Origin of the sequence: Pseudomonas sp. NPDC088322 (genome assembly GCF_044740745.1) — a bacterium.
GTDB lineage: Bacteria > Pseudomonadota > Gammaproteobacteria > Pseudomonadales > Pseudomonadaceae > Aquipseudomonas > Aquipseudomonas shirazensis.
Genome location: NZ_JBIURK010000005.1, coordinates 561773 through 605575, shown reverse-complemented (window position 1 = coordinate 605575; position 43803 = coordinate 561773). Strand labels below are relative to the sequence as shown.

Here is a 43803-nt window from a genome sequence, read left to right as displayed (position 1 = left end):
AGCGCAGGGGCCGTATGTGGGAGCGAGCCCTTTTTTGGTTACTTTTTTGGGGCGTTTGCCAAAAAAGTGACTCGCCGTAAGGGCGAAAGGGGCCCGCACTGCCACAACAGAAAATGGATAAGCTCACAAAGCAAGCAGCAAACTACAAACCACCGATCAAACCGCCACAACCCGAACCCACCACCGCGTCCGCTCCACCACCCTGACCGGCAACAACCGCTCGATATTGCCCAACAACCCCTCAGGGTCATCCAAACGAAACACCCCACTCAATCGCAGCCCGGCAATCCCCGCATCACACCCAAGCCACCCAGCCCGATACCGCCCAGCCTCGGCCAAAAACTCCCCAAGCCCCACATCACTGGCAACCAACACCCCCCGACTCCAACCAAACGGATCGATCCCCACGCCTACCAACGGCCTGACCCCTCCGCCATCTACCGCCACCCCATCCCCCGCAGCCAACTGCTGCACCCCGCCAGCCCCGCGCACCAGCACTTGTCCGCGCGCCACATGCACCTCAGTGAACCCAGCCCGCTCCCGCACCACCGCCCGCGCTCCGCGCCCTTCACAACTGGCGAAGCGGCAACCGACAACCCAGCTAGGCCCATCCAGCAACACTTCACCCGAACGCAGCAGCACCCGCCCAGCTTCGATATCCACTGCACTGTCAGTGTTCAACAGCACCTCACCACCAGCGGCCATCGGCACCCGTCGACGCTCCCCGGTAGCCGTGGCAAAGTCACTCCGCCAGCCAGGTGCGGTATGGCTCAACAGCAACGCGCCACTGCCAACCGCCAAACCCACCCCAAGCAACGACAGCATCCGCCGTCGGCCCACATCTACCTCGGCCCGCCGTAACACGGCCGAGGTCTGCGCTGCATCCGGTAACCGCCCAGGGTCAAACTGACCAGCCAACTGGCCCAAGCGCAGCCAGGCCAACTCATGCCGGCCATCGCGCTGCCGCCACGCCATTAGCTGCGCCTGCAACTCGGGGTGGTGCGGCTGATCGCGCAGGCGCATCTGCCACTCGATGGCCTTGCACACGATCGCCTCCGGCAACCGCTCCGCGCAGGCGCTCACAGGGCGTCCTCGAAGCACACCCGATAGCAGTGGAGCAGGGCGCTGGCTACGTGTCGCTCGGCCGTACGGCTGGAAATACCCAACTGCTCGGCTACTTGCACGTGGGTCAGGCCGCTCAGTTGGTAAAGCAGGAATGCCTCACGCACGGCCGGCTTGAGGCCGTCGAGCATTTGCGCGATGCGCTCCAGACATTGCAGTGCCTCATGGCGGACTGCAGGGGATGGGAAACTGGCCTCTGGCTGCAGGGCCAGGGTCTCAAGGTAGGCGCGTTCCAGTGCATCGCGGCGCCAGTGATCGATCACCAGGCCGCGGGCGATGCGCGCCAGCAATGCCCGCGGGGCGCGGTCGCTGATTGGCTGGTTACGCACCAGCAAACGCACGAACGTGTCCTGCGCCAGGTCTGCAGCCTGCTGCGAGCAGCCCAGCGAACGCCGCAGCCATGCCTGCAGCCAGCTGCGCTGGGTACCGTAGAGAACATCAAGAGGGATGATCGAATCTGTTTCATGCAGCGACATGCGACGCCCCTGGCAGACAGGCACAGTTGAATTGAGGACCGGGCGCAAGATAAAAGCGAATGGTTCCCAATTCAACTTATTTATTGTCTGCTGCGCAGCTCTTTTGGCGCCCGCCTGCCGTGCCCTGCCAAGCCTGGTACAAGCTTCAGTCAGCAGGCAGCAGCGAGGAATGATGATGGCTGATCAGCCACTCGCTGCCGGTCCAGTCGTAGGTAAAGGTATAGCGAGCGGCCACTTGCTTGCCGGTCGCCGCAAAATCGAATGTGTACAGCCCGGCCAGTGACGCCTGGTTGCAACCGATGCTGACATGGTGACTATCGAGCCTGCCGGATGGGCGGTCAGCAAGGAAATGCTTGAAGTAGTCAACACGCTCGGCAGTGCTCAGCCGCGGCAGACTGGACACCGTGGGTAGCAACAGCGCGTCTACTGCATACAGCCTGGCCACGGCCGCGGGATCACCGCTCTGCAAGCTGGCATTCCATTGGCTGAACAGCGACAGCACGTCATCGTCGGCAACGGGCTGGCACTCTTTGGTTGCCGCGGTCGCGTATGCAGGCAGGCACAGGAAAGCTACAGATAGGTAAAGGCGGGGGCGGTTCATGCTGAAACTCCTTGGAAGCAGGCCGCCGGGTGGGCCTGCGAGGCTTCCAAGGTAGAAACAACTACGTGCGATAAATGTAGGTAAAGGGTCTCAGCTAATGAGGGACTTTTCGCTGTTTTTGCCCTGCTCAAGCTGCAGGCTCAACTGTGCGACCTGTTGCAACAGCAGGTCACGCTCTTCCTTCAGACGACGCAGTTCATCACGGCGAACGGAAACAAAAAGGGTCTGGACAGGAGTGTTTTGCATCAAGGTACCCATTGCACACCTCGCAATTGGCTAGTGACATTCTAAGCGTAGCCGCTCATACGGCGCGCATTCTGAATTCTTTCTGCGAGCTTGGGAACTTTTTTGTTTATGGTTGTCAGGCCGTTCGTCGCTGAACCCTTTGCCGATGAGCTGGACTAATCTGAAAACCTGAAACGCCTTGTTATCTATTTCTGAGGGGAGCGACGCCACATGCAATTGGGAATCGTCGGGCTGGGCCGCATGGGCGGCAATATTGCAAGACGGCTGATGCGTGCCGGGCATCGTACCGTGGTCCATGACCGCAATCGCGACGCGGTCACCGCCCTGGAAAATGAAGGCGCCCAGGGTGCCCACGACCTGGGCGCAATGATTCAAAAACTCAAAGCTCCGCGCGCCGTGTGGGTGATGCTGCCAGCCGGCGAGCCGACCGAGCAGACCATCCGCCAGCTGGCCGACCTGCTCGAGCCAGGCGATGCGATCATCGACGGCGGCAATACCTTCTACAAAGACGACATGCGCCGCGCGGCCGAGCTGTCCCAGCGTGGCCTGCATTATCTGGATGTCGGCACCTCCGGCGGCGTCTGGGGCCTGGATCGCGGCTATTGCATGATGATTGGCGGCGAGAAAGACGTGTTTGAGCGCCTGGAGCCGCTGTTCAGCGCACTGGCCCCGGGTGTTGGCGAGATCCCGCGCACCCAGGGCCGCGAAGGTGAGCACGCACGTGCCGAGCACGGTTACATCCATGCCGGCCCGGCAGGCTCCGGCCACTACGTGAAGATGATCCACAACGGCATCGAATACGGCTTGATGCAGGCCTATGCCGAAGGCTTCGACCTGCTGCGCAGCAAGGGCGGTGATGAATTGCCCGAGGCCGAGCGCTTTGACTTGAACGTGGCAGAAATCGCCGAAGTCTGGCGCCGTGGCAGCGTGGTCACCTCGTGGCTGCTCGACCTGACCGCCGACGCGCTGGTCGCCGACCCGGCCTTGGCTCAGTTCAGTGGTTCGGTGTCGGACAGTGGTGAAGGCCGCTGGACCATCGACGCTGCCGTCGAGCAGGCCGTGCCGGTACCGGTATTGTCCAGCGCGCTGTTTGCCCGCTTCCGTTCACGCCAGCAGCAGGGCACCTTCGGCGACAAGGTCCTGTCGGCCATGCGCCTGGGCTTTGGTGGGCATGTCGAGAACAAGCGCCCATGAGCCAAACGAAGATACCCGCAGCACCGCCGTGCACGTTGTTCCTGTTCGGCGCCAATGGTGATCTGGTCAAGCGCCTGCTGATGCCGGCGCTGTACAACCTCAGCCGCGACGGCCTGCTCGATCGCAATTTGCGTATCGTCGGCGTTGACCACAACGCCGCCAGCGCAGAGGAGTTTGCCGAGCGCCTGCACAGTTTCATGGCCAACCGCGAGCAGGGCGAGGGCGCGCCCAAAAATCTCGATGAAAAGGTCTGGGCGCGGCTGGCCAAGCGGCTGGATTACCAGACCGGTGATTTCCTCGACCCGGCCACTTATCAGGCCCTGGCCAAGCGCGTCGAGGGCACCCGCCATGGCAACGCCATCTTTTATCTGGCCACCTCGCCGCGATTCTTCCCTGAGGTCGCGCAGCGGCTGGGCGAGGCGGGCTTGCTCGATGAGTCGGCAGGGGGCTTCCGCCGGGTGGTGATCGAAAAACCGTTTGGCACCGACCTGGCCAGCGCCGAAGCGCTCAACGCCTGCCTGCTCAAGGTCATGCATGAACGACAGATCTACCGCATCGACCATTATCTGGGCAAAGAGACCGTACAGAACATTCTGGTCAGCCGCTTCTCCAATGGCCTGTTTGAATCGTTCTGGAACAATCACTACATCGACCACGTGCAGATCACCGCTGCCGAGACCGTCGGCGTCGAGACCCGTGGTGCGTTCTACGACAACACCGGGGCGCTGCGCGACATGGTCCCCAATCATCTGTTCCAGCTGTTGGCCATGGTCGCCATGGAGCCACCAGCTGCATTCGGCGCCGATGCGGTGCGCGGCGAAAAGGCCAAGGTGATCGGCGCCATCCGTCCCTGGTCGACCAAGATGGCCCTGAAGAACTCGGTGCGCGGCCAGTACAGCGTCGGCAAGCAGGGCCGCAAGCGCGTGCCGGGATACCGCGAAGAAGCCAACGTAGCCCCTGACAGCCAGACCGAAACCTATGTCGCCTTGAAGGTGATGATCGACAACTGGCGTTGGGCTGGGGTGCCGTTTTACCTGCGTACCGGCAAGCGCATGAGTGTGCGTGACACCGAGATCGCCATCTGCTTCAAGCCAGCGCCGTACGCACAGTTTCGTGAATCGGAGCTGGAGCGGCCCAAGGCCAACTACCTGAAAATCCAGATCCAGCCCAATGAAGGTATGTGGTTCGACCTGCAGGCCAAGCGCCCGGGGCCGGAGATGATCATGGAGAATGTCGAGCTCGGCTTTGCCTACAAGGACTTCTTCAAGATGCCGCCGGCCACCGGCTACGAGACGCTGATCTACGACTGCCTGACCGGTGACCAGACGCTGTTCCAGCGCGCTGACAACATCGAAAACGGCTGGCGTGCCGTACAGCCGTTTCTCGATGCCTGGGCCAGCGAGAGCAAGGTGCATGAATATCCTGCCGGCGAGGATGGCCCGGAAGCGGGCAACGAGCTGCTCAGCCGTGACAAGCGCGAGTGGCATAGCCTGGGCTGATGTTGCCGGGTCGGTAGAACTTTTCGGTGATTTAACCCGCCAAACCTGTTCAACCCATGCCAAGGAGTTTCAATGCCAGCCCCGATCGAAGACTACGCTCTGCTCGGCAACTGCCGTAGCGCCGCCTTGGTCAGCCGCGACGGCTCGATCGACTGGCTATGCCTGCCGCGCTTCGACGCCCCGGCGGTGTTTGCCGCCTTGCTCGGCAACGAAGAGAACGGCCGCTGGCGCCTGGCGCCCTCCGATCCGGTTGAGAGCAGCACGCGCCAGTACCTTGAAGACAGCCTGATTCTGGAGACGGTGTACAGCACCGCCAGCGGTCGGGCGCGGGTGCTTGATTTGATGCCGCTGGGTGACACCAACTCGGTGATTCGCATCGTCGAGGGCCTGGCTGGCGAAACCAGCTTCGAGATGGATCTGGTGCTGCGTTTTGATTATGGCCGCAGCGTGCCGTGGGTGGAAAAGATCGACCCACTGACCCTCAGCGCGGTGGCTGGGCCCGACCGCCTGATTCTTTCCAGCAGCGTCGCCACTCATGCCTGGGATCACCATACCGGTGTGCGCTTTCGCGTAACTGCCGGCGAGCGCCATGTGTTCAGCCTGCGCCATCAGCCTTCGCATCTGCCGGTGCAGCCTGACTGCGACCTGGACGAGGCATTTGCCCATACCCTCAACGAGTGGCAGGCCTTTGCCGGCCGCTGCCCCGACGTTGGCCGCTATAGCGCTCAGGTGCGGCGTTCACTGATTACGCTCAAAGCGATGACCTATGCGCCAACTGGCGGCATCGTCGCGGCGGTGACCACCTCGCTGCCAGAACGGGTCGGTGGTGAGCGCAACTGGGACTACCGATATTGTTGGCTGCGCGATGCGACCATGACCTTGCTGGCATTCATGAACCTGGGCTACTTCGACGAGGCGCAAGCCTGGCGCGAATGGCTGCTGCGTTCGGTGGCGGGCAATCCGGAGCAGATGCAGATCATGTACGGGCTGGCCGGTGAGCGCGATCTGCAGGAGTACGACCTGCCGTGGCTGGCGGGCTATGAGCACTCTCAGCCGGTACGGGTCGGCAACGCTGCGGCCGGGCAGCATCAGCTGGATATTTATGGCGAAGTTGCCGATGCCATGACCCAGGCGATCAAGGGCGGTCTGCCGCGCCATCCCCGCAGCGCGGCCATTGCGCGGTTGATTCTGCCGTATGTGGAGAGCATTTGGCGCGAGCCCGATGAGGGTATCTGGGAAGTGCGCGGCGGCACTCAGCACTTTGTGCACTCCAAGGTCATGGCCTGGGTCGCCTTTGATCGTGCCGCCAGCCTGGCAGAAACCACCGAGGAAGAGGTTGAGCGCGGCCAGCATTACCGCAGGGTAGCGGATGAGATCCACCGTGAAGTCTGTGCCAACGGGCTGGACCCGAGTGGCGAGTATTTCGTTCAGGCCTATGGTTCCAGTGAAATGGACGCCAGCCTGCTGCAGATTGCCCTGACCGGATTTTTGCCCGCCGACGATCCACGTTTTGTGCGCACGCTTGAGCAGATCGAAAGCCGGCTGTTGAAGGATGGCTTGCTGCTGCGTTACGACAGTGAGAGCGGCGGCGATGGGCTGTCGGCGGGCGAGGGGACGTTCCTGGTGTGTTCGTTCTGGTTGGCTGATGTGTACGTGTTGCAGGGCCGTCACGAACAGGCCGAAGCGTTGTATAAGCGCCTGCTCGGGCTGTGCAACGACCTCGGCCTGCTGGCCGAGCAATATGAGCCGACAGCACAGCGCATGCTCGGCAACTTCCCACAGGCGTTCAGCCATATCGGCATCATCAACACCGCGTTGAACCTGCACAAGGCACAGTGCCCGGCGCGGGCGCGTTGTGGTTGAATGCGGTCTTCAGGGATCTGCCTGTAAAGGATTTGCTCATGCATTCGCTGCACTGGCTCGAACAGCACATGCACCACTGCGCCGATATGGCGCAACGGCTTCACCAGCAATTCAGCTACGAGTATGCAACGCAGCCGCTGGCCGACTGGCAAGCGGAGTTTGCCGAGGGCCAGCGCAATGGTGACTGGAAATGCCTGGTCGCGCTCGAGCAAGGGCGCTTGCTGGGCGGCGCCTGCCTGGCAGCCGCTGACCTGCCTGAGCGACCAGACCTCGGCCCTTGGCTGGCATGTGTACTGGTCGAGCCCGAGGCTCGCGGCAGGGGCCTGGCGGCGCAGTTGATCGAAGCGATCTGCGCTCACGCCAGCTCACTGGGCATCCCTCGCCTGTACCTGCACACCCACGACCAGAGCGCTTACTACGCCAAGCGCGGCTGGCATGTATTGGAGCGCTTTGAGGCCTGGGACAAGGAGCAGTGGCTGATGGCTCGCGATCTCTAGCGAGCGGGGTGATCCAGACTGAAAGATGCAATCCTGGTTAACTCAACTCCGGCATTGGCATGCCTAAGGCAGCCTCCGGCCGTGTTAGAAAGCAACTCCCATTCGCCCACGGATCGCGCCGATGAACTCACCCGCCACCCCTCGATTCGGCGCCTTTTGCTTTGCCAGCTTCCTGCTCTCGATTGCCTATGGCGCGACCTTTCTGGTGTCGCTGCTGGTGCGCTCGTTCGGCGGTAACGAGCACGATGCTGGTCAGGTATTCGCGGTGGCCATGGTCAGTACTCTGATCGCGGTGCTGGTATCCGGCCACGTGCTGCAGCGCTTGGGCGCGGCCCGCTGTATTGCGCTGGGTGCACTGTGCCTTGTGCTCGCGTCACTGGGCTTCGCCACGGCGCCGGGACTGGGCCTGATGCTGATGGCCTGCGGTGCACTGCTTGGCATCGGCTGGGGCGTGTTCTACACCGTGGGGCCGATCATGGTCGCGGCGATGGTCGCGCCGGCGCGGCGCACGCACTGCTTTGCGCTGTTGTCCGGGAGCATGCTGGCCGGCATCGGCAGCGGCCCGTTGGCGGGCAAGTTGGCGGCGCTGGCGGGGCTGCCGGTCCAGGCCGCGTTCATCACTGCCGCGTTGATCGCAGCGCTGGGCGGTGGCTACTTCTGGCGCTTGGGCGCGGCCACTGCCATCGCCCAGCAGCGCCCCAGCGAGCCGGTACAGATCAGCCTGCGCTCGGCGGCCGAGGTGCTGCGCTCGCGCTCGGCGTTGTCGATCGTGATGGTCGGCCTGGGTGGGGCGATCTTTGGCGGCATGGGCAGTTTCCAGACCAGTTACGCGGCCAGTCTTGGTCTGGACTATTCGCTGTTTTTCATCGGTTTCATGGGCGCCGCCATCACCTGCCGGTTGTTGATCGCCGGTTGGGTGGTCAAACGCAGTCCGCTGCCGGCCTCGCTGGCCTTGACCACACTCATGCTGATCGCCGTGCTGGGCTTTGCCAGCTGGGTGCATGACAGCTTCAGCTATGTGCTGGCTGCCGGCGTGCTGGGCATCGGCTACGGCCTGAATTACTCGGTGATCAATGGCCTGGCAGCCAATGAAGCGCCGCCGCACCTGACCGCGCAGGCGTTGCTGCTGTTCAGCCTGGCGTATTTCATCGGCGTATTCGGCTTCCCGTTCTTCGCCGGCAAGCTGATCAGCCAGAGCGGCGTCTCGGGCATGCTGTTCAGCGTCAGCGTGATCGCGCTGTTGGTCTGGGCGCTTGCAGCTGGCCGTTGCCTGCTGCAACGCCTGCAGCGCAGGGCGCCGCTTGCCGAGTGAGTAACGCCGGCAAAACTGTTAGCCTTGACGGGTTTCAGTCGTTTTGGACAGGCCATGGCCAACCACAAGATCGAGATCCGCCGCCGTAACGTCGAAAAGATTCTGCACGCTGCCGAAAAGGTTTTCGCCGAGAAGGGCTTCGGCGCGACGTCGATGGGTGATATCGCCGAGCAGGCCGAGCTGCCGCGGTCCAACCTGCATTACTACTTCAACACCAAAGACGACCTGTACCGCGCCGTGCTGCAGGACCTGCTCGAGGTTTGGAAGCAGGACGCCCTGTGCTTCGAGCGTTTCGACGACCCGCGGGTGGTGCTGACCAGTTACATCCGGGCCAAGATGAGCCACTCGCGCTCGCGCTCGCTGGGCTCAAAGATCTGGGCTGAAGAGATGCTTCACGGCGCGCCGCTGCTCGGCACCAGTCTGGACGAAAGCTTGGTGCCGTGGGCGCAGTTGAAGGAGAACAAGATCCGTCGCTGGGTCGAAGAAGGGCAGATTCTGCCGGTCGAGCCGTCTGCCTTGCTGTACATGATCTGGGCCGCCACCCAGCACTACGCCGACTTTGGCTATCAGGTGACGTTGCTCAACGGTGGTGAGCCGCTGTCGGACATGGCCTTTGAGCGCGCCATCCAGACCGTAACCGGGGTGATCCTGCGCGGGATCGGCCTGGAGCCCTGAAACAGCTGCGCCGGGCTTGAGCCCGGCGCACTGTATAGCCGCTGTTCAGCCCTCAGCTGGCTTCGCGGTAGGGGTTGCGCGGGTCCTGGGTCCAGTTCAGATACGGCTTGCCGGTGTCCTGCGGGACCATCTCGATACAGTTCTCGACCGGGCAGGTGATCTGGCACAGGTTACAGCCCACACACTCCTGATCGATCACGCTGTAGATGTGCGTGCCATCCGCCTTGACCGTGCTGTCGATGGCCTGGTGCGAGGTGTCTTCGCAGGCAATATGGCAGCGGCCACAACCGATGCAGGCATCCTGATCGATCTTGGCGATGACCTGATAGTTGATGTCCAGGTACTTCCAGTCAGTCGTGTGCGCCACCGCCTGACCGCGGAACGCTTCCAGGCTTTGATGGCCATGCTGATCCATCCAGCGCGACAAGCCGTCCTGCATGTCCTCGACAATCCGAAAACCATGCAGCATCGCCGCCGTGCACACCTGTACTGCGCCACTGCCCAGGGCGATGAACTCGGCAGCATCACGCCAGTTGCCAATGCCACCGATGCCGCAGATCGGCAAGCCGCGGGTCTGCGGATCGCGTGCAATTTCCGCAACCATGTTCAGCGCGATCGGCTTGACCGCCGAGCCGCAGTAGCCGCCGTGGGTGCTCTGATCGCCAACGATAGGGTGGGCGACCATGCGGTCCAGATCGACGCTGGTGATCGAGTTGATGGTGTTGATCAGCGACACCGCATCGGCGCCTCCGCGATGGGCCGCGCGCGCCGACTGGCGGATGTCGGTGATGTTCGGCGTCAGCTTGACGATCACCGGCAGCGAGCAGTAGGTCTTGCACCAGCGGGTGACCATCTCGACGTATTCGGGCACCTGGCCGACCGCCGCGCCCATGCCGCGCTCGGGCATGCCGTGGGGGCAGCCGAAGTTGAGCTCGATGCCGTCGGCACCGGTGGCTTCGACCAGCGGCAGGATGAACTTCCACGACTCCTCTTCACAGGGCACCATCAGCGACACGATCAGCGCGCGATCCGGCCAGTCCTTCTTCACCTGGGTGATCTCGCGCAGGTTGATCTCCAGGGAGCGGTCGGTGATCAGTTCGATATTGTTGATGCCCTGCACCAGCCGGTTGGCGCCGAAGTGCGCCGAGTAGCGCGACGACACGTTGACTGCGGCCGGGTCTTCGCCGAGGGTTTTCCAGACCACACCGCCCCAGCCAGCCTCGAACGCGCGGACCACGTTGTAGGCCTTGTCGGTGGGTGGTGCGGAGGCCAGCCAAAACGGGTTGGGCGCCTTGATGCCAGCGAATACGATGGACAGATCGGCCATTTATGCGGCCTCCACATTGAGCATGAGTTGGGCATGGATGGCTTCAGCGGCCAGTTTGCCGTGTTGCACTGCCTGTACGGTGAGGTCCTGGCCGAGCGCCGTGCAGTCACCGCCGGCATACACGCCGGGTAGGCTGGTGCGCAGGCACTGGTCGACGCGAATGCGCTCGCCGTCGCGGGCCAGTTGCGCCGCCAGTGGGTCGCTCAGGCTGGTGTCGTCGAAGCGTTGGCCGATGGCCTTGAAGATGGCATCGGCAGCCAGCTCGAAGCTTTCGCCGGTGTCGCGCAGGCGACCGTCGGCCATCTCGGTACGTATGAAGCGCATGCCACGCACGCGACCCATGTCATCCAGCAACACCGCATCGGGGCGCGCCCAGGTGTGCAAGCGGACCTGGTTGGCCTTGGCGATATCCTGTTCATGCTCGGTGGCGCCCATGTCGGCATGGCCGCGGCGATACACCAGGTTGACGTCGCGAGCGCCGAGGCGGCTCATCTGCACGGCCATATCGATCGCCGTGTTGCCCGCGCCGATCACCAGGCAGCGCTCTGCCAGCGGCAGTTGGCTGAGATCATCAGCCTGGCGCAGCTCGCGGATGTACTCGGTGGCTGCGAGCAGGCCTGGCGCCTCTTCGTCCGCCAGACCCAGCTGGCGCACAGCATTCAGGCCCACACCGAGGAACACCGAATCATATTGCTGATGCAGCTCGGTGAGGCTGAGGTTGGCGCCCAGGCGCTGACCATGGCGAATCTCGATGCCGCCGATGCCGAGCAAGAAATCGACCTCGCGCTGGGCGTAGTCGTCCACCAGCTTGTAGCGGGCGATGCCGTATTCATTGAGGCCACCGGCCTTCTCTTGTGCTTCGTAGACCACCACGTCATGCCCGTGCATGGCCAGCCGGTGCGCGCACGACAGCCCGGCAGGGCCGGCGCCGACCACGGCAATGCGCTTGCCGCTGGCAGGTGAGCGCTTGAACGGGTGTTCACTGAAATTGGCATTGTCTACTGCGTAGCGTTGCAGCAAGCCGATCAGGACCGGTGCGCATTCCTGGGCGTTGTTGCGCACGCAGGCTTGCTGGCAGAGGATCTCGGTCGGACAGACCCGCGCGCAGCTGCCGCCGAGGATGTTCGCCGAGAGGATCTTCTCGGCGGCACCCTGCAGGTTGTCGTCGCTGATTCGGTGGATGAACGACGGGATGTCGATATCGCTGGGGCATGCGTTGATGCACGGTGCATCGAAGCAGTACAGGCAGCGGGCGCTTTCCACGGCAGCCTGGCGGGCGGTGAGGGGGGGGGCGAGATCGCCGAAGTTATCGGCCAGTTGTTCGGCGCCGGCACGCGGGCGCGGCAAGTGCTTCAGGGCATCGATCACGGTTGGAGCCTCTCTCTTTTTTTTGTCGGTACAGGCGGCGGTTACTCGCCTGGCCGGTCTGGGTTGATGGCAGACAACAGCAATACGGCTGCGCCCGGCCTCTCCCGGGCCGGTGCGCCTTGCAGGCTGAATCAGCGCTCGACGGGCGTCGGGCGCTGGTGCTCGGCGCGGCGGCTGAGCACTTCGAATACCGAGGGGTAGGCGGGCCGTTCCAGGTAGCGCCCGGCGCCCATTTCGGCGCGCAGGTCACCGTCAGCCCAGACCAGTCGGCCCTGGCTGATGGTGTGGCTGGGGATACCGCGCAAGGTGCGACCTTCGAAGATATTGAAGTCGACCCGTTGATGGTGGGTCTTGGCCGAAATCGTCCGTGTGCCTTGCGGGTCCCACAGCACCAGGTCGGCATCGGCGCCGACGCGAATCGCGCCCTTGCGCGGGAACAGGTTGAAGATCTTCGCGGTGTTGGTCGAGGTCAGCGCAACAAACTCGTGCATCGACAACCGGCCACTGTTTACGCCGGCGTCCCAGAGCACGGCCATGCGGTCTTCGATGCCGGCGGTGCCATTGGGGATGCGACTGAAGTCATTGCGCCCGGCGCCTTTCTGGTCGGCGCAGAAGCAGCAGTGATCGGTTGCAGTGGTGTGCAGGTTGCCCGATTGCAAGCCGCGCCACAGCGCTTCCTGGTGCTCGCGCGGGCGGAACGGCGGGCTCATCACATAGCCGGCGGCTGTGGACCAGTCCGGGTGGCGATACACGCTGTCGTCGATCAGCAGGTGGCCGGGCAGCACTTCGCCGTAGACCGGCTGGCCCTTGGCCCGGGCGTAGGTGATTTCGTCGAGTGCTTCGCGGGTCGAGACGTGCACCAGATACACCGGCGTACCCAGCGTCTCGGCGATGCGGATGGCACGGCTGGCGGCTTCACCTTCTACCTGCGGCGGGCGTGACAGCGGGTGTGCCTCGGGGCCGGTCATGCCCTGGGCCAGCAGCTTTTGCTGAAGGTGATAGACCAGCTCGCCGTTTTCGGCATGCACGGTCGGCACCGCGCCCAGTTGCAGGCAGCGCTCGAAGCTGGCGACCAGAGTATCGTCGGCCGCCATGATCGCGTTCTTGTAGGCCATGAAATGCTTGAAGCTGTTGACCCCATGCTTGGCCACCAGCTCGCCCATCTCTTCGGCAACCTGTTCGCTCCACCAGGTGATGGCGACATGAAAACCATAGTCACTCGCCGACTTCTCGGCCCAGCCGCGCCAGGTATGAAAAGCCTCGAGCAGCGACTGCTGCGGGTTGGGGATGACGAAGTCGATGATCGAGGTGGTGCCACCGGCCAGACCTGCAGCGGTGCCGGTGAAAAAGTCATCGCTGGCCACGGTGCCCATGAACGGCAATTGCATATGGGTGTGCGGGTCAATGCCACCAGGCATCAGGTACTGGCCACTGCCATCGAGGATCTCGCAGCCGGCGGGTACATCGAGGTTTTGCCCAATGGCCTGAATACGGCCATCGACACACAGGACATCGGCGGGGTAGCTCTCTTCGTGGGTGACCACGGTGGCACCACGGATCATCAGGGACATGCCGTCTTCCTCGCAGGCTGACCGGTCTTGGCCGGTTCTTGAAATTATCGTGCTGCCAGTAGCTGGAGGATATTTTCAATCCTGTCAGACCTGACAAGAATGAAATCTAGTTGTTGATCTACTATTGTTCAAGAAATATTTTTATAAGCATATATCGTTATTAAGCAGTTGATTTATAAGGATAAAAATCAAAATTCACCAAAATGGTGAGGCGCCTCACCATTTTGACGCACTTGACAAGATGCCAATTTGGTCAAGATTTCTCATGCGAAATCAGATGTTTAAATCCGGCGATACACAGGCACGCCAAAGTGAAAATAAATTGCCTGCACCAGTTTGAAACCCGCTGCCGTGAATCGGCTTTGACGTTCACCGGCCGCCACCACCGAGGGCAACACCGAAGAATGACTTGAATGCTTTGCACAACAGCACGTTACCTGCGGCCGGCGGCGGCAAGCGAGACAGCCTTTGGCCGACTCGGCACGTTTATTGAGTGCGCCCGCAGCCAGGCCGGGCCGCAGGTGCAGTACTGCTGGTGGTACTCCGGCCATCGCATTAGCCCGATGAGCAAACAATTAGAAAAACCTGGAGAAGGCCCCATGCAACAGAGCAGATCGCAAGTGATCGAAAAGGACGGCTTGTGCGAGTTGTCCGAAGGCTCCGACGTCCTCGACAGCCCGCGCTACAACCACGACATGGCACCGACCAAGGTGCACCAGCGCACCTGGAACAAGTGGCACATCACCGCGCTGTGGGTGGGCATGTCCATCTGCGTGCCGACCTACACCCTGGGCGGTGTGCTCACGGCGTATTTCGGCCTGAGTGTGGGCGAAGCGCTGCTGGCGATCCTGCTGGCCAACCTGATCGTGTTGATCCCACTGACCCTGAATGCCTTCCCCGGCACCAAGTACGGCATCCCGTTCCCGGTGCTGCTGCGTTCGTCATTCGGCATCATCGGCTCGAACGTGCCGTGCCTGATCCGGGCGGTGGTGGCCTGTGGCTGGTTTGGTATCCAGACCATGTTCGGCGGCCTGGCCATCCACCTGTTTCTCAGCTCGATCTTCGATGGCTGGAAGGCCCTGGCCGGCACCGGTGAGGTGATCGGCTTCATGATCTTCTGGGTGCTCAACCTGTGGGTAGTGCTGCGCGGGGCGGAGTCGATCAAGTGGCTGGAGACGCTCTCGGCGCCGCTGCTGGTGGCGGTCGGCTTTGGTCTGCTGTTCTGGGCCTTGCCGCATATGTCGATGACCGAACTGCTGGCGCAGCCGCCAAAACGCCCGGAAGGCGCCAGCGTGGTCAGTTACTTCTGCGCCGGGCTGACGGCGATGGTCGGCTTCTGGGCGACCTTGTCGCTGAACATCCCCGACTTCAGCCGCTACGCCAAGAGCCAGAAAGACCAGATTCTCGGGCAGATCTTTGGCCTGCCGCTGACCATGTTCCTGTTCGCTTCACTGGGCGTGGTGCTGACCGCGGCCTCGGCGTCGCTGGTCGGGGAAACCATATCCGACCCGGTCAGCCTGATCGGCCGCATCCAGAGCCCAGGCTGGGTCGCGCTGGCCATGGCCTTGATCGTGATTGCCACCTTGTCGACCAATACTGCGGCCAACATCGTCTCGCCGACCAACGACTTTCAGAACATCGCCCCGCGCCTGATCGGGCGCACCCGCGCAGTGCTGCTGACCGGTGTCATCGGCCTGCTGCTGATGGGCCACGAGCTGCTGAAGAAACTGGGCTGGATCGTCTCCGACCTGAGCCTTGAGAGCGTGTACTCCAACTGGCTGCTGGGCTATTCGAGCCTGCTCGGGCCGATCGCCGGGATCATGGTGGTGGACTACTTCCTGATCCGCCGACAGCAACTGGACCTGGCCGGGCTGTACCGCGATGACGCCTATCCGGCCTGGAACTGGGCCGGTTTTGTGGCCTTTGCCCTGCCAGTGGCGCTGACGGTGATGTCGATCGGCAACAGCAGCTTCAGCTGGTTCTACGACTATGGCTGGTTCACCGGTTCGCTGCTGGGTGCGGCGCTGTACTACGTGCTCGGCCCGCTGGCCGCACGCAGCCCGGTGCGCCTGGCCAAGCCGTTGCCATAAAGCCGCACGCACAACCACGCAGCCACTCATTTGCCTGAGGAGATATGCCCATGACCCCTGCCAAGGATGTCCTGCAATCCAGCCACAGCCATGTCGACAGCCAGCGCTTGTGGCAATCATTGATGGAACTGGCGCGCCTCGGTGCCACGGCCAAGGGCGGCGTCTGTCGGCTGGCCCTGACCGACCTCGACCGCCAGGCGCGCGACCTGTTCGTGCAGTGGTGCGAGGCCGCTGGTTGCAGCGTCAGCATCGACGCGGTCGGCAATATCTTTGCCCGCCGGCCCGGGCGTAATCCTGCGCTGGCGCCGGTGATGACCGGCAGCCATATCGACACTCAACCCACTGGCGGCAAGTTCGACGGCTGCTTCGGTGTCATGGCCGGGCTGGAGGTGATCCGCACCCTGAACGACCTCGGCGTGGAAACCGAAGCACCGCTGGAAGTGGTGGTGTGGACCAACGAAGAAGGCTCCCGCTTTGCGCCGTGCATGATGGGTTCCGGGGTGTTCGCCGGCAAGTTCACTCTGGAAGAGACGCTGGCCAAGACCGATGCGCAAGGCGTCAGCGTCGGCGAGGCGTTGGACGGGATCGGCTACGCCGGCCCGCGCGCGGTACTCGGCCATCCGGTGGGCGCCTATTTCGAGGCGCATATCGAGCAGGGGCCGATCCTTGAGGATCAGGCCAAGACCATTGGCGTGGTGCTCGGCGCGCTTGGCCAGAAGTGGTTCGACCTGACCCTGCGCGGGGTCGAGGCGCATGCCGGGCCGACGCCGATGCACCTGCGCAAGGACGCTCTGGTCGGCGCGGCGGCGGTGGTCGAAGCGGTCAACCGCACCGCGCACAGCCATCAACCGCATGCCTGCGGTACGGTCGGCTGTCTGCAGGCGTATCCCGGCTCACGCAACGTGATCCCCGGCGAAGTACGCATGACCCTGGATTTCCGTCACCTTGAAGCCGATCGGTTGCAAGCGATGATCGCTGAAGTGCAAGCGGTGATCGAGGCGACCTGTGCCAAACATGGGCTGAGTTTCGAGCTGACGCCGACTGCGGATTTCCCTGCGCTGTACTTCGACAAGACCTGTGTCGAGGCAGTCCGCAGTGCTGCAGGTGCGCTGGGGCTGTCGCACATGGATATCGTCAGCGGGGCAGGGCATGACGCGATCTTTCTCGCTGAGCTGGGGCCGGCCGGGATGATCTTTGTGCCGTGCGAAAACGGCATCAGCCACAACGAAATCGAGAACGCCACGCCGGAAGATCTTGGCGCTGGTTGCGCGGTGTTGTTGCGCGCGATGCTGGCGGCCTCGGAAGCGATTGCCAGCGGGCGCCTGGCGGCCTAGCGGGGCACATGTGCAAGGGGCAGCAGACGCTGCCCTGATGCACTTACTCGAACACGGGGCGCATGAAGCTGCGCTCGTAGCTGAGGATAAAGCGCTGTTCGGTTGCCAGGGCAAATGCGGCCTGGCACTCAGGGTCGCTCTCAGAGTCCTTGCGGTACTGCTCGTAGGCGGCAAGGCTGGGGAAGCTGAACTGGCAGTAAGCGATATTGCTCGCGCCCTCGGCGGGCAGCAGATAACCGTGATGGGTGCCGCCCATGCGATTGACCAGGCCGATCCATAGCCGCGCGTAGGCCTCGAATGCAGGTATCTGATAGGGGTCGATAACGTATTTCAGGTGGCAGGTGATCACAGCTTCAATCCTTTGCGTGAGGGAACTCGGCCGCCCACAGTAGCCGGATCGACCGTTGGCGTCGACCCGCCGCAACCGCCCTGAACTTTAGCCCTCAGTCTCGCCTCGTAATATCTAGACAAATCCTCTGATCCAGCCAGCCGAGGCACGCCATGTCGTCGCTTATTCATCCGCACGCCCGCTTCAAGCCCTATCACTCGGCGGCGGGAGGTTGGGGGTCGGCGCACTCAGTGATGACCATCCTCTGGCGTGAGCAGGCCTTGGACAAGTCACCCAAGGCGCTGTTCAAGCAGAACAAACCGGACGGCTTTGCCTGCGTCAGTTGCGCCTGGGCCAAACCGGGTAATCCGCATGCGCTGGAGTTCTGTGAAAACGGCGCCAAGGCTACTGCCTGGGAGCTGACTTCGTTACGCACCAAACCTGAGTTCTTCGCACGGCATACCCTCAGCGAATTGCGCAGCTGGAGTGACCACGACCTTGAACAGCATGGGCGCCTGACCGAGCCGCTGCGCTATGACCGTGCCAGTGATCGCTATCTGCCGGTGAGCTGGGAGCAGGCCTACCGTGAAATCGGCCAGACCCTGCGCAGGCTGTCGCCCGAGCAAGTGGTGTTCTATGCCTCGGGGCGGGCTTCGCTGGAAGCCTCGTTCATGTACCAGCTGTTTGCCCGTGCCTACGGCAGCAACAACCTGCCGGACAGCTCCAACATGTGCCACGAGAGCACCTCGGTTGGCTTGCAGGAGAGCATTGGCGTGCCGGTCGGCACCGTTACCCTGGAAGACTTCGAGCAGACCGACTGCATCTTCTTCTTCGGCCAGAACGTCGGCAGCAACAGCCCACGCATGCTTCACCCACTACAGCATGCGCGCAGGCGTGGGGTGCCGATCATCACCTTCAACCCGCTGCGCGAGCGCGGCCTGGAGCGCTTCGTCAACCCGCAGTCACCGCGCCAGATGCTTGGCCCAGACTCTACGGTGATCAGCAGCCAGTATCATCAAGTGGCCATCGGCGGCGATCTGGCGGCGGTGCTTGGCATCAGCAAGACGCTGCTGGAGATGGACCGCGTGGCACATGTCGAGGGCCGGCCGGCGGTGCTCGATCATGCCTTCATCGCCGAACATACCGAGGGATTTGCCAGCTTTGTCGAACAGGTCGACAGCTACAGCTGGGCTACGCTCGAGCAGCGCTCGGGGCTGGCCCGCGCGGCGATGGAAGCCGCCGCCACGGTATATGCCCGCAGTGAGCGGGTGATGCTGGTGTTCGGCATGGGCATGACCCAGCATCGTCATGGCGTGGCCAACGTGCAGATGCTGGTCAACCTGTTGCTGCTACGCGGCAATATCGGCAAGCCCGGCGCCGGTGTGTGCCCGGTGCGTGGCCATTCCAACGTGCAGGGCCAGCGCACAGTAGGGATCACCGAAGACCCGGCCAAAGTGCCGGTGGACAAGATTGAAGCGCTGTTCGCCTTCAAGGTGCCCGAGCAGATGGGGCTGGCTACCGTGGATACCTGTGAGGGCATCCTCGCGGGCTCGGTGAAAGCCTTCATCGGTCTGGGCGGTAACTTCCTCCGGGCTATCCCGGACACCTCGCGAATGGAGCCGGCCTGGGCCAACCTTCAGTTGAACGTGCAGGTCGCCACCAAGCTCAACCGCACCCACTTGCTGCCGGGGCGCGATGGCTGGTTGCTGCCGTGTCTGGGGCGTATCGAGATCGACCGCCAGGACGGTGTGGCGCAAAGCTACAGCACCGAAGACAGTACCGGCTGCCTGCATGGCTGGCGCGGCACCGCGGAGCCGGCCAGCGAGCACCTGCGCGCCGAAGTAGCGATCATTGCCGGGCTGGCCGAAGCGACCCTGACCGCGGGGCAGGCGAACATCCCCTGGGACGCCTGGCGCCGTGACTACGCGCTGGTACGCGAGGCGATCGCAGCGGTGTATCCGCAGATCTTCCACGACATGGAAACCCGCATGTGGCAGCGCGGTGGTTTCCATCGGCCGCTGCCGGCCTGCGAGCGCCAGTGGCAGACCGAATCGGGCAAGGCGCAGTTCGTCACGGCCGGGCGCCTGGATGAGGATGATGACGTATCCGTCAGCCCTGAGCGGCGTGATGTACTGCAGTTGATGACGCTGCGCAGCAACGATCAGTTCAACACCACCATCTATGGCTACGATGACCGCTTTCGCGGCGTGCATGGCACTCGCAGCGTGGTGTTCATGAACCACAGCGACGTCACTCGGCTGGGTTTTGCCCCGGGCGACTGGGTCAACCTGCGCACCGCCGTCGAGCCTGACGTGCGCCGCGAAGTCGGGCCGATGCAGATCATCGCCTACGACATCCCCGCAGGTTGCGCGGCGGCGTATTACCCCGAGTGCAACGCATTGATCCCGCTGTGGCATCACGCCGAACGCAGCAAAGTGCCGGCGGCCAAGTCGGTGCCGGTGACGCTGCATCCTGGGCAGCCCTCGGCGCAGGATCTGCAGCGCGCACTGCCCAAGGGCGAGCAGATTGCTTGAATGCTGCGAGGGCTCTGTATGGCCTGATTCAGGGTCATCTGTAACTTATGCGGGGTGAGTGAGTGCTTTAGCATCGGAGCCTCTTGTGCACAGTCAAGCGCTGCAGCACCTCACTTGCTTATCGGGTTACACGCCATGGACAGCCACTCGCTACTTGCCTACACCCTGGTCGCCGCGATCGCCATTGCCAGCCCAGGGCCGGCCTCGTTGATGGCGATCAACAACAGTATTCTGTACGGCGCACGTTCGGCGATCTGGTCATCGCTGGGCAATGTCAGCGGGCTGTTCTGCCTGTCGGCTGCGGCGATGCTCGGCTTGGGCGCGCTGCTGGCCAGCTCGGAAGTGCTGTTCAACGCGGTGAAGATTCTCGGTGCAGCCTACCTGTTCTATCTCGGCGGCAAGCAGCTGCTGAAGAAGAATCCGATGCTGGCGGAGGCGGGCGCAGCACCGGTGAAGGTGCTCAGGCCGACGCGGCTGAAACTATACAAGTCGGCGTTTCTGACCGCAGCGACCAACCCCAAGGCGACCATGTTTTTCACCGCCTTGTTTCCCCAGTTCATCGATCAGGGCGCGGCATTGCTGCCGCAGTTCTTGATCCTGACCGCGATCTTCATGGCGTTGTCGCTGCTGTCGCTGGCGGTCTACGCCAGCCTCGCAGCACGGGCCAAAGGCGTGCTGACCCGGCCGCAGTTTGCTCGCTGGGTCAGCCGGGTGGTGGGCACTACCTTCATCGGCTTTGGCGCTGCGATCCTGGCCATGCGGCGGCAGAGCGCCTGAACACTGCCGGTTACAACCAGTAGGTCACCGCATACCAGCCCAGGCCGCCCATGACCACGGTGTAGGGCAGCGCCATCCACACCATGCGCCCGTACGACAGGCGCACCAGCGGCGCGATCGCCGAGGTCAGCAGAAACAGAAACGCTGCCTGGCCATTGGGCGTGGCCACGCTGGGCAGGTTGGTGCCGGTATTGATCGCCACCGCCAGGGTCTCGAAGTGCTCGCGGCTCATGCGTCCGTCGATGAACGCCTGCTTCACTTCGGTGATGTAGATGGTGGCAACGAACACGTTATCGCTGATTGCCGAGAGCAAGCCGTTGGCCAGATAGAGCATGCCCGGTTGTTGCTCGGGCGGCAGGGCCAACACCGCTGCGATCAACGGGCTGAACAGCTGCTGCTGGTGGATCACCGCCACTACCGCAAAAAACACCACCAGTAGCGCGGTGAATGGCATGGCGTCCTGGAAGGCACGGCCCAGACGGTGCTCATCGGTGATACCGGTGAAGGCCGTGATCAGCACTATCACCATCAGGCCGATCAAGCCGACTTCGGCAATGTGCAGGCCCAGGCAGACAATCAACAGCAGCGCCGCCAGCCCTTGCACCCACAGTGCCAGGCGCTGGGCCGGCGTGCGTGCGGCATCGTCCTCGGCCGCGTGGGTGGCCAGCACCTGGCGCACGCGCGTCGGCATCAGGGTGCCGTAGCCGAACAGGCGTAGCTTTTCCAGCACGACGCAGGTCAGCAGGCCGGCACCCAGCACCGGCAGCGATACCGGCGCGACCTTGAAGAAGAAGTCAGCGAAGTGCCACCCCAGCTCATGCCCGATCAGCAGGTTCTGCGGCTCGCCGACCAGCGTGCAGACGCCGCCCAGCGCGGTGCCGACAGCGCCGTGCATGAGCAGGCTACGCAGAAAGGTGCGGAACTGGTCAAGGTCTTCGCGGTGCAGCTGGGCGACCTGCTGGTCGCTGCCCAACTCCGAGTCTTCACGTGGATTGGCACCGGAAGCGACCCGGTGATACACCGCATAAAAGCCGACTGCGGCACTGATAATCACTGCCGTTACCGTCAGTGCATCGAGAAACGCCGAGAGGAACGCTGACAGTACGCAGAACAGCAGCGCCAGCACGGTCTTGCTGTGCACCCCGAGCAGGATCTTCGAAAACAGGAACAGCAGCAGTTCCTTCATGAAGTGAATGCCGGCGACCATGAACATCAGCAGCAGAATCACCGGGAAGTTGTGCAGTAGTTCGTCGTACAGCGCCTGGGCGGTGGTCAGCTTGAGCAACAACGCCTCGATCAGCAGCAGCCCGCCTGGCATCAGCGGGTAGCACTTGAGTGCCATCCCTAAGGTGAAGATGAACTGGATCACCAGCAGCCAGCCCGTCGCTACCGGGCCTAGAGTGGCCAGCACCAGCGGGTTGAGCAACAGGAACAGGCAGATTACCGCCTTGTACCAGCGCGGCGACTGGCCAAGAAACGAATGGGCGAGGGTGCTCGGCAGGGAGCGTTCCATGAATTTGTATCCTTATGATTCTGCAGTCGCGCACGGTGCCGCAAAGCACGCTCATTGCGCAACTGTAGGAGCGGCCTTGTGTCGCGAAAGGGCTGCAAAGCAGCCCCGGACGTCCTCAAACCAGGCGCAGTATTCAGAATCCAGCAGACCTTAAGCAGATGACCAACAGGTGCGCTATAGTCCGGCGCAGACCCCATTTGCCACCAGAGTGCCACCGATGACCGACTACACCGCGTTCACAGTCGAACTGACCGAAAACATCGCTCACGTGCAGATCAACCGCCCGGAAAAAATCAACGCGATGAACGCGGCGTTCTGGCAGGAAATCATCGAGATCTTCCAGTGGATCGATGACACCGATGCGGTCCGCGCAGTGGTCATCAGCGGCGCCGGCAAGCACTTCTCGTCCGGCATCGACTTGATGATGCTGGCCTCGCTGGCCAACCAGCTGGGCAAGGACGTCGGCCGCAATGCGCGCTTGCTACGCAAGACCATCCTCAACATGCAGGCGTCGTTCACCGCCGTCGACAACTGCCGCAAACCGGTGCTGGCAGCGATCCAGGGCTACTGCCTGGGCGGCGCCATCGACCTGATCTCGGCCTGTGACATGCGTTATTGCAGCAGCGACGCGCAGTTTTCGATCAAGGAAATCGACATGGGCATGGCCGCCGACGTCGGCACCCTGCAGCGCCTGCCGCGGATCATCGCTGATGGCGTGATGCGCGAAATGGCCTACACCGGGCGCCATGTCGAGGCGCAGGAGGCGCACCAGATCGGCCTGGTCAACCGGGTTTACCCCGATCACGCGGCGCTGCTCGACGGAGTCTTTGCCATTGCCCGTGAAATTGCGGGAAAATCCCCCATTGCCGTGGCCGGCAGCAAGCAGATGCTCAATTACATGCGCGAGCACAGTATCGCCGATGGCCTTGAGTACATTGCGACCTGGAACGCCGCCATGCTGCAGTCCGAAGACTTGCGGGTCGCCGTCGCGGCTCACATGAGCAAACAGAAACCGACGTTCGCCGACTGACCGAGGCGGTGGACGCGCTTGAAGGAAAGCCCACCATGTCAGCACGCTGGACTAGCGCAGTACTCGACCCCAATGTCGCCGGAGGGCTGGCCGTGGCCCGCGGCCCGGACGGGTTTCTGCTGGACGATAACGGCGTGCTGTTCCCGCGTGAATGGCTCAAGCGCCAGGACCTGGACATCCTCTGCGAGCACGGCATCGGTCACTTCGACGGTGAGCCGGTGTTCCTGCTGGAGCTGCGTAGCACTGCTGATGTGAGCGGTTGCGGTTGGCGTGGCCTGCGCCAGTTCATGCTCGAAGGCGACTTCGATATCTACAAGCTGCTTGGCTACGCGGCGCAGATCGGCACCTGGGCGCGTGAGCATCGCTTTTGCGGCAGCTGCGGCCAGGCCATGACCCAGATCCACTGGGAGCGGGCCATGCACTGTGCCCGCTGCGACCTGCGCAGCTACCCGCGCATTTCGCCCAGCATGATCGTGCTGGTCACCCGCGGCGACGAGATTCTGCTGGCGCGCTCACCGCGCTTTGTCACTGGCGTGTACAGCACCCTGGCCGGGTTTGCCGAGCCGGGCGAGTCGGCTGAGGACTGCCTGGTGCGTGAAGTGCGTGAAGAGGTGGCGGTAGAGGTGAAGAACATCCAGTACGTCGGCAGCCAGTGCTGGCCGTTCCCGCACTCGATGATGCTCGGTTTTCACGCCGAGTACGCCGGTGGCGAGATCGTCATGCAGCCGGACGAGATCGAGGATGCGCAGTGGTTCAACGTGCATGCCCTGCCGCCACTGCCGGCCGGGCGTTCGATTGCCCGGCACTTGATCGATCTGTATGTGGCGCGCCGCTTAGGCCTGGCCGAACCAGTGCTGCCAGGCTAGGCGCACGGTCAGCGCCAGGACCACAGTGATGAATACCGGGCGGATGAACTTGCTGCCGCCGCTGATTGCCGTGCGTGCGCCAAAGAACGCCCCGACCATCACCGCCAGGCCCATGGCCAGGCCCACGATATAGTCGACCTGACCAGAGGCGATGAACACCGTCAGCGCCGCCGCGTTGCTGACGAAGTTCATGCTCCGCGCCACACCACTGGCGCGGACCAGATCGATCGGATACAGCAGCAGCGTGCTGACTGTCCAGAACGCACCGGTGCCTGGCCCGGCGACGCCATCGTAGAAGCCCAGGGTGAAGCCCTGAGGCAACTGCCAGGTTTTCTTGATCGGCGCATCGGCGTCCAGCGGCGCCTTTGGCGTGCCACCGAACAACAGGTAGATGCCACAGGCAAACACCACCACCGGCAGCATCTTGTTCAGCCACTCCGCCGGCAGGTAATGGGCGATCACCGCGCCGAGCAGGGCACCTACCAGGGTGCCGAACAGCGCCGGACGCCACTGCGCCGGGTGGAACAGCTTGCGCCGGTAGTAGGTGAAGCCGGCGGTGGCCGAGCCGAAGGTCGAGCTGAGTTTGTTGGTGCCCAGCACCAGATGCGGCGGCATGCCCGCGGTCAGCAGCGCAGGGGTAGTCAACAGACCACCGCCGCCGGCAATGGCGTCGATAAAGCCGGCAACAAAGGCAACCAGTGTCAGGATCAGCAGCGTCAGCGGTTCAACGGAGAGTTCGAAAGGCATGAGGATTCGGGCTTAGCGGCAGTGCGCGGCAAAAGGCCGCGGCAAAGGCTGCCATGGTAAACGCCAGCGTCGGGTGTGGCCAGTATCGAGGCGGTTTAGCCGCCCGCTACAGGAACCAGTGATACTCGCGTGCGCTGACTTCATTCATGAAGGCCAGGTGGTCCTGGCGTTTGTTTTCGCAGTACACCTTCACAAACTCCTCACCGAGCCCGGCACTGACCGCAGGATGCGCTTGCATCGCGGCCACCGCGCTAAGCATGTCCTTGGGAAAGTCGATGCCGCTGGTGCGATCATCATTGAGCGGGGCAATCGGCTCTTGTCGGGCCGCCAGACCTTGCTCCATGCCACAGAGGATTGCCGCCAGCACCAGGTACGGATTGGCGTCGGCACCGGCCAGGCGATGCTCGATGCGCAGGTTGCGTGAGTCCGACTCGGGGATGCGAATGCACGCGTCACGATCTTCAAAGCCCCAGCTGGCGCGGCTGGCGGCGTTGACCATGGCGCCATAGCGGCGAAACGCATTGTGGTTGCCGGCAAAGATCGGCATGCACTGCGGCAGCAGCGCCAGGCAGCCGGCCACGGCATGGCGCAACGGCCGCTGCTGGTCGGCGGCGAGCACGTTGTTGCCGCTGCTGTCGTAAAGGCTGACATGCACGTGCATGCCACTGCCGGGTGCCTGCAGGTAGGGCTTGCTCATGAAGCTGGCGCGCAGGCCGTGCTTGCGCGCCACACCGCGGCTGCTGCGGCAGAACAGGGCGGCCCAGTCGGCGGCGCGCAGGCCGTCGTCGCAGTGGCCGAAGTTGATCTCGAACTGACCCGGGCCGAGCTCTGCGGTGATGACGTTGGCATCGACGCCTTGGGCGTTGGCGGTTTCGACCATGTCGTGCAGCACTTCGCAGAAGCGCGACAACCGCTCGATATGCAGGTTGGGCTGGTCATCGCGATCGCCACTGACCGGGTCGCGGGGAAACTGCGGCAGGCCGTCCTGCAGCGCGCGGTCGAACAGGTAAAACTCCAGCTCGAATGCAACCACCGGGCGAATGCCCCGCGCCTGCAGACGCTGCAGCACCCGGGCGAGGACCTCGCGCGGCTCGAACTCTATGGGCGCATCGGTGCCGTCGGAGCTGATCAGCATCTGCCCGAGTGGCTGCTTTTCCCAGCTGACCGGCTTGAGCGTACCGGGGATCAGCCGGCGCAGTGCATCCGGGTCGCCATCGTTGAAGCAGTAATCGCCAATCGGGAACAAGCCACCCTGGGCACCGAGCAGCACGCAGTTCTGCGGCAGCTTCAGCGGGCTGCCGGCGGCGAGCTTTTCGAGCATGTCGATGGGGTAGCGTTTACCGTAGAAATGCCCGGGGATGTCCAGGCTGATCAGGTCGACATAGCGCACTTCGGGGTGTTGGCTGCGAAACGCGCGGACTTCGTCCAGCAGGGTAGTGGGGGTCATTGCGAGCTCTAGACGGCGCTGTGATTCAGCCTGAAAAATCTAGCAGCTGGTGCTGGTTTCGCCAGCAAGCTTGTATTTATTGCAACGCCTGGCTGATGCTGGCGATGCCCATCAGCCGCCTGTCAGGACTTCAACCATGCGCCGTCTGCCCTCGCTGACCGCCTTGCGCACGTTCGAGTGCGCCGCTCGCCATGGCCATTTCGGCCGGGCCGCCGCCGAGCTGTGCGTCACCGACAGCGCAGTCAGCCACCAGATTCGCCAGTTAGAAGCGCAACTGGGCGTGGCGTTGTTCGAGCGGGTCGGCCGCCAGGTGCGCCCGAGTGCTGAAGCCGAGCGCCTGCTGCAGCAGTTGCAACAGGCGTTCGAGTTGATCGGCAAGGCCTGTGACGAGCTGCGTGACCCGGCTTCGCAGGCAGTGCTGCGGGTTGCGGTTACGGCAGAGCTGGCGCAGAAATGGCTGATCAATCGCCTGGCTGACTTCAGTAGCCGCTACCCGCATATCACCCTGCATCTACTCGAACAGCCGATCAATGCCGGGGCGCCAGCGCTGGACGTTGACCTGGCGATCACCTACGGCACCAGCGCGCTGGACGCCAGCACGCACTTCGTGCGGCCGTTGCCGCTGCTGCAGTTCTTTCCAGTATGCAGCCCCGGCCTGTTCAACCAGAGCGCCATGAAGCGCCCGCGCGACCTGTTGCGCCACTGTCTGTTGCACGACGACCAGGACGGCAAGACCTGGACCTCGTGGCTGGCCACCCACGCCGAAGACGGCCAGCCCAACCGCCAGCTGTACTTCCCCCATGCGGCGTTGGCGCTGGAGGCGGCGCTGCTCGGCCAGGGCGTAGCCATGGGCGACAACCTGACCTGCCAGGCCGACCTGCAAAGTGGCCGGCTGGTGCGCCCGTTCAGCGCCAGTGTGACCGCGCAGGGGCAGTACGCGCTGGTCTGCGAACGCTTGCGGCTGGAGCGCGGTGCAGTGGGCGACTTCGTTGACTGGTTCATCGAACAGATCAGCGAACCGTGAATTCAATTCACCAATCGCTGAGTTTTCATCGTTGGATGTGCGTCCGCTGGCGGCGTAGCTTCGGCTCATCCCACCCAGTCACGACGAGGTTGACCCATGGCACGTTCGCTCAGCACTACCCCCAAGGCCGATGGTTTCCGCTTGCCCGGCGAGTTCGAAGCAAAGGCCGGCTGCTGGCTCGGTTGGCCGGAGCGGCCGGACGTGTGGCGCAATGGCGCCAAGCCGGCGCAGCAGGTGTGGGTCGAGATCGTCAAGGCGATTGCCAGCAGCGAGCCGGTCACTGTGTGTGCCTCCGCCGCGCAATACGCCAATGCCCGACGCTTGCTACCGGAGGCGGTGCGGGTAGTGGAGATGACTTGCAATGACACCTGGTTTCGCGACAGCGGACCGTGCTTCGTGGTCAACGATGACAGCGGCGAGGTACGCGGCGTCGACTTCGAATTCAACGCCTATGGCGGCCTCGACGGTGGCCTCTACTACCCATGGGACAAGGACGACCAGATCGCTCGCAAGGTCCTCGAGATCGAAAACCTGGACCGCTACCGTGCGCCGTTGATCGCAGAACTCGGCGGCATCCAGAGTGACGGCCAAGGCAGCCTGCTGACCACCGAGCAATGCCTGCTCAACCGCAATCGCAACGCTCATCTGGGCAAAGCAGAAGTGACCCGGCGCCTGCAGGATTACCTTGGTGCCGAGCAGGTGATCTGGCTGCCACGTGGCTGCAAGTTCGATGAAACCGACGGCCATGTCGACGACCTGGCCTGCTTTGTACGGCCCGGCGAGGTGGTGCTGCAATGGACCGACAACCGCGATGACCCGCAGTGGGAGATATACCAGGAAGCCTACGACATCCTGCGCAGCACCCGCGACAGCCGCGGCCGTGAGCTCAAGGTGCACAAGCTGCCCCAACCCGATGTGCTGCAGTGGACCGCTGCCGAAGCCGCCGGGCTGGATCAGGTCGACGGCACGCATGTGCGCGAAGCCGGCACGCGGATCTGTGCGTCTTACATCAACTACTACGCCGGCAACTCGGCCATCGTCGTGCCGTTGTTCGGCGACCGCAATGACAGTGTGGCCCAGGCGACCCTGGCAGAGCTGTTCCCGGGCAAGCGCATCATCGGCATCGAAAACTCGCGCGAGATTCTGCTCGGCGGCGGCAACGTTGCCTGCATCACCATGCCGCAATACGCCGGAGGGCCTCGCTGATGAAAGCCTCTGTGCTGGCACTTGGGTTGGCGCTGGCCGGCAGCGCGGCGGCGGGGCACGCCGCCGATGCGGCGCAGCACACCGTCAACCTGTACATCTGGGGCGAGTACTTGGCGCCAGACACGCTGAGCAATTTCGAGAAGGAAACCGGCATCCGCGTGGTCGCCGACCACTTCGATTCGCTGGAAACCGCCGAAACCAAACTGCTGACCGGGCGCAGCGGCTATGACCTGGTGCTCAGCGCCGGTCAGCACCTGAGCCGGGCCATTGCCAGCGGCGCGTTGCAGCCGCTGGATAAAAGCCGGCTGCCCCATCTGCAGGGTGTGGGCGAGGAGTTTCGTCAGCACATGGCCGTGTTCGACCCCGGCAACCGCTATGCCGGGACCTACGCCTGGGGCACCACCGGGGTCGGTTTTCAGCAGCAGGCCGTGACCGCACGCCTGAGCGATGCGCCGCTGGACAGCTGGGCGATGCTGTTCGACCCGGCGGTGGTAGCGAAATTCGCCGATTGCGGGGTGAGCCTGCTCAATGACCCCAACGAAGTGTTTGCCGCAGTGATGCGCTACATGGGCCTGGACATCAATCAGCAGCGCCTCGAGGACCTCAAGCTGGCCGAGGCACAACTGCGCAAGATCCGCCCGTACATCCGCTACTTCGACAATGACCGCAACATCAGCGACCTGGCCAACGGCGAGACCTGCGTGGCGATGTCGTGGAACGGCAACGTGGCTATCGCCCAGGGCCAGGCGCAGCAGGCGGGCAAAACCTACAGCCTCGATTACCGAATCCCCAAGGAGGGCACGTTGATCTGGCTCGACGCGCTGGTGGTGCCCAAGGACGCACCGCACCCGCAGGCGGCCTGGGCCTTGATGGACTACCTGATGCGCCCCGAGGTGATCGCACCGATCACCGACACCATTCACTACGCCAATGCGATCAGTGCCGCCGACAACCTGGTCGATGCGCAGATCCGCAACGCCCCCGGCACCTATCCGCCGGCCGAGGTGCGCGCGCGGTTGTACAGCAAGAACGACAATGGCAAGCAATTCAACCGCGAACTGACCCGAGCCTTCAGCCGACTCAAGAGCGGCACCTGAGGCCAGGTCGGAGGCTCAGGTAGTGGCCTTGCGCCTGGCAACCCTCGGCTTGGCCGCCTTGGGCTTGCCGTCGGCCGCTTTGGCCTTGGTGCCCGAGCGGCGCTTCTTGCTCCAGGGCGCCTTCTTGCCACCGGCGGGTGCCAGCGGGCCGCTGATGGTCATGCGCATGCCGCTACAGCGCTCCACCAGCTTGCCCATCCAGGCCGATTGGCGGGCAACGAATTCCTCGAGGGTCATTTCGCCGCTCTGAACCATGTCCAAAGCCTGCTCCCAGATCGCCGTGGTGCCCGGGTCGGCAATGGCCCGTGGGACGGCGTCAATCAGGCTGAACGCGGCTGGGGTGGCGGCCAGGGCCTTGCCGTTCTTGACCAGATAACCGCGGTCGAGCAGGCCCTGGATGATGCTGGCGCGGGTGGCCTCGGTGCCGATGCCGGTGGTGTCCTTGAGCTTTTGCTTAAGCTTGGGGTCATCCACCAGCTTGGCGACGTTTTTCATCGCCTTGATCAGGTCGCCTTCGGTGAAAGGCTTCGGCGGCTGGGTCCACAGGTCCTTGAGCTGGACGTTGCGCACTGCGCAGACCTGGCCTTGCTGCAAGGCTGGCAGCACCTGCGCCGGCGGCGCTTCACGGCCCTTGGCCGGCGTCAGCGCCTCTGGCAGGGCGCGGCGCCAGCCGGGTTCGACGATCTGCTTGCCGACGGCGCGCAGGGCGTGGCCAGCGCAATCGAAATCAGCCTGGGTGCGGTCGTATTCATGGTTGGGCAGAAATTGCGCCAGGTAACGCGCGCGGATCAGGGTGTAGACGGCCTTGTATTTGGGCGGCAGGCGCGTCGGGTCACTGGCGGCGGCAGTGGGGATGATGCCGTTGTGGGCGCTGACCTTGGCGTCGTTCCAGGCGCGCGAGCGGCGTTGCGGCTGCAGGTGCGCTTGCAGCGGCGCCAGGCTGGCATCGGCGCGCTGCAATGCAGCGAGAATGGCCGGCGCCTCGGCGTGCTGGCTCATTGGCAGAAAGCCGCAGTCGCTGCGCGGGTAGGTGATCAGTTTGTGGGTTTCGTACAAGGCCTGGGCGATGTCGAGGGTTTCCTGGGCGCCGTAGCCGAACTTCTTCGAGCAGATTTCCTGCAGGGTGCCCAGATCGAACGGCAGTGGTGCGGCTTCGCGCACGCGCTCGGTGACCAGCTTGCTGACCTGCGCACTGCCAGCCGCAGCGATATCGGCGGCGGCTTGCTGGGCCAGGCTCTGGTTAAGGCAGCGGGCCTGATCATCGCAGGCGTCTTCAGGCGCGCGCCACTGTGCGTTGAACAGGCTGCCGGCATGCTCAAGCTGCACGTCGATGGCCCAGAACGGAACTGGCACGAAGTCAGCGATGCTGCGATCGCGGTCTACCACCAGGCGCAGGGTCGGGGTTTGCACACGGCCGACGGGCAACACGCCTTGATAACCGGATTGACGCCCGAGCAGGGTGAACAGCCGACTCATGTTCATGCCGATCAGCCAGTCGGCACGCGAACGGCCCAGAGCTGAATGGTACAGGCTGAAGGTCTCGCTGCCGGGCAGCAGCTTGGCCAGAGCCTTGCGGATCGAGGCATCGTCCAGCGCCGACAGCCACAGGCGCTGGATCGGGCCGCGGTACCGGCAGTGCTCGACCAGCTCACGGGCGATCATCTCGCCTTCGCGGTCGGCGTCGGTGGCGATGACCAGTTCGCGCGCTTCGCCAAGCAGGCGTTTGACTGCCTTGAACTGGCTGGCGGTTTTTGGCTTGACCAGCATTTTCCACTGGCCCGGGATGATCGGCAGGTCGTCCAGGCTCCAGCGCTTGTAGCGGGCGTCGTAACTGTCGGGCGGGGCGGTTTCGAGCAGGTGGCCGATGCACCAGGTCACGCACACGTCAGTGCCTTGCCAGCAGCCGTCACCGCGGCGGGTGGCGCCGAGCACTTTGGCGATATCTTTGGCCTGGGAGGGTTTTTCGCAGAGAAACAGGCGCATGGCCGAGAACGCTTCATGGGCAGACGATGAGCGTCAGGATGGACAAAGAAGCGCCGCCAGGCAAGTTTTATCTGTATGCATATACAGCTGGCTGGTGAACCAATGTTGCAGAGCACGCAGCGGGCCATTGCAGCCCGCTGCGAAACAGGGCCGGTTCAAGCGGCCCTGAGGTTGCTCAGGAGAGGTCGCAGGACTCGCGCACCATCTCCACGTGGGGGATGCCGGCCTCGAGGAACTCCTCGCTGACCACCTTGAAACCCAGCCGCTCATAGAACGGCGTGGCATGCACCTGGGCGCTCAGGGTCTGTTGCTTGAGGTCGCGAGCCTGGGCTTCGGCGATCACCGCATGCATCAGTGCGTCGCCCACTTTCAGCCCGCGCCAGTCCTTGAGTACCGAGATGCGGCCGATGGTGCCGTCTGCCAGCAGGCGCGCGGTGCCGATCGGGTAGTCACCCTCAAGGGCCAGGAAATGCACGGCCTGGGGGTCTTCGGCGTCAAATTCCAGCTCAGGCGGAATGTGCTGCTCGGCAACGAACACCGCATCGCGGATGTGGCGGATGTCACTGTTGTCCTTGATCCAATCGGCAAGCCGAACGCTGATTCTATTCATTGGCAAAACCCAGACTTCCTTGTTCGACCAGCTGGCAGACCAGGGTCAGACCTTCTTCATCCTTGAGCCACTGGCCGAGGTTTTCGATGTGCAGCGCATCGGCGGCGCAGATCATTTTCAGCAGATCGCGCAGGTGGCCCGAAAGCAGACGGCTCTGGCCGCTGGCGAACAGCAGCAAATTGTCATCGACCTCCGACCAGGCCAGGCGTGCGCTTGGATTACGGATAAGAATAGCGCCTTGTTCCAGGCTGTCGATCAGCTCTTCTTCCTTGAGCGGCTCGCCGGCGACCTGCTCAGGGTAGCGTGGCTCGGTCATGAACTGGCCAAACCAGGTCAGCAGCAGGCGCTCGTCACCCATGTGCTCGGCCAGCAGGGCCTTGAGGCGGTCCAGAGCGTCGTGCTGGATCTGGTGCGGGTCGCTGACCGGCTGGGCGTCGGCGTCGCTGTAGCGCTCTTCGTCCGGCAGGAACTGGCTGAGGAAGTCGGTGAAGTGGGTCAGCACTTCAGCAGCGCTTGGCGCGCGGAAACCGACCGAGTAGGTCAGGCAGTTGTCTTCGGCAACGCCGAAGTGGGCCAGGCGTGGTGGCAGGTAGAGCATGTCACCCGGCTCCAGGCGCCACTCGTCGGTCTGCTCGAAGTCAGCCAGGATGCGCAGGTCGGCGTGCTCGAGCAGCTTGCTGTCGCTGTCGCACATCTGGCCGACTTTCCAGTTGCGGGTACCGTAGCCCTGCAGCAGGAACACGTCGTAGTTGTCGAAGTGCGGGCCGACGCTGCCGCCGGGCGCGGCATAGCTGATCATCACATCGTCGATGCGCCAGCTCGGCAGGAAGCGGAAGCTTTCCAGCAGTTCGGCCACTTCTGGCACGAACTGGTCGACCGCTTGCACCAGCAGGGTCCAGTCGCGCTCTGGCAGGGTGGCGAAGTCGTCCTCGGTGAACGGACCGCGACGCAACTCCCACGGGCGTTCGCCGTGTTCGAGGACCAGGCGCGATTCGACTTCCTCTTCCAGGGCCAGGCCAGCCAGCTCGTCAGGGTCGATCGGGCTTTCGAAGTCGGTGAACGCCTGGCGCACCAGCAATGGCTTCTTCTGCCAGTAGTCACGCAGGAACTCGCGAGCAGTCAAACCGCCAAGCAGCTGAAGTGGAGTATCAGAATTCATGTTCAACCTATTGAAAAAACGTAATTTTCGTCCGGGAATAAAAACGCCCGGCTAGGCCGGGCGTCAGACGCAGGCGTAATCTTAGATACGTTTGGCCTGCGCGACTGCGTTACCTATGTAGGTCGCAGGAGTCAGCTGCTTGAGCTCGGCCTTGGCATCGGCTGGCATGTCCAGGCCATCGATGAAGGTCAGCAGCGCCTCAGGGGTGATGCCTTTGCCACGGGTCAGCTCTTTGAGCTTCTCGTAGGGGTTTTCGATGTTGAAACGACGCATGACGGTCTGGATCGGCTCGGCGAGCACTTCCCAGCAGGCGTCCAGGTCAGCAGCGATGCGCTGAGTGTTGACTTCCAGCTTGCTGATGCCCTTCAGGCTGGCTTCATAGGCGATAACGCTGTGAGCGAAGCCCACACCCAGGTTGCGCAGCACGGTGGAGTCGGTCAGGTCACGCTGCCAGCGCGAAACCGGCAGTTTGCTGGCCAGGTGCTGGAACAGGGCGTTGGCGATACCGAGGTTGCCTTCGGAGTTTTCGAAGTCGATCGGGTTGACCTTGTGCGGCATGGTCGACGAGCCGATTTCACCGGCAACGGTGCGCTGCTTGAAGTAGCCCAGCGAGATGTAGCCCCAGATGTCCCGGTCGAAGTCGATCAGGATGGTGTTGAAGCGGGCGATCGCGTCGAACAGCTCGGCAATGTAGTCGTGCGGCTCGATTTGGGTGGTATACGGGTTGAACTGCAGGCCCAGCTCGTCTTCGATGAAGGCGCGGGCGTTTTCTTCCCAGTCGATCTGCGGGTAGGCCGACAGGTGCGCGTTGTAGTTACCGACGGCGCCGTTGACCTTGCCCATCAGCGGCACGGCAGCGACTTGCGCAATTTGGCGCTCGAGGCGGTAGACGACGTTGGCCATCTCTTTGCCCAGGGTGGTCGGCGAGGCTGGCTGGCCGTGGGTGCGCGACAGCATCGGCACGTCGGCATGCTGGTGGGCGAGCGCGCGGATCGCTTCGGCGATCTGGCGCATCAGCGGCAGCAGCACGTCATCACGGCCCGCGCGCAGCATCAGCGCGTGGGACAGGTTGTTGATGTCCTCGCTGGTGCAGGCGAAGTGGATGAACTCGCTGACGTTGGCCAGCTCAGGCAGTTGTGCAGCCTGCTCCTTGAGCAGGTACTCGATGGCCTTGACGTCGTGGTTGGTGGTGCGTTCGATTTCCTTGACGCGCTCGGCGTGGGCCAGCTGGAAATCGCTGGCCAGGGTATCGAGAACGGCGTTGGCGTCGGCCGAGAATGCCGGCACTTCACCGATTTGCGGGTGGGCGGCCAGGCGTTGCAGCCAGCGCACTTCGACCAGGGCGCGGAAACGGATCAGGCCGTATTCGCTGAAAATAGGGCGCAAGGCCTGGGTTTTGCCGGCGTAGCGGCCGTCTACAGGGGAAACCGCAGTGAGCGAGGAAAGCTGCATGGGGTGTTCTCGGACAGTCAGGCTTTTGGAGGGCGCATATCATACATGAAAAATGCGCCGAGGTCGGGTGGCTGACCAAAGGTCGAGCCGTTTCAAAGCTTATCGCGGTCGCTGTAGGAGCGGCCTCGTGTCGCGAAAGGGCGGCGCAGCGGCCCCAAGATTTGTGCAGCACCCTAGAATTGCTGGGCACGCTTCGCGCACTTCTCGCGACACAAGGCCGCTCCTACACGGACCGCGCCAGGCGGGGATGCGCAGCATTCAGGAATTGGCGCGCATCATGCCGTACAGCTCGTTGAGCAACTTGCGCCGGCTGAATACCAGCTGCCAGCGGTGCCCGCCAAGCTGGCGCCACAGGCGTGCGGCGCGGATCCCGGCCAGCAGCAGTGCGCGGATCTTCGAGGCGTTGCTGGCTTGCTGCAGGAAGCGCATGTCGCCATGCACCTGAATACGCTGGCGCAAGGTGCTCAGGGTGTCCTGATACAAGGCGCCACTGGAAGCGATGACATTCTCGTGGGTCAGGCCGAAGTGATCGGCCTGACCCTGGATTTGCGGCAGGCGGTTGCCGATGGTTTCCAGCAGGTCGCCACGCTTGGCCAGCTGGCGCTCGAGGCCGAGCATCGACAGGGCATAGCGCAGCGGCTCGCGCTGCAGGCTGCTGGGCTCGCGCTCGAGTGCGCCGACCAGGGCGCGGTAACCGTCGCGCAGGTTAAGGTCATCACCACCGAACACCTCGAGGGTGTCCTTGGGATCCATCACCAGCAGGCTGCCAAGCATGCAGCCAAGCTCGGCGTCATTGGACTGGCCGGTGCGTGCCAGCTTGTCGACCAGCACTGCAGCCTGAAACACGCCGCCCAGGGCAATCAACTGCTCGTGCAGGTTGCTCATGGGCGCGGGCTCCACGGTTCGGCAGTCTCGATCACGCCGCCGCCCAGGCACACCTCGCCATCATAGAACACCACCGACTGGCCGGGGGTGACCGCACGTTGCGGCTCGTCGAACACGGCGCGGTAGCCGCTTTCGGTGCGTTCCAGGGTGCAGCCCTGGTCGCCCTGGCGATAGCGCACCTTGGCCGTGAGGCGGCGCGGGGTGGCGAGGTCGATCGGGTTGACCCAGAAGATGTCCGAGGCGAGCAGGGCGCGGGAGAACAACCATGGGTGCTCGTTGCCCTGGCCGACCACCAGCACGTTGCGGGCGAGGTCCTTGACCAGCACGTACCACGGGTCGTCACCGGCGTCCTTGAGGCCGCCGATGCCCAGGCCCTGGCGCTGGCCGATGGTGTGGTACATCAGGCCATGGTGGCGACCGATGACTTCACCTTCGGTGGTTTCGATGTTGCCCGGCTGGGCCGGCAGGTACTGCTTGAGGAAGTCGCTGAAGCGTCGTTCGCCAATGAAGCAGATGCCGGTGGAGTCCTTTTTCTTGGCAGTAGCCAGGCCATGTTTCTCGGCGATGGCGCGCACTTCGGGTTTTTCCAGCTCGCCGACCGGGAACAGGGTGCGGGCGATTTCCTTGCCGCCGACGGCATGCAGGAAGTAGCTCTGGTCCTTGTTCGGGTCCAGGCCCTTGAGCAGCTCGGTCAGCTCGCCGGTGTCGCGCCGGCGTACATAGTGACCGGTGGCGATCAGGTCGGCACCGAGCGACAGCGCGTAGTCGAGGAAGGCCTTGAACTTGATCTCGCGGTTGCAGAGGATGTCCGGGTTTGGCGTGCGCCCAGCCTTGTACTCTTCAAGGAAGTGCTCGAACACGTTGTCCCAGTACTCGGCGGCAAAGTTGGCCGTGTGCAGCTTGATGCCAATGCGATCGCACACGGCCTGGGCGTCGGCCAGGTCCTCGCGGGCGGTGCAGTAGTCGGTGCCGTCGTCCTCTTCCCAGTTTTTCATGAACAGACCTTCCACCTGGTAGCCCTGCTCGATCAGCAGAAGGGCGGAGACGGAAGAGTCGACGCCGCCGGACATGCCGACGATGACGCGGGTCTTGGCGGGGTCTTTGAGTGCTGGGCTGGTCATGGCTACCGATGTGTATCAGGGAAAAAGGTCGATTCTATCAGGCCCGCTCGTGCGCGTCAGTCGCGCAGCAAGGCGAGGCTGTGCAGCGGGCCTGCCAGGTAGTCGTCGATGCAGCGCGGCACCAGCTCACTGCGCCAGCGTTGTGGCTCGGCCAGCAGCTCGGCGCGGGTCATCCACAGCGCGCGGGTTATATCGCTGTCGAGGGCGCGTTGCGGATGGTGCCGGACGGGGCGGGCAGCGAAGCAGATGCGTTGGTAGGTGACGCCGTTACTGGGGGCGGTGTACAGGTAGATGCCCACCACGCCGGTCAGTTCGACGTCCCAGGCGGTTTCTTCGAGGGTTTCGCGCAGGGCGGCCTGCTGCAGGGTTTCGTTGGGCTCGAGGTGGCCGGCCGGTTGGTTGAAGACGTGCTGGCCGGCTTTGAATTCCTCGACGAAGAGGAAGCGGCCCTGGTCTTCGACCACGGTGGCTACGGTGATGTGGGGGTGCCAGGTCATAGTGGAATCCTAAAAAGCACAAACCCCGGTGCGTGGCCGGGGTTTGTGGGGTTACTTCAAGTGAACCTTACAGCGCAGCAATCGCGTTGTTGAGGGTCTGGCTTGGACGCATCACCTTGGCGGTCAGCTCGGCATCCGGGGCGTAGTAGCCACCGATGTCGACTGGCTTGCCCTGTACGGCGTTGAGTTCGGCGACGATGGTCGCTTCGTTCTCGGTCAGGGTCTTGGCCAGCGGGGCGAAGCGCGCTTGCAGCGCAGCGTCGTCGCTCTGCGCAGCCAGGGCCTGAGCCCAGTACAGGGTCAGGTAGAAGTGGCTACCGCGGTTGTCGATACCGCCAACCTTGCGCGAAGGCGACTTGTTGTTGTCGAGGAACTTGCCGGTAGCCTGGTCCAGGGTGTTGGCCAGAACCTTGGCACGTGGGTTGGCGTAGGTGTCGCCCAGGTGCTCGAGCGAGGCCGCCAGAGCGAGGAATTCACCCAGCGAATCCCAACGCAGGAAGTTCTCTTCGACCAGCTGCTGCACGTGCTTGGGTGCCGAACCGCCAGCGCCGGTTTCGAACAGGCCACCGCCGTTCATCAGCGGCACGATCGACAGCATCTTGGCGCTGGTGCCCAGCTCCATGATCGGGAACAGGTCGGTCAGGTAGTCGCGCAGAACGTTGCCGGTCACCGAGATGGTGTCCTTGCCTTCGCGGATACGGGCCAGGGAGAACTTGATCGCCTCGACCGGCGGCAGGACGCGAATGTCCAGGCCAGTGGTGTCGTGGTCTTTCAGGTACTTCTGGACTTTCTCGATCATCACGCCGTCGTGGGCGCGTTCCGGGTCGAGCCAGAACACCGCTGGGGTACCGCTCAGGCGGGCACGGTTGACGGCCAGCTTGACCCAGTCCTGGATCGGCGCGTCTTTGGTCTGGCACATGCGGAAGATGTCGCCGGCTTCGACGTTCTGTTGCAGAACCACGTTGCCTTTGCCATCAACGACGCGCACGACGCCATCGGCCTTGATTTCGAAGGTCTTGTCGTGGGAGCCGTACTCTTCGGCTTTCTGCGCCATCAGGCCAACGTTCGGTACGCTGCCCATGGTAGTCGGGTCGAAGGCGCCGTTGACCTTGCAGTCTTCGATGGCAGCCTGGTAGATACCGGCGTAGCAGCGGTCCGGGATCACGGCCTTGGCGTCTTGCAGCTCGCCGGCAGTGTTCCACATCTTGCCCGAGTCACGGATCATGGCCGGCATCGAGGCGTCGACGATTACGTCGCTCGGCACGTGCAGGTTGGTGATGCCTTTGTCGGAGTTGACCATGGCCAGGGCTGGACGTACGGCGTACAGGGCCTGGATGTCGGCTTCGATCTGCGCTTGCTGGTCAGCTGGCAGGTCCTTGATGCGGGCGTACAGGTCGCCGATGCCGTTGTTGGCATTGAAGCCGATGTCAGCCAGCGCTGCAGCGTGCTTGGTCAGCACTTCACCGTAGAACTCTTCGACGATGACGCCGAACATGATCGGGTCGGAAACCTTCATCATGGTTGCTTTCAAGTGCACCGAAAGCAGTACGCCGCTGGCCTTGGCATCGGCGATCTGCTCGGCGATGAAGGCTTTCAGGGCCTTGCGGCTCATGGTCGCGCAGTCAACCACTTCTGCGGCTTTGACAGCGGTTTTTTCCTTCAGAACAGTAGTAGCGCCGTTCTTGTCCAGCAGTTCGATGCGCAGGCTGTCGTCAGCTTCGATCAGTGCGGCTTTTTCGCTGCCGTAGAAGTCGCCTTGGCTCATGTGGGCCACGTGCGATTTCGAGTCGGAAGCCCAGGCGCCCATTTTGTGCGGGTGCTTGCGAGCGTAGTTCTTGACCGAAAGCGGCGCGCGGCGGTCGGAGTTGCCTTCGCGCAGTACCGGGTTCACGGCGCTGCCCTTGATGCGGTCGTAGCGCGCGCGGGATTCTTTTTCGGCAGCGCTGGCAGGCTCGTCGGCGTAGTCAGGGACGGCGTAACCCTTGGCTTGCAGTTCCTTGATCGCAGCCTTGAGCTGAGGCACCGAGGCCGAGATGTTCGGCAGCTTGATGATGTTGGCTTCAGGGGTGGTGGCCAGTTGGCCCAGCTCCGCCAGATGATCGCTTACCTGCTTGTCTGCGCCGAGTTGCTCCGGGAATGCCGCAAGGATACGGCCAGCCAGGGAGATGTCGCGAGTTTCGACGGCGATGTCAGCCGAGGCGGTGAACGCTTCGACGATCGGCAGCAGCGAATAGGTGGCGAGGGCAGGGGCTTCGTCGGTGAAGGTATAGATGATCTTAGAGCGGGTGGGCATGCGGGTTAACTCTCTGTTTTGCTGAGCGTACTCGAGTCTCGGGGTGCGCTGGGTAGGCGCATCGCCCACGGCGCGCCATGGGCAAAAGGTCGAGAGGCTACGAGCGGTGATGGTGGATGCATCAGTCGAGCGTCAAGCGGCTGGGATGCGGTAACAGCCCAGACTTTGTGGCCTTCGAGGGCCGGGGGCAAGCCGCGATTTCCGGGGATTCGCCCCCATGACCTTACGGTCAGGGCCGGAGTATACCAAACCCTTTGGGCTAATCAGCAAGGCCAAGTGGTATCAGCGCATTTATAAGACCAAAGACTTACCTGCAATGTGGTGCATTGCCGCAGGTACAAGCCCGGCCTTGCAGGTCGGCAGATGTGGTTTAGGCTGATTGGATCGCATGATGTCCAACCACACCCGACTCCGGAGTAGTGCAAGCATGGGATACCAGAAAATCACGGTGCCGACCGACGGCGCCAGGATCACCGTCAATGCCGACCATTCACTCAATGTGCCCGACAACCCGATCATTCCTTATATCGAAGGGGATGGCATCGGGGTCGATGTTTCCCCGGTGATGATCAAGGTAGTCGATGCCGCGGTGCACAAGGCCTACGCCGGCAAGCGCAAAATCGCCTGGATGGAGGTCTATGCCGGTGAAAAAGCTACGCAGGTGTATGACCAGGACACCTGGCTGCCGCAAGAGACCCTCGACGCAGTCAAGGAATACGTGGTGTCGATCAAAGGCCCGCTGACCACACCGGTCGGCGGCGGCATCCGCTCGCTGAACGTGGCCCTGCGCCAACAGCTTGACCTGTATGTGTGTCTGCGCCCGGTGGTGTGGTTCGAGGGTGTGCCGAGTCCGGTGAAAAAGCCGGGAGACGTCGACATGGTGATCTTCCGGGAAAACTCCGAAGACATTTATGCCGGCATCGAGTGGAAGGCCGGTTCGCCCGAAGCCATCAAAGTGATCAAGTTTCTCAAGGAGGAAATGGGCGTCACCAAGATCCGCTTCGACCAGGACTGCGGCATCGGCGTCAAGCCGGTCTCCAGGGAAGGCACCAAGCGCCTGGTGCGCAAGGCGTTGCAGTATGTGGTCGACAATGACCGCGAGTCGCTGACCCTGGTCCACAAGGGCAACATCATGAAATTCACCGAGGGCGCGTTCAAGGACTGGGGCTACGAGGTGGCCAAGGAAGAATTCGGCGCCGAGTTGCTCGATGGCGGGCCGTGGATGCAGTTCACCAACCCCAAGAGTGGCAAGAAGGTGGTGGTCAAGGATGCGATCGCCGATGCCATGCTGCAGCAGATCCTGCTGCGCCCGGCAGAGTATGACGTGATTGCCACGCTCAACCTGAACGGTGACTACCTGTCCGATGCGCTGGCGGCAGAAGTGGGCGGGATTGGCATCGCGCCTGGGGCGAACCTGTCGGATACGGTGGCAATGTTCGAAGCGACGCACGGTACCGCGCCCAAGTATGCCGGCCAGGACAAGGTCAACCCGGGGTCGGTTATCCTCTCGGCCGAAATGATGCTGCGGCATATGGGCTGGACCGAGGCTGCCGACCTGATCATCAAAGGGACCAACGGCGCAATTGCGGCGAAAACCGTTACCTATGATTTCGAGCGCCTGATGGACGGCGCCACGCTGGTGGGTAGCTCAGGCTTTGGCGATGAGATGATCAAACACATGTAGACACGAAAAAACCGATCGCCTCGTTGAAGAGGCGATCGGCCCGTTCACATCTCAGCGGCAGGGAAATGGTCAGACAGTGGCCTTCGTGCGTTCAGTCGCCGGATCTGCTGAACTTGTGACCTCGGCTTTGGCGTCGCTGATGTTCACCGCGTGCAGGCCCTTGGGGCCCTGGATGATTTCGAACTTGACCAGCTGGCCGGCCTTCAGCGTCTTGTATCCGTCCATTACGATGGCCGAATAGTGGGCAAAGAGGTCTTCAGTCTTGCCGTCCTCGTTGATGAACCCATAGCCCTTGGCATTGTTGAACCACTTGACTTTACCGCTTGTCATCCCTATGTCCCTCTGCAAAGGACTCCATCACTGGAGTATCATCCACGTATCCGCATACGAACCTTGCGAAAAATCTGGTTGACTGCGCGGATCTTTATCGCCCACGGTGGGTTCTATTGGTTGTAACACCGTTTTGCCGATAGTCAAGGTCATGCGGCGCCTGCGCCGGCGCCAGCTCTATGCGGTCAACCCACAACCTTAACTTGTCGATGTGATGAAATTCTTTCCATGCATGCACACAGTCAGATTCGACTAACATTCAATCAGGATGGTCCTCAGACCAACGAGGACGATGGCTCCGGTCTGGCTGTTCAAGAAGCCAAGCCGATCCTGCAGGCGCCACCCATGTACAAGGTGGTTTTATTCAACGATGACTACACGCCAATGGATTTCGTCGTCGAAGTGCTCGAGACGTTCTTTAGTTTGAACCGCGAGCTGGCGACCAAGATCATGCTGACCGTCCATACCGAAGGGCGGGCAGTATGCGGATTGTTTACCCGCGATATCGCCGAAACGAAGGCGACGCAGGTCAACCAATACGCCCGGGAGAGCCAGCATCCGCTACTCTGTGAAATCGAGAAGGACGGTTAATCGCCGACCACTTGGGTATGAGGTGAAGCTATGTTAAACCGCGAGCTCGAAGTCACCCTCAATCTGGCCTTCAAGGAGGCCCGTTCGAAGCGTCATGAGTTCATGACCGTCGAACATCTGCTGTTGGCACTCCTTGACAATGAGGCGGCCGCAACCGTTCTACGCGCCTGTGGCGCCAATCTCGACAAGCTCAAGCACGACCTGCAAGAGTTCATCGACTCCACTACCCCCCTGATCCCGGTGCACGACGAAGACCGCGAAACCCAGCCAACCCTGGGCTTCCAGCGCGTGCTGCAACGCGCGGTGTTCCATGTGCAGAGTTCGGGCAAGCGTGAAGTGACCGGCGCCAATGTGCTGGTGGCTATCTTCAGCGAGCAGGAAAGTCAGGCCGTGTTTCTGCTCAAGCAGCAGAGCGTGGCCCGTATCGACGTGGTCAACTTCATTGCCCACGGCATTTCCAAGGTGCCAGGCCATGGGCCTAGCGCCGACAGCGACCAGGACATGCAGGATGAAGAGGGGGGCGAAACGTCGTCTTCGAGCAATCCGCTGGATACCTACGCCAGCAACCTCAACGAGCAGGCGCGTCAGGGTCGTATCGATCCGTTGGTGGGCCGTGAGCAAGAAGTCGAGCGCGTAGCGCAGATTCTCGCTCGCCGGCGCAAGAACAACCCGTTGCTGGTCGGTGAAGCGGGCGTCGGCAAGACGGCCATCGCCGAAGGCCTGGCCAAACGTATCGTCGACGGTCAGGTACCTGATCTGCTGGCGCAGAGCGTGGTCTATTCGCTCGATCTCGGCGCACTGCTGGCCGGGACCAAGTACCGTGGCGACTTCGAGAAGCGCTTCAAGGCGCTGCTGGGTGAGCTGAAAAAACGTCCGCAGGCCATCCTGTTCATCGATGAGATCCACACCATCATCGGTGCCGGCGCGGCCTCGGGCGGGGTAATGGATGCGTCCAACCTGCTCAAGCCATTGCTCTCATCAGGTGATATCCGCTGCATCGGCTCGACTACCTTCCAGGAATTTCGTGGCATCTTCGAGAAAGACCGGGCCCTGGCGCGGCGCTTCCAGAAGGTCGATGTGTCGGAGCCGTCGGTGGAAGACACCGTGGGTATCCTGCGTGGGCTGAAAGGCCGCTTCGAGTCGCATCACCACATCGAGTACAGCGACGAGGCCCTGCGCGCCGCTGCCGAGCTCGCTGCGCGCTATATCAATGATCGGCATATGCCGGACAAGGCCATCGACGTGATCGACGAGGCGGGCGCCTACCAGCGTCTGCAGCCAGAGGCCAATCGGGTCAAGCGCATCGAAGTGGCGCAGGTCGAAGATATCGTCGCGAAAATCGCTCGGATTCCGCCAAAGCACGTGTCCAGTTCCGACAAGGAGCTGCTGCGTAACCTGGAACGCGACCTGAAACTGACCGTATTTGGTCAGGACCCAGCGATCGACTCGCTGTC

38 protein-coding genes (1 of these 38 running past the window's edge) are annotated in these 43803 nt (G+C 62.9%); 18 read left to right on the top strand and 20 right to left on the bottom strand.

What is annotated here, in order from left to right; translation table 11 throughout:
- Positions 1-156 precede the first annotated feature (156 nt).
- The 4 genes from ACIOAU_RS16535 to ACIOAU_RS16520 all read right to left on the bottom strand — a co-directional run bounded on the left by ACIOAU_RS16535 (position 157) and on the right by ACIOAU_RS16520 (position 2457).
- On the bottom strand, positions 157-1083 hold the full coding sequence (locus ACIOAU_RS16535) for a DUF4880 domain-containing protein (RefSeq protein WP_401183332.1): 927 nt from the start codon (positions 1081-1083) through the stop codon (positions 157-159).
- A complete protein-coding gene (locus ACIOAU_RS16530; RefSeq protein ID WP_101320907.1) occupies positions 1080-1598 on the bottom strand; it encodes a sigma-70 family RNA polymerase sigma factor in 519 nt (172 codons plus the stop codon). The genes ACIOAU_RS16535 and ACIOAU_RS16530 overlap by 4 nt, the downstream gene beginning before the upstream one ends.
- A 145-nt stretch (positions 1599-1743) precedes the next feature.
- On the bottom strand, positions 1744-2199 hold the full coding sequence (locus ACIOAU_RS16525; protein WP_188036322.1) for a DUF4440 domain-containing protein: 456 nt from the start codon (positions 2197-2199) through the stop codon (positions 1744-1746).
- A 90-nt stretch (positions 2200-2289) separates the two neighbouring features.
- The gene (locus ACIOAU_RS16520; protein ID WP_178080778.1) at positions 2290-2457 is read right to left on the bottom strand and encodes a DUF6026 family protein; all 168 of its coding nucleotides are present in this window, start codon (positions 2455-2457) and stop codon (positions 2290-2292) included.
- Between the two features lie 198 nt (positions 2458-2655).
- Between ACIOAU_RS16520 and gnd the strand changes: the two genes are divergently transcribed.
- The 6 genes from gnd (at position 2656) to ACIOAU_RS16490 (ending at position 9485) form a co-directional block, all read left to right on the top strand.
- Positions 2656-3639 carry a phosphogluconate dehydrogenase (NAD(+)-dependent, decarboxylating) gene (gene gnd, locus ACIOAU_RS16515; protein ID WP_188036321.1) on the top strand — a complete coding sequence of 328 codons (984 nt, stop codon included), beginning with the start codon at positions 2656-2658 and terminating at the stop codon, positions 3637-3639.
- On the top strand, positions 3636-5138 hold the full coding sequence (gene zwf / locus ACIOAU_RS16510) for a glucose-6-phosphate dehydrogenase (RefSeq protein WP_150569879.1): 1503 nt from the start codon (positions 3636-3638) through the stop codon (positions 5136-5138). The genes gnd and zwf overlap by 4 nt, the downstream gene beginning before the upstream one ends.
- Positions 5139-5210: 72 nt before the next feature.
- Entirely contained in the window at positions 5211-7001 is a 1791-nt protein-coding gene (locus ACIOAU_RS16505; protein WP_188036320.1) for a glycoside hydrolase family 15 protein, read from the top strand.
- 38 nt (positions 7002-7039) lie between these two features.
- A complete protein-coding gene (locus ACIOAU_RS16500) occupies positions 7040-7498 on the top strand; it encodes a GNAT family N-acetyltransferase (RefSeq protein WP_188036319.1) in 459 nt (152 codons plus the stop codon).
- 121 nt (positions 7499-7619) lie between these two features.
- Positions 7620-8810: an MFS transporter gene (locus ACIOAU_RS16495; protein ID WP_401183326.1), complete on the top strand. Its 1191-nt coding sequence runs from the start codon at positions 7620-7622 to the stop codon at positions 8808-8810.
- 54 nt (positions 8811-8864) lie between these two features.
- Positions 8865-9485, top strand: coding sequence for a TetR/AcrR family transcriptional regulator (locus ACIOAU_RS16490; protein WP_101320893.1), 621 nt, complete (start codon positions 8865-8867; stop codon positions 9483-9485).
- 52 nt (positions 9486-9537) lie between these two features.
- Here the strand turns inward: ACIOAU_RS16490 and preA are convergent, their stop codons facing one another.
- The 3 genes from preA to hydA form a co-directional block, all read right to left on the bottom strand.
- Positions 9538-10812, bottom strand: a complete 1275-nt coding sequence (preA, locus tag ACIOAU_RS16485; RefSeq protein ID WP_101320890.1) for an NAD-dependent dihydropyrimidine dehydrogenase subunit PreA — start codon at positions 10810-10812, stop codon at positions 9538-9540.
- The gene (locus ACIOAU_RS16480; RefSeq protein ID WP_188036316.1) at positions 10813-12180 is read right to left on the bottom strand and encodes an NAD(P)-dependent oxidoreductase; all 1368 of its coding nucleotides are present in this window, start codon (positions 12178-12180) and stop codon (positions 10813-10815) included. It lies immediately after the preceding gene.
- Between the two features lie 131 nt (positions 12181-12311).
- Positions 12312-13751: a dihydropyrimidinase gene (hydA, locus tag ACIOAU_RS16475; protein WP_188036315.1), complete on the bottom strand. Its 1440-nt coding sequence runs from the start codon at positions 13749-13751 to the stop codon at positions 12312-12314.
- 599 nt (positions 13752-14350) lie between these two features.
- Between hydA and ACIOAU_RS16470 the strand changes: the two genes are divergently transcribed.
- Both ACIOAU_RS16470 and ACIOAU_RS16465 read left to right on the top strand, forming a co-directional pair.
- Positions 14351-15841: an NCS1 family nucleobase:cation symporter-1 gene (locus ACIOAU_RS16470; protein ID WP_188036314.1), complete on the top strand. Its 1491-nt coding sequence runs from the start codon at positions 14351-14353 to the stop codon at positions 15839-15841.
- 50 nt (positions 15842-15891) lie between these two features.
- The gene (locus ACIOAU_RS16465) at positions 15892-17175 is read left to right on the top strand and encodes a Zn-dependent hydrolase (RefSeq protein WP_188036313.1); all 1284 of its coding nucleotides are present in this window, start codon (positions 15892-15894) and stop codon (positions 17173-17175) included.
- Positions 17176-17218: 43 nt separating this feature from the next.
- Here the strand turns inward: ACIOAU_RS16465 and ACIOAU_RS16460 are convergent, their stop codons facing one another.
- Positions 17219-17524 (bottom strand): NIPSNAP family protein, encoded by a 306-nt coding sequence (locus ACIOAU_RS16460; RefSeq protein ID WP_101320879.1) that lies wholly within the window; start codon positions 17522-17524, stop codon positions 17219-17221.
- Between the two features lie 152 nt (positions 17525-17676).
- On the opposite strand from ACIOAU_RS16460, the gene ACIOAU_RS16455 reads away from it, so the two are divergent.
- Positions 17677-20037, top strand: coding sequence for an FdhF/YdeP family oxidoreductase (locus ACIOAU_RS16455; RefSeq protein ID WP_188036312.1), 2361 nt, complete (start codon positions 17677-17679; stop codon positions 20035-20037).
- Between the two features lie 135 nt (positions 20038-20172).
- A complete protein-coding gene (locus tag ACIOAU_RS16450) occupies positions 20173-20814 on the top strand; it encodes a LysE family translocator (RefSeq protein WP_101320875.1) in 642 nt (213 codons plus the stop codon).
- A 10-nt stretch (positions 20815-20824) separates the two neighbouring features.
- Here ACIOAU_RS16450 and nhaB read toward each other — a convergent pair whose 3' ends face one another.
- Positions 20825-22327, bottom strand: a complete 1503-nt coding sequence (gene nhaB / locus ACIOAU_RS16445) for a sodium/proton antiporter NhaB (RefSeq protein WP_188036311.1) — start codon at positions 22325-22327, stop codon at positions 20825-20827.
- Positions 22328-22544: 217 nt separating this feature from the next.
- Here nhaB and ACIOAU_RS16440 point away from each other — a divergent pair, with 217 nt between their 5' ends.
- Positions 22545-23357, top strand: coding sequence for a crotonase/enoyl-CoA hydratase family protein (locus ACIOAU_RS16440; protein WP_101320871.1), 813 nt, complete (start codon positions 22545-22547; stop codon positions 23355-23357).
- 35 nt (positions 23358-23392) lie between these two features.
- On the top strand, positions 23393-24223 hold the full coding sequence (gene nudC / locus ACIOAU_RS16435) for an NAD(+) diphosphatase (RefSeq protein WP_150569890.1): 831 nt from the start codon (positions 23393-23395) through the stop codon (positions 24221-24223).
- Here the strand turns inward: nudC and ACIOAU_RS16430 are convergent.
- Together ACIOAU_RS16430 and ACIOAU_RS16425 are read right to left on the bottom strand one after the other, a co-directional pair.
- Complete coding sequence (locus ACIOAU_RS16430) at positions 24191-24970, bottom strand: TSUP family transporter (RefSeq protein ID WP_101320867.1); 780 nt, start codon at positions 24968-24970, stop codon at positions 24191-24193. The genes nudC and ACIOAU_RS16430 overlap by 33 nt on opposite strands.
- Before the next feature lie 106 nt (positions 24971-25076).
- Entirely contained in the window at positions 25077-26417 is a 1341-nt protein-coding gene (locus tag ACIOAU_RS16425; RefSeq protein ID WP_188036310.1) for a glutamine synthetase family protein, read from the bottom strand.
- 136 nt (positions 26418-26553) lie between these two features.
- Here ACIOAU_RS16425 and ACIOAU_RS16420 point away from each other — a divergent pair, with 136 nt between their 5' ends.
- The 3 genes from ACIOAU_RS16420 to ACIOAU_RS16410 all read left to right on the top strand — a co-directional run bounded on the left by ACIOAU_RS16420 (position 26554) and on the right by ACIOAU_RS16410 (position 29744).
- The gene (locus ACIOAU_RS16420; protein ID WP_101320864.1) at positions 26554-27441 is read left to right on the top strand and encodes a LysR substrate-binding domain-containing protein; all 888 of its coding nucleotides are present in this window, start codon (positions 26554-26556) and stop codon (positions 27439-27441) included.
- Positions 27442-27537: 96 nt separating this feature from the next.
- Positions 27538-28647, top strand: coding sequence for an agmatine deiminase (gene aguA, locus ACIOAU_RS16415; protein WP_188036308.1), 1110 nt, complete (start codon positions 27538-27540; stop codon positions 28645-28647).
- A complete protein-coding gene (locus tag ACIOAU_RS16410) occupies positions 28647-29744 on the top strand; it encodes an extracellular solute-binding protein (RefSeq protein WP_188036307.1) in 1098 nt (365 codons plus the stop codon). The genes aguA and ACIOAU_RS16410 overlap by 1 nt, the downstream gene beginning before the upstream one ends.
- Before the next feature lie 15 nt (positions 29745-29759).
- Here ACIOAU_RS16410 and ACIOAU_RS16405 read toward each other — a convergent pair whose 3' ends face one another.
- The 8 genes from ACIOAU_RS16405 to ACIOAU_RS16370 all read right to left on the bottom strand — a co-directional run bounded on the left by ACIOAU_RS16405 (position 29760) and on the right by ACIOAU_RS16370 (position 39744).
- The gene (locus ACIOAU_RS16405) at positions 29760-31727 is read right to left on the bottom strand and encodes a DNA topoisomerase III (protein ID WP_401183314.1); all 1968 of its coding nucleotides are present in this window, start codon (positions 31725-31727) and stop codon (positions 29760-29762) included.
- A 175-nt stretch (positions 31728-31902) separates the two neighbouring features.
- On the bottom strand, positions 31903-32337 hold the full coding sequence (locus ACIOAU_RS16400; protein ID WP_101320856.1) for a GNAT family N-acetyltransferase: 435 nt from the start codon (positions 32335-32337) through the stop codon (positions 31903-31905).
- Positions 32330-33496 (bottom strand): cupin domain-containing protein, encoded by a 1167-nt coding sequence (locus tag ACIOAU_RS16395; RefSeq protein WP_150569895.1) that lies wholly within the window; start codon positions 33494-33496, stop codon positions 32330-32332. The genes ACIOAU_RS16400 and ACIOAU_RS16395 overlap by 8 nt, the downstream gene beginning before the upstream one ends.
- 81 nt (positions 33497-33577) lie before the next feature.
- Positions 33578-34948, bottom strand: coding sequence for an adenylosuccinate lyase (gene purB, locus ACIOAU_RS16390; RefSeq protein WP_401183311.1), 1371 nt, complete (start codon positions 34946-34948; stop codon positions 33578-33580).
- 258 nt (positions 34949-35206) lie between these two features.
- A complete protein-coding gene (gene hflD, locus ACIOAU_RS16385; RefSeq protein ID WP_401183309.1) occupies positions 35207-35833 on the bottom strand; it encodes a high frequency lysogenization protein HflD in 627 nt (208 codons plus the stop codon).
- Positions 35830-36954, bottom strand: a complete 1125-nt coding sequence (gene mnmA, locus ACIOAU_RS16380) for a tRNA 2-thiouridine(34) synthase MnmA (RefSeq protein WP_101320847.1) — start codon at positions 36952-36954, stop codon at positions 35830-35832. The genes hflD and mnmA overlap by 4 nt, the downstream gene beginning before the upstream one ends.
- 56 nt (positions 36955-37010) lie before the next feature.
- Complete coding sequence (locus ACIOAU_RS16375) at positions 37011-37451, bottom strand: NUDIX hydrolase (protein ID WP_101320845.1); 441 nt, start codon at positions 37449-37451, stop codon at positions 37011-37013.
- A gap of 67 nt (positions 37452-37518) precedes the next feature.
- Entirely contained in the window at positions 37519-39744 is a 2226-nt protein-coding gene (locus ACIOAU_RS16370; RefSeq protein WP_101320843.1) for an NADP-dependent isocitrate dehydrogenase, read from the bottom strand.
- 427 nt (positions 39745-40171) lie between these two features.
- Here ACIOAU_RS16370 and icd point away from each other — a divergent pair, with 427 nt between their 5' ends.
- On the top strand, positions 40172-41428 hold the full coding sequence (gene icd / locus ACIOAU_RS16365; RefSeq protein ID WP_401183305.1) for an NADP-dependent isocitrate dehydrogenase: 1257 nt from the start codon (positions 40172-40174) through the stop codon (positions 41426-41428).
- Positions 41429-41497: 69 nt separating this feature from the next.
- Here icd and cspD read toward each other — a convergent pair whose 3' ends face one another.
- A complete protein-coding gene (gene cspD, locus ACIOAU_RS16360) occupies positions 41498-41758 on the bottom strand; it encodes a cold shock domain-containing protein CspD (RefSeq protein WP_178080777.1) in 261 nt (86 codons plus the stop codon).
- Between the two features lie 228 nt (positions 41759-41986).
- Here cspD and clpS point away from each other — a divergent pair, with 228 nt between their 5' ends.
- Both clpS and clpA read left to right on the top strand, forming a co-directional pair.
- Positions 41987-42349: an ATP-dependent Clp protease adapter ClpS gene (clpS, locus tag ACIOAU_RS16355; RefSeq protein WP_101320839.1), complete on the top strand. Its 363-nt coding sequence runs from the start codon at positions 41987-41989 to the stop codon at positions 42347-42349.
- Positions 42350-42379: 30 nt separating this feature from the next.
- On the top strand, positions 42380-43803 hold the 5' portion of the coding sequence (clpA, locus tag ACIOAU_RS16350) for an ATP-dependent Clp protease ATP-binding subunit ClpA (RefSeq protein ID WP_101320837.1). It continues 847 nt past the right edge of the window; 1424 of the gene's 2271 nt are visible here — the first part of the coding sequence; it begins with the start codon at positions 42380-42382; the stop codon falls past the right edge of the window.

What these genes read in the sequence shown, in the direction of transcription:
- ACIOAU_RS16530 (WP_101320907.1), bottom strand. Translation starts at nt 1,598, where the DNA reads ATGTCGCTGCATGAAACAGATTCGATCATCCCTCTTGATGTTCTCTAC.
- ACIOAU_RS16525 (WP_188036322.1), bottom strand. Translation starts at nt 2,199, where the DNA reads ATGAACCGCCCCCGCCTTTACCTATCTGTAGCTTTCCTGTGCCTGCCT.
- ACIOAU_RS16520 (WP_178080778.1), bottom strand. Translation starts at nt 2,457, where the DNA reads ATGGGTACCTTGATGCAAAACACTCCTGTCCAGACCCTTTTTGTTTCC.
- gnd (WP_188036321.1), top strand. Translation starts at nt 2,656, where the DNA reads ATGCAATTGGGAATCGTCGGGCTGGGCCGCATGGGCGGCAATATTGCA.
- zwf (WP_150569879.1), top strand. Translation starts at nt 3,636, where the DNA reads ATGAGCCAAACGAAGATACCCGCAGCACCGCCGTGCACGTTGTTCCTG.
- ACIOAU_RS16505 (WP_188036320.1), top strand. Translation starts at nt 5,211, where the DNA reads ATGCCAGCCCCGATCGAAGACTACGCTCTGCTCGGCAACTGCCGTAGC.
- ACIOAU_RS16500 (WP_188036319.1), top strand. Translation starts at nt 7,040, where the DNA reads ATGCATTCGCTGCACTGGCTCGAACAGCACATGCACCACTGCGCCGAT.
- ACIOAU_RS16495 (WP_401183326.1), top strand. Translation starts at nt 7,620, where the DNA reads ATGAACTCACCCGCCACCCCTCGATTCGGCGCCTTTTGCTTTGCCAGC.
- ACIOAU_RS16490 (WP_101320893.1), top strand. Translation starts at nt 8,865, where the DNA reads ATGGCCAACCACAAGATCGAGATCCGCCGCCGTAACGTCGAAAAGATT.
- preA (WP_101320890.1), bottom strand. Translation starts at nt 10,812, where the DNA reads ATGGCCGATCTGTCCATCGTATTCGCTGGCATCAAGGCGCCCAACCCG.
- hydA (WP_188036315.1), bottom strand. Translation starts at nt 13,751, where the DNA reads ATGTCCCTGATGATCCGTGGTGCCACCGTGGTCACCCACGAAGAGAGC.
- ACIOAU_RS16470 (WP_188036314.1), top strand. Translation starts at nt 14,351, where the DNA reads ATGCAACAGAGCAGATCGCAAGTGATCGAAAAGGACGGCTTGTGCGAG.
- ACIOAU_RS16465 (WP_188036313.1), top strand. Translation starts at nt 15,892, where the DNA reads ATGACCCCTGCCAAGGATGTCCTGCAATCCAGCCACAGCCATGTCGAC.
- ACIOAU_RS16455 (WP_188036312.1), top strand. Translation starts at nt 17,677, where the DNA reads ATGTCGTCGCTTATTCATCCGCACGCCCGCTTCAAGCCCTATCACTCG.
- ACIOAU_RS16450 (WP_101320875.1), top strand. Translation starts at nt 20,173, where the DNA reads ATGGACAGCCACTCGCTACTTGCCTACACCCTGGTCGCCGCGATCGCC.
- nhaB (WP_188036311.1), bottom strand. Translation starts at nt 22,327, where the DNA reads ATGGAACGCTCCCTGCCGAGCACCCTCGCCCATTCGTTTCTTGGCCAG.
- ACIOAU_RS16440 (WP_101320871.1), top strand. Translation starts at nt 22,545, where the DNA reads ATGACCGACTACACCGCGTTCACAGTCGAACTGACCGAAAACATCGCT.
- nudC (WP_150569890.1), top strand. Translation starts at nt 23,393, where the DNA reads ATGTCAGCACGCTGGACTAGCGCAGTACTCGACCCCAATGTCGCCGGA.
- ACIOAU_RS16430 (WP_101320867.1), bottom strand. Translation starts at nt 24,970, where the DNA reads ATGCCTTTCGAACTCTCCGTTGAACCGCTGACGCTGCTGATCCTGACA.
- ACIOAU_RS16425 (WP_188036310.1), bottom strand. Translation starts at nt 26,417, where the DNA reads ATGACCCCCACTACCCTGCTGGACGAAGTCCGCGCGTTTCGCAGCCAA.
- ACIOAU_RS16420 (WP_101320864.1), top strand. Translation starts at nt 26,554, where the DNA reads ATGCGCCGTCTGCCCTCGCTGACCGCCTTGCGCACGTTCGAGTGCGCC.
- aguA (WP_188036308.1), top strand. Translation starts at nt 27,538, where the DNA reads ATGGCACGTTCGCTCAGCACTACCCCCAAGGCCGATGGTTTCCGCTTG.
- ACIOAU_RS16410 (WP_188036307.1), top strand. Translation starts at nt 28,647, where the DNA reads ATGAAAGCCTCTGTGCTGGCACTTGGGTTGGCGCTGGCCGGCAGCGCG.
- ACIOAU_RS16405 (WP_401183314.1), bottom strand. Translation starts at nt 31,727, where the DNA reads ATGCGCCTGTTTCTCTGCGAAAAACCCTCCCAGGCCAAAGATATCGCC.
- ACIOAU_RS16400 (WP_101320856.1), bottom strand. Translation starts at nt 32,337, where the DNA reads ATGAATAGAATCAGCGTTCGGCTTGCCGATTGGATCAAGGACAACAGT.
- ACIOAU_RS16395 (WP_150569895.1), bottom strand. Translation starts at nt 33,496, where the DNA reads ATGAATTCTGATACTCCACTTCAGCTGCTTGGCGGTTTGACTGCTCGC.
- purB (WP_401183311.1), bottom strand. Translation starts at nt 34,948, where the DNA reads ATGCAGCTTTCCTCGCTCACTGCGGTTTCCCCTGTAGACGGCCGCTAC.
- hflD (WP_401183309.1), bottom strand. Translation starts at nt 35,833, where the DNA reads ATGAGCAACCTGCACGAGCAGTTGATTGCCCTGGGCGGCGTGTTTCAG.
- mnmA (WP_101320847.1), bottom strand. Translation starts at nt 36,954, where the DNA reads ATGACCAGCCCAGCACTCAAAGACCCCGCCAAGACCCGCGTCATCGTC.
- ACIOAU_RS16375 (WP_101320845.1), bottom strand. Translation starts at nt 37,451, where the DNA reads ATGACCTGGCACCCCCACATCACCGTAGCCACCGTGGTCGAAGACCAG.
- ACIOAU_RS16370 (WP_101320843.1), bottom strand. Translation starts at nt 39,744, where the DNA reads ATGCCCACCCGCTCTAAGATCATCTATACCTTCACCGACGAAGCCCCT.
- icd (WP_401183305.1), top strand. Translation starts at nt 40,172, where the DNA reads ATGGGATACCAGAAAATCACGGTGCCGACCGACGGCGCCAGGATCACC.
- cspD (WP_178080777.1), bottom strand. Translation starts at nt 41,758, where the DNA reads ATGACAAGCGGTAAAGTCAAGTGGTTCAACAATGCCAAGGGCTATGGG.
- clpS (WP_101320839.1), top strand. Translation starts at nt 41,987, where the DNA reads ATGCATGCACACAGTCAGATTCGACTAACATTCAATCAGGATGGTCCT.